This is a genomic window from Allohoeflea poritis (genome assembly GCF_027889715.1).
GTDB classification, from domain to species: Bacteria; Pseudomonadota; Alphaproteobacteria; order Rhizobiales; family Rhizobiaceae; genus Hoeflea_A; species Hoeflea_A poritis.
In genome coordinates, this window is the sequence record NZ_JAPJZH010000004.1 from 1 (window position 1) to 55,363 (window position 55,363).

A 55,363-nucleotide genomic window follows, 5' to 3' on the forward strand; every position below is an offset into this window, starting at 1 on the left:
AATCGACAACCCGTTCGGCACGAGGTTGTAACCCATGTCTCCGGTACAAACCGTTACCTATGTCTCCGGGTCGGACACATTGCGAAATGGCGGAGAGAGAGGGATTCGAACCCTCGAGACGGTATCACCGCCTACACACTTTCCAGGCGTGCGCCTTCGACCACTCGGCCACCTCTCCGCGAAAGGATCCGACCGCAGGCGTGCTGACGGGCGAACCGGCGCGCACTATAGTCAAGACGTTGCAAGGATCAACCAGAATCTGACGCTTTCATGACAAGATGAAGCCGCGTTTTTCCAGCCGGCCGGAACATGCGTCAATTTTTCCCAAGCCTCGCGGATTATTTCAGGCAGTTGATTTCCCCGCGAGGTCATCATGCGCTATTGATAAGTACAAGGGCCGGTGGCGTCCCGGTTAATCCGGGGGCCCTGAACAAAAAGAATCAAGGGGATGGGAGTCCAAGCAGTAATGCGGTTTCTTCTTCGCGCCATCAGCCTCCTGGCGCTTATCGTCGCCGTCATCAGCGCCGTCGTCGACACAATCCGGTCCGTTGCCGCCTCGGAAGTGGTTATCACGCCGCTTGGCGCGGCTTGGTATTCCATGAGCCCGGATACGCTCAACCTCACACAGGCGGTGATCCAGCGCAATCTGCATCCCTATATCTGGGATCCGGTGGTGCAGTGGATCCTGTTGCAGCCCACATGGGCCGTGTTTGTCGTTCTGGCCTTGCTGCTCTATCTCATTGCATGGCGCAAACCACGGCCGGCCGGCCGCTTCGCCGCCCGATAGAAGACGCTCAAGACACGGAGAGCCGCCATGTTCAGCCTCAATCCGTTCTCCAAGAAGACGCAGATGCCCTCCGCGGCCGAGGCCCTGCCCGGCCGGGAAACGCCGCTGGAGACGGCCAGCCACCATTTCGTCAACGGCCATGCGCTCAAGGGCCCCTATCCCGAGGGGCTGGAAACGGCCTATTTCGCAATGGGCTGCTTCTGGGGCGTCGAGCGCCTGTTCTGGCAGCGCGACGGCGTCTTCGTGACGGCCGTGGGTTACGCGGGGGGCCTGACGCCCAACCCGACCTATGAGGAAACGGTGACCGGCATGACCGGACATGCAGAGGCCGTGCTGGTGGTCTTCGATCCGCAGAAAGTCAGCTATGACGATCTGTTGAAGATCTTCTGGGAAGAGCACGATCCGACACAGGGCATGCGCCAGGGCAACGATGTCGGCACCACCTACCGCTCGGCAATCTATACGGTGAACGAGGCGCAGGCCTCACGGGCAAAGGAAAGCCTGCGGGCCTACCAGCAGTCGCTGCGCGATGCCGGTTTCGACAGGCAGATCACGACACAAATCGAACCGGCCGGACCCTTTTACTTCGCCGAAGACTATCACCAGCAATATCTTGCCAAGAATCCGAACGGCTATTGCGGCGTCAAGGGAACGGGGGTTGCCTGCGCCATGGCCTGACGGCGCAATGGATTTGGAACGTAAAGCATAAGCCCACAAATCCATTGAATTTGTTGATCAAACGGTTCATTTTTCGCGTGATCTTTGCAGGAAGCCATGTAAGGATACGCTCAAGCCTTGCCGGAGATCGGCAATTTGGGCTTTTAGAACGCCGCAGACAAGACGCGGCGAAAAGGAAAAAAACGAAACAAAACACAGGGTTGGTGAATATGAAGCGTACACTACTCAGCATTCTCGCCACGGCCGCGATGTCGGCGACCGCGCTGGCCGCGGATATCAAGCCGGCGATCATTTACGATCTGGGCGGCAAGTTCGACAAATCCTTCAACGAGTCGGCCTATAACGGCGCCGAGAAGTTCAAGGCGGAGACCGGAATCGAATACCGCGATTTCGAGATCCAGAATGATGCCCAGCGCGAGCAGGCGCTTCGCAAGTTCGCCAGGGACGGCAACAATCCGATCGTGATGGCCGGCTTCTCCTGGGCCGCGGCGCTTGAAAAGGTCGCTGCAGAATATCCGGACACGAATTTCGCCATCATCGACATGGTCGTCGACCTGCCGAATGTGCGTTCCGTTGTCTACAAGGAGCAGGAAGGCTCCTACCTCGTCGGCGTGATGGCCGCCAAGGCCTCGGATTCGGGCACCGTCAGCTTCGTGGGCGGGATGGACATTCCGCTGATCCGCAAATTCGCCTGCGGCTATGTGGGCGGCGTCAAGGCGACCAATCCGGACGCCACCGTGCTTGAAGCCATGACCGGCACCACGCCGGACGCCTGGAACGATCCGGTCAAGGGCGGCGAGATCGCCAAGTCGCAGATCGCTCAGGGTTCCGACGTCGTCTACGCGGCCGCCGGCGGCACCGGCATCGGCGTCCTCCAGGCAGCCGCCGACGAAGGCAAGCTCAGCATCGGTGTCGACTCCAACCAGAACGGCCTGCAGCCGGGTTCGGTTCTGACCTCGATGCTGAAGCGCGTGGACGTTGCCGTCTTCAACGCGTTCAACGACGCCAAGGAAGGCAACTTCAGCTATGGCTTCAACGTGCTCGGCCTTGCCGAGAACGGTGTCGACTATGCCATGGACGACAACAACGCCAAGCTTGTCAATCAGGACATGCGCGACGCGGTGGAGCAGGCCAAGGCCGATATCATCGCCGGCAAGATCAATGTCCACGACTATATGTCGGACGAGAACTGCCCATACTGATTGGCCAAAAGCCGACTGAAGCAGAAACCGCCGGACCCAGTCCGGCGGTTTTTTACATTAGAACGCCCCCGGGAAATGTTTCGGCCAGCGCCAGGGCACCACGGCGACGATATCGTGGCGGATGGACAGGCGCGCGGCATCCTTCTGGCGCGACAGCCAGATATCGCCGGCGGCCGCGATACGTCTGGCGGCGGTTGCAGTGACCGCATCCACCGCGGCCGTTTCGTCGGCGCGGGCCTTGACCTCGACAAGGGCGACAAGTTCGCCCTTGCGGGCGATCAGATCCACCTCTCCGGCCTTTGTCCTGAAGCGGCGCGCCACGATGCGGTAGCCTCTGGCCATCAGGGCAAGCGCGGCAAACCATTCGGCGAAATGACCGCGGCGATAGGCACGCCGGCGGCTGCCCGCTGTCATGTCCCCGCATCCTTCATCGCCAGGAGCCGCTGATAGAGCGCCTTGCGCGACAGGCCGGTGCGACGGGCAGCTTCCGTCGCGGCCCTGGCGGGCGCATGGGATTTCACAAGCTCCAGCAACAGAGCCTCGGCATCTTCCAGGCTGGCGGGCGTATCCGCCGGCGGACCGATGACCAGGACGACCTCGCCCCTGGGCGTATCGGCCTGCGCGTAGTGGTGCGCCAGCTCCCCAAGCGATCCGCGGCGGATTTCCTCGAAGGCCTTTGTCAGTTCTCGGCACACGGCCGCGGAGCGTCCATCGCCCAACAGATCGGCGGCGGCGCTGAGGGCCGCGGCGAGGCGACGGGGCGACTCGAACAGGATCAGCGTCGCCGGCACATCTTTCAGGGATTGGAGCCGGTCACGGCGCGCCTTGTCCTTGACCGGCAGGAACCCGGCAAAATGGAAACTGTCGCTCGGCAGACCGGAGCCGACGAGCGCCGCCAGCGGCGCCGAGGCACCGGGAACCGGAACCACAGGAACGCCGGCCTCCAGCGCCAGTTCGACGAGCCGGTAGCCCGGATCGGAGACGAGCGGTGTGCCGGCATCGGAAACCAGCGCCACGCTTCTGCCTTCCTTCAGCGCGGCAATCAGCTTCGGCCCGGCGCGCGCCGCATTGTGTTCGTGATAGGCGACCGGTCGATTTGCAATGCCGTAGCGCGACAACAGCGTGCGGGTAACACGGGTGTCCTCGCAGGCGAGAATATCGGCTGCGGCCAGGACCTGCAGGGCGCGTAGCGTGATATCGGCGAGATTGCCGATCGGCGTCGCCACCAGATAGAGCGCCGGCTCCACAGGCCCGGCCGGTATTTCATGGGCGCCGATTTGAAATGATCGCTGCATTTAGCCCCACGCATCCGGAATCGCCCCGGAGCAAATCCGGGCCACATTTGCCCGATGTAATCGGAACGGTTTTTGATTATCCTGTGAGATGAACCACCTTCGCCTTGATCTTTACCTGCGGGTGTTTAGGCAATATGTACGCATCTTGCTTCACGGGCAAATGCCACACAAGCGGCCGGGACAAAAAATGAAAAACGCTTTCCGCACGATAGTCTGCCAGCCGGCCATGCTGGTGCTGCTGTTTGCCGCCCTTGTATTGTCCGGCTGCCAGGCCGTCGACTACGGATTCCCGCGCGGAAGCGGCGCGCCGACGGAACCGGCCGTGCCGCAAAGCCTGCCCCTGAAGACCGGGCCCGCCGCAGGCGAGGTGCTGGGCAACGGTGCCGTGCGCGTTGCCCTTCTGTTGCCGAAATCGGCGCCCGGCAACGGCGCGGCGATCGCCGCCGAATACCGGAACGCCGCCGAGCTCGCCATCGAAGCGCGGGGCCTGCAATCGATGGAACTGGTCATCAAGGACACCGGCGGAACGGCTGCCGGCGCCATCGCGCGCACCGAGGAAGCCGTGCGCGAAGGATCGGCGATCATCCTCGGTCCGGTCTTTTCCGGCAGCGTCACATCGGCCGCCTCGGTGGCCCGGCCGCAGAACCGGATCATGATCGCCTTCTCGTCCGACCCGTCAGCGGCCTCCGGAGGCGTTTTCCTGATGTCGTTCCTGCCCAATCAGGTGGTCGATCGGACGGTTGCCTATGCCACGGGCATCGGCCTGAACTCCTTCACCGCGATCCTGCCGCAAGGCGCCTATGGCACGCTGGTCGAGCGGCAATTGCGCGCCACGCTGGCGCAGCGCGGCGGGGTTCTCAACGGCGTGTCGCGCTACGAATACAACAATGAATCCGTCGTCGCCGCCGTTCAGCAGGTCCTGCCGGCGGTCGAGCAGTCGGATGCGATCTTCATTCCGGATGGCGGCACCTCGCCGGCCGCCATCGCGCGGGTCCTGCAGTCCGAGGGCGTCAAACTCCGCGACAAGCGGCTGATCGGAACCGGCCAATGGCGGTCGTCGAAACTGGGGTCGGCCTATCTGCAGGGCGCCATCTTCGCCGATATGGACCAGACCGGTTTCGAGGCTTTCAAACTGCAATACAAGGAGCGGTTCCAGGCCGATCCGTCAGTCAATGCCGGCCTCGGCTACGACGCCGTGACGCTTGTCGCCGATCTCATCTCCACCGGCAATCCGGCGGCCCTTTCGCGCCAGAACCTCGAACGGCCCGCCGGCTTTCGCGGCGTGACCGGCATCTTCCGCTTCATGAATGATGGCGAGACGCAGCGCGGCCTCGCCGTCTACCAGATCCAGGAAGGCGAGGCTGTGATCGTCGATCCGGCACCGCAAAGCTTCGGCGGCGGCTACGAGCCGGCGCAATTCTAGATCAGATGCCCGGCCTCCCAGCCGAGCATGGCCCGCTTGCGGGTGACGCCCCAGTGGTAGCCGGTCAGCGCACCGGTGCTGCCGAGCGCCCGATGGCAGGGCACGACGAAGGAAATCGGATTGCGCCCGACAGCGGCACCGACCGCACGCGGCGCCGACGGCCTGCCGATTTTCCGCGCGATCGATGAATAGGTCATCGCCGCACCCAGCGGAATCTCCAGAAGAGCCTCCCAGACACGGATCTGGAAATCGGTGCCGATGAGCACCACGCGAATGGGCTCAGAGGCGTTCCAGCGGTCGGGATCGAACGACTGTTCGGCCAGCGGCGCGGTGGCCGACAGGTCATTGACGTAGCGGGCGCGTGGCCAGCGGGCGCACATGTCGTCCAGCGCTTCGCGCTCGCCGCCCGGGTCACAGAAAGCCATGCCGGCAAGGCCGCGGTCGGTGGCCATCACCAGGGTGATGCCGAAGGGGCAGGCATGAAATCCGTAACGGATGACCAGGCCTTCGCCCCTGGCCTTCCAGATGCCGGGTGAAACCGCCTCGTGGGTCACGAACAGGTCGTGCAGGCGTCCGGGCCCCGAAAGGCCGAGCTCATAGCTTGCGTCAAGCAGCGGCAGTCCCTCCTGCGCCAGGAGCTGCTTGGCGCGGTCCAGCGTGACGGCCTGCAGGAAGCTCTTCGGGCTGAGGCCCGACCATCGCGTGAAGATTTTCTGCAGCTGGGTCGGCGGGCGGCCGAGCTCGGCGGCAATTTCCTCCAGCGATGGCTGGCTGCGGTAGCGCGTGACGATGAGCTCGAGCGCCTGCCGGACAATTTCGTAGTCGGGATCGGTCTTTGCCCCGGCGAGAGTGCGGGTCTGGTCTATGTTCATGGCCGGCCGTTTCCTGCGTGTATGATTCGGCACACACAAGCACGCAGAGCCGGCGCGCGCCACCCGATTCTTGCGCGGGAAATCCTTCGCGAACTATTTTCTCTGCACGGTCGCCAGAGCGAGCGAAAACGCCTCGGCGAAACTCTCGCGGTCGTCCGGGTTGAGGAAGGAGCCGATATCGGTCGAGCGGCCTTCGCCGGTGATCCGCATGCCGGTAATGCCGGCCTCGTCATGCCGGGCGACATGGAACCGCGCCCAGAACGGGTTGAAGCGGTAATTGCGGGTCCGGCCCGACGGAGCGACCTTGGATATCGACAGATCGGTCTGCGAGACGCAGACGATTTCCCGCGCGCGGCCGGAACGGTAGTTCAACAAAAAGGCCCCGAAGACCAGCGCGAGATCCAGCAGCAGGAATGCGAATATCGGCCAGGCGCCGGCGATCACAAAGACGACGCCATGCGCGACCGTACCGATGGTCATCACGCACATCAGCACGATAAAACCATTGCGCCCGAGCGACCGGTGGGGCGTCAGCAGCGCCTCGAAAACGGGCGCTTCATGGTCGCGGGTCCTACCGGTGTTCCGGCTGATTTCCTGCCCCGCACCATCGATGGCATTGCGTTCCCTCATATCTGGAGAATATAGAGGGTTCATGGAAAAGGCCAAAATCAAATCAGCCGCACCGGCGGCCGCAGAAGATGCAAAGAAGAAGGCCGGCCCGAGGCGCAAGCGCCTGACGAGAAGCGCCTATACCCGGGACGAGGTCAGCGAGATTTTCCGCCGTTTTTCGATCCAGCGGCCCGAGCCCAAGGGCGAGCTGGAACACGTCAACGCCTATACGCTGCTCGTCGCCGTGGTGCTTTCGGCACAGGCAACGGATGCCGGCGTGAACAAGGCGACACGGCCGCTTTTCGCGGTTGCGGACACGCCGCAGAAGATGCTGGATCTCGGCGAGGACAAGGTGCGGGACTTCATCCGCACCATCGGGCTTTTCCGCAACAAGGCGAAGAACGTGATCGCGCTGTCGAAGGCGCTGATCGAGGAGCATGACGGAACGGTTCCGGCCGACCGCGATGCGCTGACCAAGCTGCCGGGCGTCGGTCGCAAGACGGCAAATGTGGTGCTCAACATGGCCTTCGGCCAGCCGACCATGGCCGTCGATACCCATATATTCCGTATCGCCAACCGCATAAGGCTGGCGCCGGGCAAGACGGTTGACGATGTCGAGCAGAATCTCCTGCGCACGATTCCGGAGGCCTATCTGCAGCACGGCCACCACTGGCTGATCCTGCACGGGCGCTATGTGTGCAAGGCGCGAAAGCCGGACTGCGCAGCCTGCGTCGTCGCGGATCTGTGCAAATCGAAGGAAAAGACTTCCGACATTCCGGCGGCGCTGGTGCCGCTCGGATAGACGATCAGACGGCGAGCGATTCCAGCAGGCGCACATAGGCGGTCTGGCCGCGCCGGAACGCGGACAGCCGGAAGAACTCGTTCGGCGAATGCATCTTCTCGTCGCCATGCTGGAAGCCGAACATCACCGGATGGACGCCCAGCACCTCCAGAAGCGTGTTCATGACCGGTATCGAGCCGCCGACGCGGGTCTGATAGGGCGTCTTTCCGTAGACTTCCTCAAGAACGGTGGCGGCCACGGCCGTCGCATTGTGCCCATGGGGCACCAGCAGCGGATCACCGCGCCCGGGAAGCTTGTTTACCTCGGCCCGCAGGCCCTCGGGAAGAACGCGTTCGACATGGTCGCGGATCAGATCGAAGATGCGCTCCGGCGACTGGTCGGCCACCAGTCGGCAGGTGATCTTGGCGCTGGCAACGGCGGGCACGATGGTCTTCGTGCCGGCGCCCTGCCAGCCGCTGGTAAGCCCGTTGACATCCAGCGTGGGGCGCGCCCAGAGCCTTTCCAGCGTCGAAAAACCCGGTTCGCCGACCGCCGCCGGCGCGCCGGTCTCCGCCAGGAATGTCGCCTCGTCGAACGGCACGCGGGCGATGGCCTGCCGGTCCTGTTCGCTCAGCGGTTCGACATCGTCATAGAACCCTTCGACGGTGACGCGCCCGTCGGGCGACTTCATTGTCGCAAGAACCTGCGCCAGGCCCATGGCCGGATTGGCGATGCCGGCGCCGCGCAGTCCGGAGTGCTGGTCGGCGTCGGGCCCGGTGACGACGACTTCGAGCGAGACGATGCCCTTCAAGCCCATGATGAGCTGCGGCGTGTCCGCGTCCCATTGCAGGCCGTCGGCGGAGAAGATCATGTCGGCGGCAAGGCGTTCGCGGTTTTCCTCGACAAAGGGCGGCAGGTCCGGAGAGGCGATCTCCTCCTGGCCCTCGAAAAAGAATTTCACATTGACCGGAAGGCGGCCCGTCGTTGCCATAAGCGCCTCGACAGCGACGATCGGCACCATCATGCCGCCCTTGTCGTCGGAGGCGCCGCGCCCGTAAAGGAGCCCGTCGCGGATTTCCGGCTCGAAGGGCGGCTTGGTCCACAGCTCCATCGGCTCGGCCGGCTGAACGTCGAAATGACCGTAGATCATTATCGTCGGCGATCCTTCCGGCGCATGCAGCCAGTCGCCATAGACGACCGGATGACCCGCCGTCGGCATGACCGCCACATTCTCGATGCCGATGGACTTCAGTTTGCTGGCTACCCATTCGCCTGCCGCGGCCACATCATCAGCGTGTTCCGGCTTGGCGGAGATCGAGGGGATTTTAACAAGGTCTATCAGCTCCCCGACAAACCGGTCCTGTTCGCGATCCAGATATGCCTGCCATTCCATTGAATTTCTCCTGCCGATGGTGTGCGCCCGCATTGGCCTTCGCGTGGCGGTTATCTAACCGGTTTCGGGCCGGTAACGATAGACCAGTATGGTGTTTTGATGGGCGGCCTCCGCCTGCCGGTCGCGGACGCCGCCGAGGCGCTCGGCAAGCGCGCAGGAGCGACGGTTGTGTCTGTCGATCGTGCTGACCAGGGTCTTCAGTTCCAGTGTCTTGAACGCATAATCGCGCACGGCGGCGGCCGCCTCTGTGGCCAGCCCCTGCCCGTGTGCGCTTTCGAGGAACATGTAGCCCAGCTCGGGTTCGTGATCGCCCGGCTCCATGCCGATCAGAACGAACCCCAGGACATCGCGCGTCCGCGCGTCTTCAACCGTCCAGACGCCATGGCCCTGCAATATCCAGGTGGCGGTCATCTGAGCGAAATCCAGCCAGGCATGATCGCGGCCCGGCTCTTCGAGCAGAAACCGTCCGCTGGCCGATTCCGCGATCCGTGCATAAGCCTGAAAATCGCCGATGGCCGGCGCCCTCAACCGAAGCCGGTCCGTTTCGATGATGGGAATGATTGCGGCCAACCGCCCGGCGATTTGTTTCGCGGCTTTGCTCTCGGTCGCTTGTTCATGGGGAAGAACCATGGCGGAACCCTATCTCCCGGCAATCGTCAGCGCAGCGCGAATTCCGGATCCTTGGCGGACAGCATCTTGTGCAGATGTACCATCAGCCCCGCCGCGAAGAGCGGCGTCAAAAGGTTGACCAGCGGGATCGAAAGGAAGGCGGCGATGACAAGGCCGGCGGCGAAAATCGTGCCGGAATGTTTCGAGCGCATCTGCCGCACCTCCTCCTCGCTGCGGAAACGCATGGCGGCGAACTCGAAGAATTCGCGTCCGAAGAGATAACCGTTGACCAGCAGAAAGGCGATGATGTTGATGCCGGGAACGAAGAGCAGCAACACGGCGACGATGTTGCCGGCGATGACGACGCCGAGGAACTTGGCCGTGTAGACGATGGCGCGTCCCGTCGGCACGGCTTCGCCAGGCGGATCGGCAGAATAGTCCCTTTCCTCGATGATCTCGGCGACACCGTCGAGGAAGAAACCGGCGACGACGGCGGTCACGGGCGCAATCAGCAGCGCAAGGCCGACGGCAAGGCCGAGGCTTGCAATGACGCCGAAGACGACACCCAGCCAGCCAGCCCAGTCGGGGATGCCGGGAACAAGCTGGTCGAGCCACGGCAGCGCATAGGCAACGAACAGGCCGCGCAACGCCGTCCACAGGCCGATCAGCAGCAAAATGGTGATGCCGAGGATCTTCCAGAATGCGGATCGGGTCTCCGGCGCAAAAAGATTGCGCCCGGCCAGACGCGCGGCTTCAACGATCATGGGCGATTATCCGGTAGAACATGGGTTTCAGATAGGAACTGGCGCGGCAGGTTCAATGCGTGCAAGATATCCCCCAAAGCATTTGCGTCTGATCGCAATTGCATCGGAGCGTCTTTATGTCGAATGCGGATAACCGCTCAACGGCCCAGCGAAAAGGACCCGGAATGCGAACGCTGTCCTTTGGCGCCTTTGCTTGCGCGACGTTGCTGGGCTCGTGCCCTGCACTGTCCGAGATGTCCGAGCAGCAGTATGACTTCGTGCAGGCCAATATGATCGGCGTGTTCTATCACGAGATGGGTCATGCGATCATAGACACGGAAGAGGTTCCGATCTTCGGCCAGGAGGAGGATGCCGCCGACGTTTTGTCGGCGCTGCTGATCCATGAAACCTTCCTCGAGGAGGACGCCCAGTCCATCGCCTTCGACGCGGCATATGGCTACATCAATGATCCGAGCGGCATGGAGGCTGTCGCCTATTGGGACAATCACGGTCCGGACGAGCAGCGGTTCTACAACCATGTCTGCATCTTCTTCGGTGCGGCGCCCGACAAGCGCCGTGCGCTTGCAGAAGACCTTGGCCTTCCAGAAGAGCGGGCGGACTGGTGCCCGGCCGAATACGAACAGGCTTCCGAGGCCTGGGGAACGGTTCTGGACGAAATGGCCAAACGCCCGCAGAAGGACACACTGGTCTTCATTCCGGGAACGGGGTGGCATGCCGATGTTCTCAATGAGATTGTCGCCACGGAAGTCGAGGATTTCAACGCCAACTTCACTCTGAGCCATCCGGTTCAGGTGCGGGTCGAACCCTGCGGGCAGGCCAATGCCTTCTACCAGGCGGACGGCAGAATCCTGACAATGTGCACCGAATTCATCGACCACATGCTGGAACTCGAGAAGAGATACTAGGACTTGGAAAGAAAAACGATGCGCCTGCTACAGAGCCGTACGCCCGGGACCGTTGCCACCGCGGCCGCGATCTGCCTGATTTCGACAATGGCGATCCAAGCCCAGGACGCCGATGACATTCTCCAGAGCGTCGAACGCGATCCTAACACCGTCGACATTACCGATGCGATCCTGACCGGGACCGCGCCGAACTGCGCGGACTATGCGCAATCGTCGATTGCGGAGGCCAATGATCTTCAGCAGGATCGGACATTCACAGGGGCGGTGATCGTGACCGTTGAAGGCGATTCCTGCGCGATCGCCTCCAACGGCATTCCCAATCACAATTTCGGCGGCGGCTCGGAGCGGCCCTTTGCAACACCGATTGCGGCCATCGGAAAACGCTTCACGGTGCCCCGCATGCCGCAAGCCGCGAGCGCGCCATCCCCGCTTTCGCACGGGCGCTACGATGCCATCCTTTTGAATGGCGTGGTCGTGCATATCCTGTCGGCCGGCTGCTACAATCCCGGCAGCCCCCGGGCCGACAGGAACGGCAATGTGCTGTCCGGTTGCAGAGTCGACGATCCCTGGCTGATCGACCCGATGTCGCCGCTGGCGCCCTTTGCCGAAGACGATCATCACGGTCACACCCAGCCTGACGGGCGGTATCATTACCATGGCAATCCGATGGCTCTTTTCGACGATGATCCGGGCCCCGAAGGTTCGCCGCTCATCGGCTTCGCCGCCGACGGTTTTCCGGTCTACGGGTCCTACTTCAAGGACACCGACGGGACGGTGCGCAAGGCGGTTTCCGGCTATACGCTGCGCAGCGGCAACCGTCCCGGCGGAGACGACAATCCGGGCGGACCCCATGACGGGCTCTATCGGTCCGACTGGGCGTTTACCGGTGGTGGCGATCTGGATGAATGCAACGGCATGACGGTGAACGGCGCCTATGGCTACTATGTCACCGATACCTATCCTTGGGTGCTGGCCTGCCTGAGCGGCGTGCCGGACCGATCCTTCAACGCCGACAGGCGATAGCAGACAACTCGTTGGAGGGACAATCCGATGCCGCGCGCGGCTGCGATCATGACTTTCACATTGTTGCTTTACCCGGCCCTCGCCGTTGCCGCCGATGCGCCCGCGTTGATTGCCGAGCGGCTGTCGCTGATGAAGGATGTCGCGATCTACAAGTCGGTGCGGGATATCCCTGTCGAGGATCTGCAGCGCGAAGCGGTGGTGATCGATGCCGCGGTAAAGGCAGCAGCACTTCATGGGCTGGAACCCGAAACGACACGCGTCTTCTTCAAGGCTCAGATCGATGCCGCAAAGGCCATCCAGGCCTGCTGGATCGAACGCTGGTCTGCCGGCGAGGTGCGCCCCGCCGACGGTGCCGATCTTGTCGAAGAGATCCGGCCGGAACTTCTGCGGCTCGGCGATGCGATCGTCGCGGCCATCGCCTTGGATGCACGAGGCGGTGACACGGCCGATCTCGAGGCGTTTGAGCAATCCGTCTCGGTGGAATGCCTGAGCCAGTCTTCCAGATCGGCCATTGCGCGGGCATTGGCGGGAATCCAATTGCGATGATCAGGAAAATTGGCTTTGTGGGAATAAGGACCGGTCATCTGGACGAGATGGCAGCAATATTCCGTGACTGTCTCGGAGCATCCCTGCAAGGCTCGACCGAAACGTCCGTATCGTTTGCCGCTTCTGACGGGACGGCCGTCGAAATCTACAGGGAGAGCGACGAATTTCACCGCTTTTTCGATACCGGCCCCGTTGTCGGTTTCGAAGTCGAGGATTTCAATGCCTGCCGAGAAGCACTCCTCGAGAAGGGGGTGGAGTTCCTGACGGAAGTTCAGCAGAACGACCGGAACGCATGGCAGCATTTTCGGCTTCCGGACGGCACGGTCGCTGAAATCATCGGCCCGCGAAAGAGCAGCATCCGGGCGGACTGAATTTCGTTCTACGAAGAGAGGTGTGCTCACGCCTCGCCGGCAACACGCTCGTAAACCTGCACCGGATGCGGGCTGAGCAGTTTCAGCTTTAACCGGCTCAGTCCCGGCAATCGCCGAAATGCGAGGCGGCGATCTGCCGGAAGCAGCTTGGAAACCTTGGAATTATAGTAGATCACAATGATACGATCGCCATTCCCGGCCGCACTGTCGAGGAACTTCGTGACGACGCGCTCAACCAGCCGGATATCGAACGGGTTGTAGAAATAGAGGACGCAGTTGCCTTCGGGAACGTCGTAGTCCAATGCATCGCACAGTATCGATCGCACGTCCCGGCATTGCAGATGCTCATCGGGATATCCGGCTATATTGCTCGATGCCTGATCGTGCAGAACGCTGCAGAACTCCACGCCATGCACCTGCTTGAATGGCTTGCCGGCCGCCGTCAGCAATACGCGGCCGCGGCCCGAGCCGATATCGACAAAGGAATACTGGCCGAAATCCACCTTCAGTGCGTCGAGCAGCCATTCCACGACCAGTCTTGGCGACGGGCCGTATTCATAGGTCAGGTCCGCGTGGGCGCTGTTGACCGGGGAAAGCTCCTCGGGAAAGACGGTTCCCCGCGTTGCGAACCTTTCGAATTCCTCGAATTTGCGGTCCCAAAGATGGCAATGCGTATGGTACAGCGACATGGCCCGGATGTGGCGCATCAGCGCCCACAACCGCTTGATATGCCGGCCTTGCAAACTCTCCGGATGCCGGTAGTTCAGCAACCTCTTACTGGCAAAGAACAAATCGGCACCTCAGCCGGCTAAATAACAAATTCGAAGTTAACCCGATACAATAATCGAATCGTTAAAATGACCTTAAAATCTGCGGTTTGAGTGGTATAAAACCACGACTTTTAGGTGCATTTCTCATACAGCCGGAAAACCGGCGTCACAGTGGCCCGCCGATGACTGGAAGGAAGGAGCCAATCGCCATGCACAAGGGATCGTGTCTGTGCGGCAAGGTAACGTTCGAGGTCGATTGCGACCTGCCGCCGCCGAGTGCCTGTCATTGCAGGCAATGCCGCAAGCATTCGGGGCATTTCGAAGCTTCCACCGACGTGCCGCGCGACGCGGTCACCGTGCACGGCGAGGCGTATGTTACCTGGTATGCCACGAACAAGGCGCGGCGCGGCTTCTGTTCTGTGTGCGGCTCGTCGCTCTTCTGGGACCCGCTCGACCGCGAAAAGCACAAATGGACGGCGATTGCCATGGGCGCGTTCGATACGCCGACCGGCACGGCGCTGGAGCGGCACATCTTCGTTTCCGACAAGGGCGACTATTACGAGATCGCCGACGGACTGCCGCGGAACGAACAGTAGGCCAAAACGCCGGTTTCAGCCGCTTTTCCACTTCCCGGCGCTTCTCATCGGCGCCGAAACCGTCTAGGACGGACGGTGGACGAACCGCACCGGAGCCAAACGCCCCATGGAAGAACTCGATGTTCTTTGCGTCGGCAATGCCATTGTCGACATCATCGCACGATGCGAGGACGACTTTCTCATCGAAAACCGGATCACCAAGGCGGCGATGAACCTGATCGACGCCGAGCGCGCCGAGCTGCTCTATTCCCGCATGGGGCCGGCGGTGGAGGCCTCCGGCGGCAGTGCCGGAAACACGGCGGCCGGAATCGCCAGTTTCGGCGGCAGATCGGCGTTCTTCGGCAAGGTGGCGCGCGATCCGCTGGGCGATATCTACGAACACGACATCACCGCTCAGGGCGTCGTCTTCCGCACCGCCCGGCTCGAAGGGCCGCCGCCGACGGCGCGGTCGATGATCTTCGTCACGCCCGATGGCGAGCGGTCGATGAACACCTATCTCGGCGCCTGCGTCGAACTCGGACCCGAAGATGTCGACGCGGAGATCGTTGCGGCCTCCAAGGTCACCTATTTCGAGGGCTATCTGTGGGACCCGCCGCGCGCCAAGGAGGCGATCCGCCAATGCGCCCGGATCGCCCACGAAAACGGCCGCGAGGTCTCGATGACGCTATCGGACCCGTTCTGCGTCGACCGCTACCGCGACGAGTTTCTCGAACTGATGCGCTCCGGCACGGTCGATATCGTCTTCGCCAATGAGCATGAGGCCATGTCGCTTTACCAGACGGCCTCACTGGAAGCGGCGCTGGATGCGCTGGATGCCGACTGCAAACTGGCCGCTGTCACGCGCAGCGAACACGGCTCCATCGTCACGCGCAAGGGCGAGCGGATCGCGGTCAACGCCATCGACATCGCCGAACTCGTCGACACGACAGGGGCCGGAGACCTTTATGCATCGGGCTTCCTGCATGGCTACACGACCGGTCGGTCGCTGGAAGACTGCGCCCATCTGGGCAGCCTGGCCGCCGGTCTCGTCATCCAGCAGATCGGCCCGCGCCCGCACCGCTCGCTCAGGCAGGCCGGCATCGACAGCGGGCTTGTCGCCGAACCGGTGGCATCGCAGTAGTCGCACTTCGCGGCCTGCGAAAAATCAGATCCGGTAGACCTCCACGGCCCGTCCGCAGGTCGGATCGACCGTTTGACGGTCAAACACCATACCGAGTTTGTGCATGATCCGGCGCGATGCGTCGTTGCCCGTCTGGCAGATGCTGACAATCGGACCGAGGCCGCGCGCGTTCCGCCCGAATTCCAGGGCAGCGGTCGCAGCTTCCGTTGCATAGCCGTTTCCCCAGTACATCCGGTCGAACCGCCAACCGATCTCGACGGCAGGCATTACTTCGGGAAGGAAATCCGGGGTCGAGAGCCCCGCGAAGCCAATGAATGCGCCCGACGCACGAAGCTCCACCGCAAACAGACCGTATCCTTCACGCCGCCATTCGGCTTCGAATTTGCGCACCGCTCTTTCGGACTGATCCGCCGTCCGCGTTTCGCCATTGCCGATATATTTCATCACCTGGGGATCCGCGCACAGCCGCGCGAACCCGGCAATGTCGGTCTCGCGCCAGCGGCGCAGCCGTAGGCGGTCTGTCTGAAGCTCGGCCCGTTCCATGCGCCTCTCAGACCAGATATCCCGCCCCGTATCAATCGGGAAATCAATAAATGCTAGCGCAGATCGTCCGGCGGGCGGCCGGGCGTGTTCCGGTAGGAGGGCAGTGTCCATCCGTAGCGGATGGCGCCGCCGCGCAGGATAAAGGCGGCCAGAAAGGCCGGAACCGAGGCGAGCGGACCGCCGAGGCCGAGGCGCACCGCCAGGACGAAGACCAGCGCGCCGAGCAGCGCCGCCGTCACGTAGATTTCCCTGCGCATCAGCACGGTCGGTTCGCCGGAGACGAGATCGCGCAGAACGCCGCCGAATGTCGCCGTAAGCACGCCGGTGACGACAGCGACAACGGGCGAACCTGTCGCCGACAGCCCGATGACCGCGCCCATGACGGAAAAGACGGCAAGACCCGCAGCATCGAGCCAGAGGAGCCAGCGGTAGCGCGATTCAAGCCTGTGGGCGGTAAAGAAGATCAATATGGCGACGGCGACGCAGATCAGCAGATAGAGGTGCTCGCGCACCCAGAAGACCGGCGTCAGGCCGAGGATCAGGTCGCGCAACGTGCCGCCGCCGACGCCGGTGGCGCAGGCGAAGAACAGAAATCCGATAATGTCGAGCTGCTTGCGCGATGCGGCGAGCGCCCCGGTCGCGGCAAAGACCGCGACGCCGGTATAATCAAGAAAGGTCAGTAATGTCACACGGCCAGCATATCGCCGCGGCGCCGCACGGCAAGTCTATTCGGCGTCTTCGGACGCCTGTTCGGCCGGTGTTTCCGCCGGCTGCTTGGGGCCGCCCTTGGCAACACCGACCATGGCCGGCCGCAATACGCGGTCGCCGATCACGTAACCGTCCTGGACGACTTCGACCACCGTGTTGTTCGGAACATCGGGATTGGGAACCTCGAACATCGCCTGATGGAAATTCGGATCGAATTTCTGGCCCTGCGGCGTCAGGCGCTTGACGCCGTGGCGTTCAAGCGCAGACAGCATCGAGCGTTCGGTCATCTCGACACCCTCGATCAGCGCCTTGAGGCCGGCATCGCCCGCTTCGCGCGCTTCTGCCGGAATGGCATCCAGGGCGCGGCGCAGGTCGTCGGAGACGGCCAGCATGTCGCGGGCGAAATTGGACACCGAATAGGCGCGCGCATCCTTGACGTCCCGCGCCGTGCGGCGGCGCAGATTGTCCATCTCGGCGGCCAGCCGCAGATATTTGTCCTTCAGATCGTCCCGTTCCGCCGTGACCAGATCGAGCGGCGAAGGCTCGGCCGCAGCGTCCCCTGCGCCCTCGGCCGCTTGTGCCTCGGCATTTTCCGCCGCATCCGCCGCGGGCTGTTCTGCGGGCTGCGCCTGGGGCTGCTCGCCCCAACCCGTTTTTCTTGTCTCATCGGACATGATGCGACATTTCCTTCACGCTGTTTTGATTTGTTGCACCGCATATCGAGGTTTCGACCGAAAAAATCAAGGGATTGCTCGGCCTCAAGCGGCCGCATACCCACAATTCATCGGATCATGCGCGAGACCATCTGGGCCGTGTAGTCGACCATAGGCACGATACGGGCGTAGTTGAGGCGGGTCGGACCGATCACGCCGACGGCGCCGACCACCCGGTCTTCGCTGTCGCGGTAGGGCGCAACGACGAGCGACGAGCCGGAAAGCGAGAAAAGCTTGTTTTCCGAACCGATGAAGATTCGCACGCCCGATCCCTCCTCGGCCAGATCGAGAAGCTCGATCAGCCCGTCCTTCTTTTCGAGATCGTCGAAAAGCAGCCGAAGCCGTTCGACCTCTTCCATGTCGGAGATGGAATCGAGCAGATTGGCACGGCCGCGCACGATCAGCCGCGCCGGCTGGCCTTCGGCGGTGCCGGACCACACGGCCACACCGCGCTCGACGAGCGCCTGGGACAGATCGTCAAGCTCGCGGCTGACTTCGTTCTTCAGCCGCTTCAGCTCGCCGCGCAGTTCCGCAAGCGTATGCCCGGCCAGGTGGGCATTGAGGAAATTCGCGGCCTCCGTCAACTGCGAGGCGGTGACCCCCGCCGGCAGTTCGATGATACGGTTCTCGACCTGGTCATTGCCGCCGACAAGAACGACAAGCGCACGCGTCGGCTCCAGCCTGACGAATTCGATATGCTTGACGACCGCATCGCTCTTGTTGGCGATGACGAGGCCGGCGCCGCGCGACAGGCCCGACAGCATCTGGCTGGCTTCCGTCAGCAGCGTCTCGACCGACTGGTCGCGCTCTATGCTGCTGACCTGCCGCTCGATCATGTCACGCTCGTCCGTCGAGAGATTCCCGGTCTCCATGAAGGCGTCGACAAAGAACCGGAGACCCTGCTGCGTCGGCAGGCGTCCGGCGCTGATATGCGGCGCGTAGATGAGGCCGAGTTCCTCGAGATCGCTCATCACATTGCGCACGGAAGCAGGCGAAAGCGCCATCGGCAGGACGCGCGACAGGTTGCGCGATCCGACCGGATCGCCGGAATCGAGATAAAGTTCGACGATGCTGCGAAAGATCTCCCGCGTCCGCTCGTCGAGCGGCGCGGGTTCAGCCGTTCCCAATCGCGTTTCCTTGTTCATGCATCCGGACTCTTTGCTGTTGCGCGGCCATGGGCTGCAGTTTCGCCGCTGCCGCGAAAAAATCAAATCGCATGCTTGCTATATAGTGCATTTTCTTTGCAAGCGCCGCAAAGGGGCGTTAGGACCTTCGTGAAACACAAACGGGAGTTCCCATATGCGCCCATCAGGCAGAAGAACCGACGAAATGCGGGCGGTTTCCTTTGAACGCGGCTTTTCCAAACATGCGGAAGGATCGTGCCTCGTCAAATTCGGCGATACGCATGTGCTGTGCACGGCCAGTCTCGAAGAGCGCGTTCCGCCATGGCTGCGCAATGCCGGCAAAGGCTGGGTGACGGCTGAATACGGCATGTTGCCGCGCGCGACGGGCGAACGCATGCGCCGCGAAGCCTCGGCCGGAAAGCAGAGTGGAAGAACGCAAGAAATTCAGAGGCTTATTGGCCGCTCCCTGCGCGCTGTCGTGGACCTTGAAGCACTGGGCGAACGGCAGATTTCCGTCGATTGCGACGTTATCCAGGCCGACGGCGGCACCCGAACCGCGTCGATTACCGGCGCCTGGGTGGCGCTGCATGATTGCCTGAAATGGATGGAAGCGCGGAGCATGGTATCGGCCGACAAGGTGCTGAAGGACCACATCGCCGCCATTTCCTGCGGCATTTTTCTGGGGCAGCCGGTTCTCGATCTCGACTACACCGAGGATTCCTCGGCCGAAACCGACGCGAACTTCGTTCTCACCGGTTCGGGCGGGATTGTCGAAATACAGGGCACCGCCGAGGGAGAACCGTTCAGCGAAGCGCAATTCAATGCCATGCTGGGCCTGGCGAAAAGCGGCGTCGCGTCACTCGTCGAACTGCAGCAGCAGACGACGGCCACGGATTGACGGTTGCCGCCATGCAGGCGCCCGGCCATGTCCTGGAAACAGCGCTCTACGCCCGCGACCTGGATGCGGCGGAACGGTTCTATGGCGAGTTTCTGGGGCTCGAGAAAGTCACGCGCATGGGCGACCGGCATGTCTTTTTCCGCTGCGGCCGCGGCATGGTGCTGATTTTCAATCCGGACGAATCGATCAAACCGCCGCAAAACCCGGCAATGCCGGTGCCGGTCCACGGAGCAATCGGTGAAGGCCATCTGTGTTTCGGCGCAACGGACAAGGAACTGGAAGCCATTGAAAAGACGCTTGTTTCCGCAAATGTCGAGATCGAGGCGGACTTCCGGTGGCCGGGCGGCGGGCGCTCCATCTATGTGCGCGATCCGGCCGGAAACAGCATCGAATTCGCCGAACCCCGCATCTGGGGCTTCGGCGGACAATAGGGACCAATGATGTGAGACGGCTGACCGACAAGACGCTGGTGATTGCCAGCCACAACCAGGGAAAGATCCGCGAGTTGCGGGACCTGCTCGATCCGCTCGGCTACACGCTGCTGACGGCGACGGATCTGGACCTGCCCGAGCCGGAGGAGACCGGCCTCACATTCGAGGAAAACGCCCGCCTGAAGGCCGTTGCTTCGGCGACAGCGTCGCAACGACCGTCGCTCGCAGACGATTCCGGTCTTGCGGTCGACGGGCTCGACGGCGCGCCCGGTATCTATTCGGCCCGCTGGGCCGGGCCGGAAAAGGACTTCCAGGCCGCCATGAAGCGCGTGCACGACGCGCTGCAGGAAAGGTCCGCGCAAAACCGGCAGGCGCGCTTCGTTTCGGTTATTTGTCTTGCATGGCCGGACGGACATGTGGAATATTTCCGCGGCGAAGTTGAAGGCACGATTGTCTGGCCTCCCCGCGGAGACCAGGGCTTCGGCTACGATCCGATTTTCCAGCCGGACGGTTTTGCCGTCACATTCGGGGAGATGGACGCGGATCAGAAACACGGGCTTGACCGGCCGCTCTCGCACCGGGCGCGCGCGTTCAAGCGGTTTGCCGAGGAGTGCCTTGAAGGCTAACGGGATGGGTGGGGCAATACTGGACTATAGCGACCCGGGATTCGGGATCTATGTGCACTGGCCGTTCTGCGCGGCCAAGTGCCCCTATTGCGACTTCAACAGTCATGTGCGCCACAAGCCCGTCGACCAGCCGCGCTTCGTTGCCGCTTTTCAGCGCGAAATCCTGCAGATGCGGGCGATAACCGGCGCGCGAACGGTGACCAGCATCTTTTTCGGCGGCGGCACGCCCTCCCTGATGGCGCCGCAGACGGTGGATGAGATCCTGTCGGCGATCGGCCGGGCCTGGGATGTCGCGATCGATGCGGAAATCACGCTCGAAGCCAATCCGTCAAGCGTCGAGGCCGAACGGTTTCGCGGCTACCGGGCAGCCGGCGTGAACCGTGTATCGCTCGGTGTGCAGGCCCTCAACGACAGCGACCTCAAGACGCTCGGCCGTTTGCACAGCGTCTCCGAGGCCTTGACGGCAATCGAACTGGCGCGCGAGACCTTTCCCCGACTTTCCTTCGATCTGATTTATGCGCGGCCCGGCCAGAGCGTTCAGGACTGGGAGCGCGAGCTTGACGCCGCGATCGGCCACGCCGCCGACCATCTGTCGCTCTATCAGTTGACCATCGAGCAGGGAACACCGTTTTACGGGCTTTACAAAAGCGGCCGGCTGAAGATTCCCGACGGCGACCTCAGCGCTGATCTCTACGAGGCGACGCAGGCCCTGACCAGTGCCCGCGGTCTGCCGGCCTACGAGGTCTCCAACCACGCGGTGCCGGGCGCGGAAAGCCGTCATAACCTCACCTATTGGCGCTATGGCGACTATGTGGGTCTCGGCGCGGGCGCGCATGGCCGTCTGTCGCACGCATATGGCAGGATCGGAACCGTCAACCGGCGGCTGCCCGAACAGTGGCTCGAGCAGGTCGAGACACTTGGTCATGGCATGGAATCGGAAGAGCGCCTCGACACCGAGGCGCAGGCGGACGAGTTGATGCTGATGGGGCTGCGGCTGCGCGAAGGTTTCGACGTGACACGCTGGCGCGACCTTTCAGGCCGTTCCGTCGATCCCGACAAGGAAAGCTTTCTGATCTCGCACGGTCTGCTGGAACGGCTCGGCAATTCGCGCCTGCGCTGCACGCCTGCGGGCATGATGGTGCTCGACGCGGTGGTCGCGGATCTCGCTGCCTGAGATGAATTCAGCCCGCCAGGCAACGCCGCAGAAAGAGCTGCCGCGGCGTCCTGTTGTAGTCCCAATAGGTGCCCTGATCGGCATAGTAGGCGGCGCTCGCGGGCGGACAGAGCCGGCTGCTTCCATCGCCGCAAGAGACCCATCTGTCGCCGATATAGCCCGGTTCCTGATTGACGACAGGCTTCTCCGGATACCGTTTCCATGCCTCGGCCCGGCACTGGGAATAGCCGTTGCTGCTGGACCCGGCGGCAATACCGGGTTCGTAGCCGGTTTCCGACACACAGCCGGACATCAACATTGCCAGAGCGGCCAATGCCGAAATGTGCAGATATCTCGTATTCACGCTGTGCCCCGCTTGCTGATTCGACGGCGTTCGCCGGCAGACTAGACAGTCTTTCGCTTAAATAGAAGCATTTGATGGCGGGACAATGATCTCCATGAGCGGCAGCGACCGCCCGGGGATCGTGTCCGACGGCGCGGTGCCAACCGGGCGGGCGCCCATGCGCTCATAGAATGCCTCGGCGTTGGGATCGGACAGGATCGACAGGCGCTCTATGCCGCGCGACCGGGCCAGTGCCATCAACGCCGCGAAGAGAGCCGTGCCGACACCTTTGCCCATGGCGTCGGGATCGATGAAAAAGAGATCGATTTCGAAACCATCCCCGTCCGGACCGATGGCGGCAACGCCCTGCGGCCGGCCGGCGCTTTCGGCAATCAGCACCCAGCCTGCGGCGATGCGGTCGCAATTAACGGTCAACGCTTCGCGGCTGCGTTCCATGAAGCGGTCGTCATAGCCCCAATGGGCCTTTGAACGATGGCAGAGCGCCGTCAGGAGATCGGCCTCCTCGCGCCTTGCCGGCCGGATGCTGATCCCGGTCATGAGGGCTCAGTGCGCCTTGGACATGTCTCCGAGGACTTCCTTGGAGGCAACCGTGGAATCGGCCTTCAGCTTGTAGACCATCGGCACGCCGGTCGCCAGATTGAGGCTGGTGATTTCGTCGCGGCTCAGGCGGTCGAGGACCATGACCAGGGAGCGCAGCGAGTTGCCGTGCGCCGCCACAAGGACGTTCTGGCCGGCCAGGACACGCGGCAGGATCTCGGTCATGTAGTAGGGCCAGACCCGGGCACCGGTGTCCTTGAGGCTTTCGCCGCCGGGCGGCGGCACGTCGTAGGAACGGCGCCAGATATGCACCTGTTCCTCACCCCATTTTTCGCGCGCGTCATCCTTGTTCAGACCAGCCAGATCGCCATAGTCGCGCTCGTTCAGCGCCTGGTCGTGGATCGTCTCGAGATCGGGCTGGCCGATGCCGTCGAGGATGATCTGGCAGGTCCGCTCGGCGCGCACCAGCACCGAGGTGAAGGCGATGTCGAAGCGGATTCCGTAGTCCTTCAGGGCCTGGCCGCCTGCTATTGCCTCTTCGAGACCCTGCTCGGTCAGGTCCGGGTTCTTCCAGCCGGTGAACAGGTTCTTCAGGTTCCATTCGCTTTGGCCGTGGCGAACGAGGACGAGGGTTCCGGACATGATTTTCCGCCTTTCAGGGTTCAGGAGATTCCGAGGACGTCGAGCATTGAGTAAAGCCCGGGATCGCGGTTGCGGGCCCAGAGCGCGGCCTTGACGGCGCCGCGCGCGAAGATCGAGCGGTCAAGGGCGCGGTGCGTGAGTTCGACGACCTCGCCTTCGCCGGCAAGCAGCACCGAATGCTCGCCGACCACGGAGCCGCCCCTGAGGGTGGCAAAGCCGATCGTGCCCTTCGGGCGCGGTCCGGTCTGCCCGTCGCGCACGCGCACGCTGTTGTCGGACAGGTCAACGCCGCGGCCTTCGGCAGCAGCTTCTCCCAGCAGATAGGCGGTTCCGGAAGGCGCATCGACCTTGTGCTTGTGGTGCATCTCGACCACTTCTATGTCCCAGTCGGCGTCAAGCGCCTTGGCGGCCTGGCGCACCAGAACGCTCAGGAGATTGACGCCGAGGCTCATATTGCCGGATTTGACAATCGCGGCACGTGCCGCGTTCGCACGGATCGCATCCTCCTGGGCCGCGTCGAGCCCGGTCGTGCCGATCACGTGAACGATGCCGGCATCGGCGGCAAGGCGGGAAAATTCCACCGAAACGGCCGGCGCGGTAAAGTCGAGCACACCGTCGGCAGCGGCAAAGGCCGCTTCCGCATCATCGCCAATGGCAACGCCAACCGGCCCGAGACGGGCAAGTTCCCCGGCGTCGCGCCCGAGCGCGTCGGAGCCGCTGCGCTCGACAGCCGCGGCCAAAGCCGCGCCATCGACCGCATCGATCGCCCGAATGAGCGCCTGCCCCATGCGGCCGGCGGCGCCGACCACGGCCAATCGCATATCAGCCATGTTCGACCTCGCTTTTTACCGGTGTCACCTGAATTCCGAGATTTTCACTGCCGTCGATGCCCAACGCCTGAAGCTTCAGGAATCGCGCATAGATGCCGTTCTCCAGTTCCGCCAGCTCGCTGTGGCTGCCCTGCTCGGTCACCCGGCCTTTCATCATGACGATGATCTTGTCGGCACGGGCAATGGTCGAGAGCCTGTGGGCAATGACGAGCACGGTGCGTCCGCTCATCGCATCGTCCAGGGCCTTTTGCACCAGGACCTCCGATTCGGTGTCGAGCGCCGATGTCGCCTCGTCGAGCAGCAGGATCGGCGCATTGCGGATCACGGCCCTGGCAATCGAAATACGCTGGCGCTGTCCGCCCGACAGCGTCGAGCCGCCCTCGCCGACCGGCGTGTCGTAGCCATCGGGCTGTTCGAGAATGAAGTCATGGGCATAGGCAAGCCGTGCAGCTTGCTCCACCTCTTCATCCGTGGCGCCCGGACGCCCGTAGCGGATGTTGTCGCGGATGGTGCCCTCGAAGAGGTAGGGGTGCTGTGAGACATAGGCGATCGCATCGCGAAGCGAATGCTTGGTGACACCGGCAATGTCCTGACCGTCAATGAAGATACGGCCGCCATCGAGATCGTAGAAGCGCGGCAGAAGGTTGACGATCGTCGTCTTGCCAGCGCCGGACGGCCCGACCAAGGCCGTCGTCTTGCCGGCCTCGGCAACGAAACTGACATTGTGCAGCACGGGACTTGCGACGGCATAGCCGAATTCCACACCCTCGAAGCGGATTTCGCCTTTCGTGACGACAAGTTCCTTGGCGTCGGGAACATCCGGCTGGTGCGGATCGATGTCGAGCACCTCATAGATCATCCTGGCGTTGACGATCGCCCGCTCAAGATTCACCTGAAGGCGCGCCAGCCGCCGTGCCGGGTCATAGGCAAACAGGAGCGCACCGATAAAGGAAACCAGTGCGCCGGGCAGCTCGTCGGAATTGACCGTCTGCAGCGCCGCATAGGCCAAGATGCCGGCGACCGCGAGGCCGGCGAGCGAGTCGGTAAGCGGGCCCGTGCGCTCCGTCAGCCGCACGATGCGGTTGGACCTTGCCTCCGCATCCTCAACCAGATCGTTCACCTTGTCACGGAGCTGATCCTCCATCGTGAAGGCCTTGACGATGGCTATGCCCTGCATGGTTTCCTGCATGACGCCATAGACACGGCTGTTGACCAGCACGGCCTCCCGCGTGACGCTGCGCAGCCGCTTGGCGATATAGCGAAGCGCAAGAACGACCGGCGGGCCGACCAGGGCGACGGCGAGCGTCAACTGCCAGTCCTGATAGAGCATCACGCCGACCAGCGCGACGAGCGTCAGCAGGTCCTTGGCGAGCGAGGTGATCGTCAGGTTCAACACGTCGCGGATGCCGGAGGCGTTCTGTCCGATTCGCGCCGCGAGCTGCGCGGACCGGGTCTCGCCCAGATAGCCGACGCCGAGTTCCATGAGGTGCGAAAAAAGCCGGCGCTGATAACGGGCGACGATGTTGTTGCCGATCTTGGCCAGCGCGACCGCCTGACCGTAGGTCCCGAGACCGCGTACGACAAAGGCAATGAAAATCGCGCCTGTTATCGTCCAGATGACATCGAGGCGCTGTTTGGCGAAGGCCTCGTTGACGATATCGCGCAGGATCCAGGCCATGAAGGCGGTAGACAGGGAAACGCCGACCAGGCAGACAATGGCGAAGGCATAGGTGCCGAGATAGTCGCGAACATTCTCCGACAGAATGCGCCGGAGCATGCCCATCAATGTATAGGGATCAATCCGATTTTCGTCCGATTCCGCCACCGTTTAAGTCCTGAACTGTTCCTTACAGCGGCTCTATATACGCTTCAAAGGGCTTTGCCTATGCCCTCCAGCGGCGCCCTTCCGTCGCAACGCCGAAACGGATCGGCGTGCGCGCAAAAGACGCAAGGCCGAATAGCGCGGCCAGCGGATGCGTGATCACATTGGTCGGGATTGACTTCAGAAGCGCGCTGTGCGGCGCCTTGTCCTCGAACGCCGCCCGGAACTCGGGCCTTTCGAGCACGGGCACGATTTTCTGCGCGATACCGCCGGACAGGAAAACACCGCCGCGCGCCATGAAAACCAGCGCCAGGTCACCGGCGACCCGGCCGAGATAGGTGGCGAAAAGCGACAGCGTTTCCGCCGCGACCGGATCGGCGCCCTCCAGCCCGGCAGCCGTTATCTCGTGCGGCGCCTTGTAAGCCGGCTTGATTTCATCCGCCTTGCAGACCGCCCGGTAGAGATTGACCATGCCGCTGCCGCAAAGAACCTGCTCGGCGGAGATGCGGCCCTCGATGGCCTCGATATGCGGGAATATCGCAAAATCGCGCTCGGTGCGCGGACCGAGGTCGATATGTCCGCCTTCTCCGGGAACCGGTATCCAGTTGTGGTTGGAATAGACCAGGCCGGCGACGCCGAGGCCGGTGCCCGGACCCAGAACAACCCGCGACGCATTGGAATCGATTTCGCCGCCGCCGATGCGGTGCCGGTGTTCGTCGTCCAGCGATGCGGCCGCCAGCGCCTGCGCCTCGAAATCGTTGAGAACGATGACATCCTCGAGGAAAAAATCACGCATCATCTGTTTGGGCCGGACAACCCACGGGCAGTTGGTCAGCGGCGTTTCGTCGCCGTCCACCGGTCCGGCTATGGCGAAGATTGCGGAACGCGGCTGAACCGAGGTCTTGTCGAGGACACAGGTCTGAATGGCTTCCTCGATGGTCTCGAAATCAGCGGTCGCCAGGATCGGAAACTCCTTCGGCTGCGCATAGGCATCGACAAGAATGGCAAAACGCGCATTTGTTCCGCCGATATCGCCGATCAGGATCGGGAAATGAATGATTGCTTCCTGGTCCATGATATTTGGCATGTTCCGAAGATCTCCGAAATCAATCGCTATGGCGCGCCCGTCGCCGGTCCTCGCCAAAGCTCAATTCTACCGCATTAAATCGATTTGAATTCACCCTATAGGAAATTGCAAAGGCAATTGAAAGCAGCGGCGGCGCTTATTTTACGTCAAAGCCGCATTAATGGGGAATTGTTGCAGTCTTATTGCACAAAGGGACGCTCTTTCGGTATCGGAACCAGCGCCGGCATGGAGAATGGCGATTCGACCGGCTTGACCGGCACGAAAGCGGTTTGTGCGCTGCCTCTGGTCCTGTAGGTGACCGCCTCCTCGGATGCCGGTGCGGCGGAGTTGAGAACGACGGCGCATGCGGAGGGCAGATCCGACAGCATCATATGCTTCGGTTTTGACGGCTTGACCGACTTCTTGGTCGTTTTTTTTGCGGGCTTCTTCGGCTTCAGCGCCACATTGAACCACCAGTCGAGCTCCTTCCCGCAGCCCGAATCGGCAGGAACGGCGTTCTGAGCCCTGCAGCCCTTGGAGTTCTTCGGGCAGCGCAGCCTGATATGCATATGGTAGTGGTGGCCATAGTAGGGGCGCACCTTGTTAAGGTGCCTGCGGTCTCCGCGCCAGCTCTCGCACAGCTTCTTCTTGATCCCCGGATGCACGAGGACGCGCTGCACCTCCGGATAGCCGGCGGCGCGCATGATCAGCCGGCCATGGGCATCGGTCCAGACATTAGGATCGACGACAACCGACTTTGCCCTGAGCACGGAGATGGCGCTGGTCGACTCGCGTTCCTGCGCCGAAAAGCGGCGGTTCGGCATCGGCGTCAGCCAGATGTCCGCATCGAGTCCGATCTGATGCGAGGCATGCCCGGTCAGCATGGGACCGCCGCGCGGCTGCGACAGGTCGCCGACCAGCAGCCCCGGCCAGCCATCCTTCGTGGCGGCATCGCTCGAAAGCTTCTCGATTGTCTTGATCAGTTCGGGATGGCCCCAGCGACGGTTGCGCGAAAGGCGCATCGCCTGCCAGTACGGACCGTCGGTGGCAATGGCTATGCCGCCCGAAAGACACCCCTTGGAATAAAAGCCGACCGCCTGCGCCGGCATGACCGCCGGCAGTTTCTTGCCGCCGAACAGCTGTTTGGCCGGCGTCCCGTCACTTGCCGCGACCTGCCCGATGCTGAAGAGAACCATCGCGACGGACAAGAGGCTGCTCAGCCACTTCGCTTGCGGAATGCTTTGCATCATCTCAAGGGCTCCAGGCAGACCGGGATTGGCGCCATACTACGCCAATTCGGCGGCAATCTCTATTCAATCACGCGGTACAGCCGGATCGGGTTGTCCGGATTCTGGCTGACCGGTTCGAGAAAACCGGGAATATGGCCGGCGTCGAGCTTTGCATAGAAGCTGTCGGGATATTTGCGCACGATCTCCTTTGCCTCGGGATCGGTCGGGCAGAAGGCCACCAGCGTGACGCCCGATCCGCGGATGAAGGCCTCCGCATCGCCGACGGTTCCCATGGCGATCTGCAATTGTGTCAGCATGCCGCCCTGATTGCGGTGATAGGGCGCGGAAAGCACGCGGTGCGGCGTGAAGCGCAATATGTCGGAGCCGAGATTGGAGACGGCCGAGACGACGCCCGGCGGCTCAGCGGAAAGCGCCACCAGGTTCCTGGGAGCATCGCATTTTTCAAGCTTTTCCTCAGCGGCCGTGGAATGGGTCTTGACGGAATCGATACCGTCCACCACCACGGCACCGCCGACCATCCAGACGAACTGGATCGATACCACCGCTAGCGCAATATACTGTACGGCCGCGGCACCCAGCCTGTTCTCCCTGCGATACAGGATCTGCTTTTCGGCGATGATGGCGGACAGCGGCACGATGGCCAGCAGATTTGCAAAGACCGAACCGCGCACCTGAACCAGCGAAATGAGGAATGCGACGGCGATTACCGCCGCAAAGCACAGGTTCTGCCACTGCCGCTCGCCGCGGCGGACCTGCCAGATACAGGCGATCAGCGCGATGACCGGAACCGCATAGAAGCCGGCCAGGTTCTCCGGGCTGAACCGCACCTGGCTGACGACGGACCGGGCCTCGGTCACCCGGTCGAGCCACATTGTGCGCAGCATCGGATCGAGATCCGCCAAGGGGCTCTGCAAACATCCGGGGACGATCAGGACAGCGGCGATTGCCACCATTGCGCCGCCGCCGGCGAGCGCCGCGAACCGCACCAGGCGGTTCGTGCCGCTGGCCGTTGCCGCCAGAAAGAACAATACGGCGCCTCCGACCGTGCCGAGAAAGTAGAAACCACCCGAAAAGGTATCGCACGCGACGGCGCCATATGCATTGGGCGGCGTCAACAGATAGAAGCAGCCGGCAAGCGTTGCGGCGAAGGAAAGGCCGAAGGCGCTGGCAGCCTGCGCTGCCGGCCGGCCCATCCATGCCCAGAGGACCGCCACGGCGGCGCAACCGGCGGCGACGAGCGGCATGGTCTCGGCGCCGATGGCGATCGCCAGCGCCGCCGCGAAGCCGGCGACGGCCGACCAGGCGCGGCTCATCCGCGGATCGGTCATTCCCGCCAGCATCAGGACGATCAGCGCAAGCTGGGCATTGTGATGATCGATCGCGCCGGGCCGGAAGCGATTGTGCGCAATCACGAAGAACACGCCCAGAAAGAGCGCGATCAGCATGGCCGGACGGCCGCCGAGATTGCGCCCGGCGGCGGCAAATCCGATGAACAGCGGAACAAGCAGAACAAGCGGCCAGACGAACAGCGCCGCGGCTTCGGCGTTTCTCGCATCCATGAAAACGGAGAACAGCCCGATGAGATTGGCCAACGGAACGTCGATCAGGCGCGACCAGTGCATCGCCGTGCCGCCCTCAAGGCCAAGGCGATATTGCGTCAGATCGAACCAGCCCTGCCCGGCCATCAGATCGCGGATCTGCACGAGACGCATGACATCGTCATTGTCCCCGCCGACATAGTCGGTGCCGTGCAGCATGTGCATGCCGGCAAGGAACAGCGCCGTCGCCAGTGTCGTTACAAGAACCGGCAGAAACAGGCGGGCTTCGCCATCTTCCCTCTTTGCCGTTTCGGCTTGGCTGACCATTGTCACGGTCATCTCTCCCCAGACATCAAACTTATTTGTCAAAGGGCAACCTAGCCTTAACCTTCCCAAGAAATAGTAAAGGCGCGCGTGAGCGTATCCGGGCCCGTGCCCGCAACCGACCAGACGAGGACATAATGTCAGATTTGATGTTCGACGACCTGCAGATCGCCGTCCTGCTGCCCTGCTACAATGAAGAGGCGACCATCGGCGACGTTGTCGCGGGTTTCCGGCGTGAGCTGCCGAATGCCCATGTCTTTGTCTATGACAACAATTCCAGCGACCGGACCGCCATTCTGGCCGCCCGCGCCGGCGCAACGGTGGTGCGCGAGCCGCGCCAGGGCAAGGGGCACGTTGTGCGGCGCATGTTCGCCGATATCGATGCCGATATCTATGTCATGGCCGATGGCGACGGCACCTATGCGCCCGAGGACGCGCCGGATCTGGTGCGCACGCTGGTGACGGAACGCAGCGACATGGTGGTCGGAACACGCCGCGGCGTGACCGCCGATGCCGGCCGTTCCGGCCATGCTTTCGGCAACCGGCTGTTCAATTTTATTTACACGGCGCTTTTCGGCCGTGACTTCACCGACATTTTTTCGGGATACCGCGTCTTCAACCGGCGCTTCGCCAAGAGCTTTCCGGCACTGTCCGGCGGTTTCGAAATCGAGACGGAAATGTCGGTGCACGCCTCGATGCTGCGCATGCCCGTCTCGGAACTCACGCTCGACTACGGCCGGCGCCCGGAAGGTTCGGACAGCAAGCTTTCGACCTTCAAGGACGGGTTCAAGATCCTCTGGATGCTGATGCTGCTGGTCAAGGAGACGCGCCCGTTCCTGTTCTTCTCGAGCATCAGCGGCGCCATGCTCATTGCAAGTCTTGCCTTCATGGCACCGGTGCTGGCGGAATATTTCGAAACGGGGCTGGTCAGCAGGTTGCCGACCTGGATTGCGGCGATCGCCCTGTTGATGATTTCCATGCTGTTTTTTGTCGCGGGCGTTATTTTGGATTCTTTGGCCCGAAGCCGTGCAGAACACAAAAGGATGCTGTATATGGGTCTCCCGACGACGCGTGGCGAACCGCGCGCGGTCGGAGTTGATCAGCGCCCATCCGGCGGCAAGGCAAGGAAATCAATCGCTGCATGAAAAAACGTCTCTTTAGTTTCGTCGTTGTCGGCGGAATTGGATTTGTGACGGATGCGGGTTTGTTGATGGGGTTGTTGCGCTTTACGGCGCTCGACCCCTTTACTGCACGACTCATCGCCATTGCGGCTGCGCTGCAGGTCACCTGGCTGCTCAACCGGAACTTTACCTTCGGCAAGAGCAGCAGCCACGCGGCCGTCGAGGGCATGCGCTACAGCGGCGTGGGCATTGCCACCAGCCTTTTGAATTATCTCGTTTATTCGGGGCTGCTCGTGTTTGTTCCCGATCTGCGCCCGGTCTTCGCGCTCACCATCGGCTCGGCGATCGCCACGATATTCTCCTATACCGGCTACGCAAAGCTCGTCTTCGGGCGGTAACGCCTACCACGGCTCGACGGAAAGCTCCGGCCAGCACTTTATCGCACGGCGCGCCTTTTCGGTGTAGCCGGGCTCGTTGTAGAGCACCCGGTTGGGCACCACCTGGAACGAAAAGATGTGATCGAGGCCAAATGGCGCGCAAACGTCTATATGGCCGTCCTCTTCGAGACGAATTCCGACAGCGTGGGTCCTGGACGAAAAGCGCGCGATGGATTCATCGCTGTCTTTCAGCGGCGCATAGGCCTCGCCGAACTTTTCGGGAAACCAAAGATGCACGCGCGCCTGGTTGCGGATCTCCACCGGCAGGGCGGCAGCGGAAAACGCATCGCGCCCGCGCCGGATCACCCGGTCCTCCGCCTCCCAGGACAGATCGGCGTCATCGAAATAGAACAAGTCGATATCCTTGACGCCGTGGCCGGACGGGCGGCCGGTGAGGACATTCCAGACGGTGTTGTAGATCACGCCGGCGACGATGCGCCATTGCGGAAGATCGAAATCACGCGCAGCGACGAGCGCGTCATGGACGATGGGCTCGCCGCGAACGATATCGATGAGGATGTCGCGCTGGCGCTCGAACGGCAGGCCGGCATAGCGCAGGTGATCCAAACGAACCTCTTTTGCTTTTGTGAAGCCGAATCGACGCGGGACAGGCGATCATGATGATCGTCTGCCGCAACGATTTCAAGAACGGCGGATCGCCTTACAGCGTGTCTGGTTTAGACGGCTTCCCAGGCGTCGCTTTCGCCGGCGCGGTAAACGGCGTCGATCAGTTTCTGGTTGGCCTTTGAGCTTTCCAGCGAAAACAGCGCGCCCTCGGCGTTGAGCGCCACATCCGCAAACGTCTCCAGCATGTCGCGGTACTGCCGCACGCCCTGGAAGCGGAAGACCTGCGCTTCGCTGCGGTCCTGGTTGTGCAGGGTGACGACCGCGTGACCGTAATCTCCGGCGTTGAACGGCGCCGTGACCTCGATAGCGCCCTTGTCGCCATGGAAGAGCATTTCCTGTCGCAGCGCCATCTGGGTCGAGCAATAGAAATCCAGGTTGAAGGCGCCGAAATCGGCCGACACATTGGCGTAGATGTCGGTTCCGAACTGCGGATCGCGCTCGACCTCGGCCCGCACACGCTGTGGCTCAAGCCCCGTGGAAAAACGTGTGGCTACAGTCGGATAGACGCCGATATCGGGCAACCCGCCGCCGCCGAGTTCCGGCTTGTTGCGCATGTTTTCCGGATCGGTGTTGAAATAGGTGAAGACGCCGTTGACGTGGCGCAGCCGGCCGATCGCGCCGCTCGCGATCAGTTCCCGGACCTTGTGCCATTGCGGGTGGTAACAGACCATGAAGGCCTCGGAAATGATCTTTCCGGAGCGGTCGCGCTCGGCGATGAGGGCGTCGATCTCTTCGGCTTTCAGCGCAATGGGTTTTTCGCAAAGAACATGCTTGCCGGCCTGGGCGGCCTTCAGGCTCCAGGCGACGTGATCGCTTGTGGGCAGCGGAATGTAGACGCCGTCAACGGTATCGGAGGCAAGCAGCGCTTCATAGGAACCGAAAGCGTGGGGCGCGCCGAACCGGTCGGCGAGCTGGCGCGCTCGTGCCTCGTCGCGGCTGGCGATTGCCGCGACAATGCCGTTGCGGGCGTCCTGCATGGCCGGCAGCAATTGTGTCTGTGCGATCTTCGCCGTTGAAAGGACGCCCCATCTGAATATTGTCATGTCAAATCTCTCCGGCTGCTCGTTGTCTGATTTCAGCGAATGTCCAGTCTCTCAGCAGCTTTCCGTCTTCCCAGACCGGCTGCATGAGATTGGCGCGCTCGCCCAGTTCCTTCAGCGGCACCGCAACCGGCGCGCCGTCCTGCATGATAACCGCTTGGCGGTAGCGTTTCGACGCCTTGCCCGGATCGGTCTTCGGGTCCTTGTGTATTCCCGTCCAGTTGCCGGAAGTGTCGAGCCGCGCATTGGCCTTCATGGCAAAGCGCAACGTGTCGCGGTTGACCTTCTGCAGCAGACCGGCGCCCATGCCGAAGGCAATGTTCTCCGCCGACCAGCCACGGCCCATGAGCCGGTCGAGAATGATCTTGATCGTATCGGGCGTCACGCCGTCACCCTGGATGACACGGACCGCCGGGTTGAGGACCTTGTAGCCCTTGGCGTTGGTCGTGTAGCCGAAAATGCCGCCCAGCATGTCCACCGTATCGATGGGCACGACGGCCGGATCGCCGGAATCGGGCCGCACCACCAGCGTGCCGCCCATCTGTTCGACTTTTGAGCGCAGTTCCTTGCCCCAGATTTCCGAGACCGCCCGGTACAGGTCGTAGGAATCCGACACGACCGCAACCATCTTGCCGTCGCCACCGAAATTCTCGATCATGTTCTCGTAGGCTTCCGCCTCGCGTTCCTCGCCCCAGGCCGTCATGGTCGAGTGCTCGGCGGCGGGGATGGAAAAGCCGGCCATGGGTTCGGCGTAATATTTACGTGCATAGACCAGGCCCGACACGGTGTCCGTACCCATGAAACTGACGAGATGGGCGACGCCGCCGAGGCCGGCCTGCTCCAGCGACGTGGCGCCCCGCGCCCCGAAATCATGCAGCCGGAACGGCAGCACATCCGTATGATCGTCACAGGAGCGCTCCAGCGCCTCGGTGATGATGCGGCGCACGTGGAACGACACGGTCGCGACAGTCGACGGATACCACACGGCGCGCAGCAGGGCCGTCTCGATAAAGGTGGGCAGCCAGAAGAAGTCCGGGTCCGTGTTGCGGATCTGGACAAGCGGCGTTCCGACGGGCACGACCGAGCCCTCCGGAAGGGCCTCGATGGACAGCGGCAGGCTGCCGCCATGACGGCTGACCAGCAGTTCCCAGCCATCGCGGTTGAACGGCAGCCCGTGAGCCGACACCAGTTCGTCTGCCTCGTCGATATCGGCCGCCGTGATGCGGCGGGTCAGATATTCCTTAAGGAACATCTGCAGGCCGAAAAACAGCACATGGTCGTGACGGCCGCCCGGCCGGCTCTCTATATAGGCCGAGATCGCCGCCGTTTCGGGCGGATACTGGGCGAAATGCGAATATTTGTAGCTGTCGGTGTTCAGGATCATATTCATAATCCAGCTCCCGCCCCGGTTTCGAGCCAACTTATGCTCATAATCAGCATAACTTGACCAAAGCATACCCTATCCGCGCAAAACACCACCGGTTTTTTTGCTGACATTTTCAACAATGCGTGCGGCCAGCGCTTCCAGGTCGGCATCTGTCAGCGTGCGGTCCGTCGGCTGAATGTCGACCTCGACGGCGACGGACTTCTTGCCATCACCCAGTGACGGCCCCTCGAACAGGTCGAAGACACGCACATCCGCGATCAGCTTCTTGTCGGCCCCGGCAACCGATGTGACGATCTGTGCGGCCGCGACATCGGCATCGACCACGAAGGCGAAATCACGCTTGAGCGCCTGGAATGGAGAAATCTCCAGCGGCGTCTTGGTGCGGGTCGCCTTGCGCTTCGGCTCCGGTACAGCGTCGATGCGGATTTCAAAGCCGCAGACCGGCCCGTCCACACCCATGCGGTCGAGCGCCTTGGGATGAAATTCGCCGAATGTGCCGAGAACCACTTTCGGGCCCAGCTTGATGACGCCGCTGCGGCCCGGATGATACCAGTCCGGGGCGCCGGCCTCGATCTGCACGCGCGCGACCGGCGCACCGCAGGCTTCAAGGGCGGCAAGCGCATCGGCCTTGGCGTCGAAGACGCCCACGGAAGCAGCCGCGCCGTTCCAGTGCCGGCCGCTGCCTTCCAGCCCGGCGGTGCCACGGCGCACCCCGGCAGCCTGGCGGTGCTGACCGGCATAGGTGTCGTCCTCGTAGATGTCCGAGACTTCGAACAGGGCCGTGTCGCCATGGCCACGGTCGGCATTGCGCTGCGCGCCGGCCAGCAGACCGGGCAGCAGCGACGGCCGCATGTCGGACATGTCCGCAGCGATCGGATTGGCAAGCTTCAAGGCTTCGCCGCCGCCACCGAACAGCTCGGCCTGATCGGCCGGGATGAAGGACCAGTTGACCGCTTCCTGCATGCCGCGGGCCGCCAGGGCGCGCCGGACGGAGCGGGTGCGGATCTGCATGGTCGTCAATATGCGCTCGTTGATATGGGTGTTGCGCGGCAAGGGCTGCGGATCGATACGGTTGACGCCGTAGATGCGCATGACCTCCTCGACGAGATCGGCCTTGCCGTCAATGTCCGGCCGCCAGGTCGGAACCGTCACATTGACCGTTTCGCCCTCGCCCTCGGCCTCGAAGCCGAGGCGCGCCAGAATGGACAGCGCCTCCTCACGCGGCACGTTCGCACCAGTCAGACGTTTGACCTCGGACACCGGAAAGGCGACGATTTTCTCTTCAGGCTCCGCATAGCCGGTGATGACCGGTTGTGACGGCACGCCGCCGCAGAGCTGCAATACCAGCTTTGTCGCCAGTTCCATGCCCTCGGCCATGTAGGCCGGGTCCACGCCGCGTTCGAACCGGTAGCGGGCATCGGTGATGATGCCGAGATCGCGTCCGGTGCGGGCAATGTTGGCCGGGTCCCAGAGCGCCGATTCGATCAGCACGTCGATGGTGTCATCGTCACAGCCGGACCGTTCGCCGCCCATGACGCCGGCCAGGGATTCGACGCCCCGATCGTCTGCAATCACGCAAATGCCGTCATTGACCTCGTATTCGCGCTCGTCCAGCGCAAGCACTTTCTCACCGTCGCGGCCGCGGCGTACGACAAGATCGCCATGCACCTTGCCGGCGTCGAAGACATGCAGCGGACGGCCGCGGTCGAAAGTGACGTAGTTGGTGATGTCGACGAGCGCGTTGATGGGGCGCAGGCCGATAGCGGTCAGCCGCTTCTGCATCCATTGCGGGCTCGGGCCGTTCTTGACGCCCTTGACCATGCGCAAGGCGAAGCCGAGGCACAATGGCTGGGTATCGCCGAACTCCAGCGAAATGCCGACGGGGCACGGATCGGTGCCGCCGGCGGGCGGCGTATGCCCGTCCTTCAGGGTGCCGAGCCCGTAGGCCGCGAGATCGCGGGCAATGCCGCGCACACCGGTGCAGTCGGGCCGGTTCGGCGTCAGGCCGATTTCGATCACCGGATCGTCGAGCCCGGCATAGGCCGCGAAGCTGGAGCCGATTTCAAGCTCCTCCTGCAGATCGATGATGCCCTCATGCTCGTCCGAAAGCTGCAATTCGCGTTCGGAGCACATCATGCCGTGGCTCTCGACGCCGCGGATCTTGCCGACGGCCAGCATCAGGTCGATCCCGGGAATGTAGGTCCCGGGCGGCGCGAAGGCGCCGATCAGCCCGGCGCGTGCGTTGGGCGCGCCGCAGACGACCTGAACCGGTTCGCCGCTTCCGGTATCGACGGTCAGAACCCGCAGCCGATCGGCGTCGGGATGCTGCTCGGCGGTCAGGACCCGCGCGATGACAAAAGGCTTGAGCGCGGCCTTGTCGTCGATCTCCTCGACCTCGAGGCCGATCATATTAAGCGCGTCGACGATCTCGTCGAGCGTCGCCTCGGTATCGAGATGGTCCTTCAACCATGAGAGTGTGAATTTCATCGGTTCATCCGTGGTCTCGGTCAATCGGGCCGCATCGCGGCAATTGGCAGGGTGCGTGCGTTCAGCCGGACAGGCCGGCAAACAGCGTCGGTACGTCAAGCGGCCGGAATCCGTAATGGTTCAGCCAGCGCACGTCGGCGTCGAAGAAGGCGCGCAGGTCCGGCATGCCGTATTTCAGCATGGCGAGCCGGTCGATGCCGATGCCCCAGGCAAAGCCCTGGTACTCGTCCGGATCGAGGCCGACATTGCGCAGCACATTTGGATTGACCATGCCGCAGCCGAGAATCTCCATCCAGTCGGTGCCCTCGCCGAAGCGGACTTCCGCGCCGGAACGGTCGCACTGGATGTCGACTTCGAGGCTCGGCTCGGTAAACGGAAAATAGGACGGGCGAAAGCGCATGTTGATATGCGGCACCTCGAAGAAGGCCTTGCAGAATTCCTGCAGGACCCATTTGAGGTTGGCGACATTGGTCGTCCTGTCGACCACCAGACCCTCGAGCTGGTGGAACATCGGCGAATGGGTCGCGTCGCTGTCGCAGCGATAGGTCTTGCCCGGAATGACGATGCGGTAGGGCGGGCTGTGCCGTTCCATCGTGTGAATCTGAACCGGCGATGTGTGGGTGCGCAGCAGCTTGCGCTCGCCCTCCGCGTCCGGCCGGAAGAAGAAGGTGTCGTGCATCTCGCGCGCCGGATGGCCTTCCGGGAAATTCAGCGCGGTGAAGTTGTAATAGTCCGTCTCGATGTCCGGGCCCTCGGCGATCGAGAAACCCATATCGGAAAAAATGGCGGTGATCTCGTCGACGACCTGCGAGATCGGATGGATGCGGCCGACCTCGGCGGGCGAGCGGCGCACGGGAAGCGTGACATCGACGGTCTCGCTTGCCAGCCGCGCCTCGATGGCCAGGTCATGCAGCGCCGCCTTGCGCTCGGTGATCGCATCGGCGACGCGGGTCTTCAGGCCGTTGATCGCCGGGCCCATGACCTTGCGTTCGTCGGCGCTCATCTTGCCGAGCGTCTTGAGCTTCTCGGAGATGCTGCCCTTCTTGCCGAGCGCGGAGACGCGCACGGTTTCGATCGCCTGCTCGCTGTCCGAGGCGGCTATGTCTGCAAGTATCGACTGTTCGAGTTCTTCCAGATCACTCATCGTTCCTGTTCCTGTTGAACCGTTGCTGTTCAGCATCTTTTCATCAAAAAACCCGCGCCGGCCGTGCCAGCGCGGGTTTCCCAAACTCGTCATGTCATGCTTTGGGAAAACGCTGGCTTAGCGGACAGCGCTTTCAAAAGCATTCGGTGTGGTGTCTTTGAGGTAGGCGAGCGACGCCTTGGCGCTGGCAACCAGCGCACCGAAGGCCTCGGGCTGGTTGATCGCCATATCGGACAGAACCTTGCGGTCGACCTCGATGCCGGCCTTGTTCAGGCCGTCGATGAAGCGGCCATAGGTCAGGCCGTGCTCGCGGACCGCGGCGTTGATGCGCTGGATCCACAGGGCGCGGAAATTGCGCTTGCGGACCTTGCGGTCGCGGTAGGCATATTGTTTCGAACGGTCGACAGCGGCCTTGGCCGCGCGGATCGTGTTCTTGCGGCGGCCGTAATAGCCCTTTGCCTGGGCCAGGACCTTCTTGTGTTTTGCGTGGGCGGTCACACCCCGTTTAACGCGTGCCATGATCTAAGCTCCTTGAATGCTCTGGCTGGCCCTAAAGGCTGTTGGGCATGTATTTCTTCACAATGCGGGCATCCGGCTCGGAAAGAACCATGGTGCCGCGTGCATCGCGAATGAACTTGTTGGATCTTTTGATCATGCCGTGGCGCTTGCCGGCGGCGGCAGATTTGACCTTGCCCGAAGCGGTCAGCTTGAATCGCTTCTTGCAAGACGATTTCGTCTTCATCTTGGGCATTTTGCTTCTCCATTTTGGTCCGCCGATACGGACCGCTTGTTGTTCGCCCCGGCTTGCCGGACCCTGCCGGCTGACCTTTTTGAACGACGCCGACCGTTCGCCCTTTCGGGGTCCTGTCGAATGATCGTTCGGGGACTGGTTTTGCATTCGAAACCGCCACGGCATGCCCTGCCGGACGGTTCGGACGCGGCCTTATAGCGGCCATTGCGCGCGAGCGCAAGCGGCTTGTGCGCCGATTTCCGGCCGTTCCGCGTCTGTGTCGAACTTTATTTGGGCGCGAGAACCATCATCATCTGCCGGCCCTCGAGCTTCGGCTCGGCTTCGACCTTTGCGATGTCGACGGTGTCTTCCTTGACTTTCTGCAACAGCTGCATGCCGAGCTGCTGGTGGGCCATCTCGCGGCCGCGGAAACGCAGGGTCACCTTGACCTTGTCGCCGCTGTCGAAAAAGCGGTTCATCGCCTTCATCTTCACTTCGTAATCGTGGGTGTCGATGTTGGGCCGCATCTTGATTTCCTTGACCTCGACGGTCTTCTGTTTCTTGCGGGCCTCTGCGGCTTTCTTCTGCGTCTGGTATTTGAGCTTGCCGAGATCGAGGACCTTGCAAACGGGCGGCGTGGCGTTCGGCGAGATCTCCACGAGATCAAGTCCGGCGTCCTGGGCCACGTTCAGGGCTTCTTCGATATCAACCTCACCGTGGTTGTTCCCCTCGTCGTCGATAAGCTGCACCCGGGCGGCCCGGATGTCTGCGTTGGCGCGCGGCCCTGTATTGGTGGGTGGCGGCGCTCTGAATGGTCTGCGAATGGCCGTAAACTCCTTGGCTGTTTCGTCTCTGGGTTCGTTTCGTCACTGGCTACGCAAATCGGCCGCACACGCCATGGACGTGTCGGCCAAAGCGGCAATGTCACCATCGCCGCCCGCAAGTCAATAGCATGACTTGCCAAAAAAATCACCAGCGATTGGCCTTCAGCCCCTGCATACGCGGTCGTTACGGTTTACGATCGGCCTCCTGGACGGTAAATCCGCGTCGGCCGGATGTACCGGCGCACAGGATCGCCAGCGGGAAAACACGATGACACAAACAGCAACGCAAATTGAAGTCGGCACCGGGGCGGAGGCCCGCAACATCGCCGTTCGGCACCGGACCGGACCGGCCGACCGGCCCGGCATCGTCTGGCTCGGCGGCTACCGATCCGACATGGCCGGGACCAAGGCCGTGGAACTTGACCGATGGGCAGGGGAACACGACCACGCCTGCACCCGCTTCGACTATTCGGGCCACGGCGAATCCGGCGGCGACTTCAAGCTGGGCACCATTTCGCGCTGGCTGGAGGAGAGCCTTGCGGTCTTTGCGCACAGCACCACCGGCCCGCAGATCCTCGTCGGATCGTCCATGGGCGGCTGGATTGCCCTGCGCATGCTCCAGGAACTTCGGAAAACAGGCAATTCTGACCGGATCCTGGGCCTTCTTTTGCTCGCGCCTGCGCCCGATTTCACCAGCGACCTGCATGAGCCGCTGCTGACGGAGGCGCAAAGAAGCGACCTTGAGGAAAAAGGCTATTACGAGGAAGAGACGCCCTACGGGCCGGACCCGAATGTCTTCACACGCGCGCTGTTCGAGGACGGGCGCAAAAACCGGGTGATGACAGGCATGATCGAGACCGGCTGTCCGGTGCATATCATCCAGGGCATGGAGGATCCGGATGTGCCCTATTCGCACGCATTGCGGCTGATCGAGCACCTGCCGGCCGACGATGTGGTGCTGACGCTGGTGCGCGACGGCGACCACAGGCTTTCACGGTCCCAGGACATCGCGCTGCTGCTCAACGCCGCCGCGCAAATGCTGCAGGACTGATCAAAATGCAACACTCGCCCACGGCTTTGGTAACCATAATTCCAAGTCGGTCGGTTTGTTTGTTGACTTGAGTCCCCTTAGCCCTGTTAACTGTTTGTTAAGGATAACAAGGGCTGAACAGGGACTGGCCGTCTATGAAGGGCGTGATTGTCAGAGCCATGATTGCGGGCTGCCTCGTCGCAGTATCGTCTACGCCGATCGTCATGGCGGCGCAGCCGATCGGCTCGTCCATGGTCGTGGGGGAAATCACCTCGCAGCCCATCGGGCATTATGAATTCTGCAAGCGCAACCGCGAGGAATGCCGCGGCAGCGGAACGCGTACGGCGCCGCCGCGCGTGACCGAATTCGGCTGGACCGTGGTGCACGACGTCAATGAATCGGTCAATTACGCCGTCCTGCCCATGACCGACTACGAGATCCACGGCCGCGAAGAAGTCTGGTCCTATCCGGATGTGGTCGGCGACTGCGAGGATTACGTGTTGCTCAAGCGCGCAATGCTGATCGAGCGCGGTTTCTCGGCCTCCGATCTTCTGATCACTGTCGTCCGCAAGCCCAATGGCGAAGGGCACGCGGTACTGACGCTGCGCACCGCCGACGGCGATTTCGTGCTCGACAATCTGGAGGACGAGGTCAAGGTCTGGACGGAAACGCCCTATACCTATCTGAAGCGCCAGGCATCGTTCCATGCCGGCCGCTGGGTCGACATCGAAAATGGCGACGAACTGATGGTCGGCTCGATCCCGGGCGAATAAGATCCATTGAGCGCGCCGTTTCCGGCGTTTTGATTATCCGGCGATATCTCCTTGCAGCTTCCGACGGTCCGACCCGCAGAATATCGGGCCGTTGATGCACCTATTGTTAATGAAAATTACGCACGATTTACCCGCAACCTTATTCCGGGCGGGGGATATATATGCGCATTTCGGAACTGCTTACGCAGAAATACCAGTTGGAACTGAAATCAATTCAACCGGATCAGAGCCTCTTCGACGCGGCGCACATCCTGTGCGCCTATAATATCGGGGCGCTGCCGGTCGTCGGGCACGGCGACAGGATACTCGGCATTCTCTCGGAGCGTGACCTGGTTCGCTCCATCGTCAAATTCCAGGACCGTTATTTCGGCAAATCCGTTGCCGACATCATGACGACGGACGTGATCACCTGCGGGCCCAACGATCCCATGGACGATATCTACGAATTGATGGTGGAGAAGAAAATCCGCCACATGCCGGTGGTCGAGGGCGAGAAGATCCAGGCGATGCTCAGTATCCGCGACTTCGAATTCGCCCACAGGCGGCTCATGTCGCAGTCATTGGTCGACAGCCTGACGGGCGTCCCGAATTCGCAGTATCTGACCGATATTCTCGATGCGGAATTCAACCGCTACCGGCGTTTTCATACACCGCTTTCCGTCGCCGTGGTCAAGGTTGACCGCTACGACGAGATCAGCACCGATCGCGGCGATGCCGCCTGTGACCACCTGCTGAAATGGCTGGCCGAGATCATGGTCCGCGAAACACGCGCCTATGACAGTATCGGCCGGACCGCCGAGGACCGCTTCGCGATCGTCTTTCCGAACACCGACGGCAAATCGTCTGCGCGCGCCTGCGAGCGGCTGATGCGCGCCATCAGGACAGACCCGGCCGCGCAGGATGGCGGCGCGGACTGGAGCAGCGTCAGCATCGGCCTTGCCCAGGCCGACCGGGAGATGCGCGACGGCGAGCGGATCATGATGCTTGCCGACGAGCGCGCCGAGGCGGCAACAAAAGACGGCGGCAACTGCATCGAAGCCCCGGACGCCGGACCCGCCGACCCGGAGGACGTTCCGGCACAGACAACGCTGCGGGCACGGCGCGAGGCGCTCGAAAACCTTTACGGTACCGACTAGGCTGTACCGATCAAAAGTCCGGCGGCGAATACCAGCGCGCCGCCGAGCACCACTTGGAAAATCGCGCGCGACCAGGGCGTTTCCATGAAGCGGTGCTGGATCCAGGAGATCGCCCACAGTTCGACGAAAACCAGGGCGATGGCGATGGTCGTCGCCAGGACGAAATGCGGGATCAGATAGGGCAGCGCGTGCCCGAGACCGCCAACGGTCGTCATGATCCCGGTGGCCAGACCACGCTTGATGGGCGCGCCGCGGCCCGAGATCACCCCGTCATCGGAGGCGACTTCCGTGAAACCCATCGATATGCCGGCGCCGATGGAGGCGGCAAGGCCGACAAGGAAGGTCTGCCAGGTGTCTCCGGTGGCGAAGGCGGCGGCGAAAATCGGCGCGAGCGTCGACACCGAACCGTCCATCAGGCCGGCAAGGCCCGGCTGGATATAGGTCAGGATCATCTGCCGCCGCTCGATGCCGGCTTCCTTCTGGCGGACATCTTCCGGTGCGTGTGTCTCGGCCAGACCATGCGCCATGGAACCGTGCTCGTGCTCCTCGGCGGCCAGGTCGCCCAGCAGCTTGCGGGTCGCCGCATCCTGTGTCTTCCGGGCTGCCTCAAGATAAAAGCGCCAGGCTTGGCGCTCCATGCGCTCGGCCTCGTCGCGAATCTTCTCGATCGACATGTTCTGCGTCAGCCACAGGGGGCGGCGTTCGATATAGCCGCGGACATGCTCGCGGCGGATCAGCGTAATGCGTTCGCCGAAGCGCTTGCGGTAGAGCTCGATCAGCCTTCGGCGATGATCGTTCTCCTCCCTTGCCATTTCCTCGAAAATCTCCGCCGATGCCGGATAGCTGTCCCGCAAGGCGTCGGCATAGGCAAGATAGATGCGGCCGTCATCCTCTTCGGACGATATCGCAAGGGCGAGGATTTCCTGTTCGCTCAGCGAAGAAAAGGAGCGGCGCACGGCTCCGGTGATACGGCTCAGCATGGTTGATCGTCCTATTTTAGAATAATTCTAAAATAGTCGGGTAGGCCGCACGGTCAAGATCGGCGATGTCGCAGCTGAATTTCGTGTGAGGTCTGTGCCCGTCGCTCTCAACAAGAGTTGTCGCGGCGCGTTGCCAAAGCCCTTGATATCGCGCGCGCGGCACCAAATAGTGGAAATATGGAGAACGACGCGAAAATCGTGACGGCCAAGGACACGCTGCTCGACAGGATCGGCCGGTTTGTCGCCGAGCGCCTGGGCTCCGAAACGTCCGGTTACGAGCCCTATACGCCGTCCGATGCCGAAACGCTGGAGCGCACGCTTCAGCCGGGCGACGTGCTCCTGGTCGAGGGAAACCAGAAAATCTCCTCGGCGATCAAATATCTGACCCAGTCGACCTGGTCGCATGCGGCAATGTTCGTCGGCGATGCCTGCGGCAATCCCAAGGAGGGAAGCGAAAGGCTGCAGCTTGTCGAAGTGGTGCTCGGCAAGGGCTGCATCGCCGTTCCCTTGAACAAATACACCACCTACAATACGCGCATCTGCCGGCCCGTGGGCCTGACCGGCGACGACCGGCGCGCCGTCGTCGAATACATGATCTCGCGCATCGGCATGAAATACGACACCAAGAACATCCTCGACATGCTGCGCTATTTCTTCCCGACACCGCCGGTGCCGGTGCGCTGGCGGCGGCGCATGCTCTCCTTCGGTTCGGGCGATCCGACCCGGGCGATCTGCTCGTCATTGCTTGCCCAGGCCTTCCAGTCGGTGCGCTATCCGATCCTGCCGGAAATTCACCGCGTGCCCGGCCATATGAGCGCGCAATCAACCTATTCGCAGCGCGAGATCCTTCATATCCGGCACCACTCGCTCTACACGCCGCGCGATTTCGACCTCTCGCCCTATTTCCGCGTGGTCAAACCGACGCTGGAACACGGCTTCGACTACAAGCAGCTCAACTGGCACGCGCCTCAGGCGGGCGAGGACGGCGCCGACGCACAGGAAGCCGCGGCGCTGCAGGCGCACGGGCCGGAAGAAACGCAGCCGCAGGAATAGCGGCAGAATCAGCCGGCCGGCAGCAATCCGGCCGCGCGTGCCGCCTGCACATGCGAGCGGCTGATCGGCAGCACCGCGCCGCCTTTCATTTCGACGACATAGCGTTCCTTCTCGCGCCGCGTGCGCGCCACGGCCTCGAGCGCAACCCAGTGCGAGCGGTGAACCTGCAGGCCGGGGACGGGCCGCGTCTCCGAAATCGCATCGGCAAGGCGCATCAGCACGAGCTGGCTTCCCCGGTCGGTCACGACCTCAACGTAGTGGTCCTGCATGGACAGGTGCGACAAAGGCCCGCGCAGCCCGATGGGCAGGCGCCTGAGAAGTCTCGGCGCCGCGTTTTCCGTTTCCTGCGGCAGCGCCTTGACGGCACTGCTATAGAGCCATGCCACCAGCATGCACATGCAAAAATTGAAGGCCGTGCAATAGACGAACAGGATCGCGCGGCTCTGCAGATCCTGCGGCGCACCGATATTGCCGGCCAGATTGATCAGCTCGACAACGGCATAGATCGGGATGCCGCCGATCAGGCCGGCAACGGCGTAGGCCGGCAGGACACCGAGTTTGCGGGCAGGCGTGTGTTCGGCGATCAGCCGGGCATTGAGCCATCCGACGCCGAAAGTGAGGAAGGCGGTCAGTTCCCAATACACCAGCCGGGCCAGCGGATGCATCACTTCATAGGTACCGAACGGTCCTGAAAGTCCGAGAACCAGACCGGCGGCGGCGACCACAACGGCGGTCTTCGGTGCGCTGACGAACCGCCACCATTCGCGAAGCGTGAATTGCAGGGAGCGGTCAGTCACGAAGCATCAGGACCTTTGGCGAAACAGTGATTCAATTCACGAGTCTAGCGGGGCAAACGGCAATGGCAACCGCGCAAACCCCGTTCACGACAGGAAGGAATGTTCATTGGACCCGCTGCTTCAAGCCTCGCCGGCTATCCAGATCCATGTCTATGCGGCCGTCGCCGCCACGCTTCTTGGCGTCTATGTCTTTGCCCGCCGCAAGGGCACGCGGGCGCATCGTCTGGCCGGGCGGATGTGGGTGCTCCTGATGGTGGTGGTGTGCGTGTCGTCCTTCGCCATTCACGAGCTGAACGTGTGGGGTCCCTGGAGCCCGATCCACATCCTGTCGGTCGCCACGCTCGTCTTCCTTGCCCTGGCAATCCGCTTCGCCCGGCAAGGGCGGATCCGCAGCCACAGATGGACCATGATCTCGACCTATGCCGGAGCCCTGCTGATCGCCGGCGCCTTCAGCTTCATGCCGGGCCGCATCATGCATGAATTCGCCGTGAATCTTTCCGCCGCCACCGTGCGGTCCGGCGGCGCGCTGCTTGCCGATTTGCCGCTCATTGCGTGGCCGCTGGCCGCAGCGCTCGCGATTGCCGGCCTGTGGCGCAACCGGGACCGCCTCTTCGGCCGCTGAGGGATCTTTCGGGCGATTGCGCGCCGATGCGCGAAATGGCTTTTCACCGCCCCATGATTTGATCTATAGGGCGTGCCATGACCGCATCATCCCGCATTCCGCTTTCGCGAATCCGCAATTTCTCGATTGTCGCCCATATCGACCATGGCAAGTCGACCCTTGCCGACCGCCTGATCCAGATGACCGGCGGGCTCGCCGACCGGGAGATGTCGGACCAGCTGCTCGACAATATGGATATCGAGCGCGAGCGCGGCATCACCATCAAGGCGCAGACGGTGCGCCTGCACTACAAGGCCAGTGACGGCGAGACCTATGTCCTCAACCTAATCGACACGCCGGGCCATGTGGATTTCGCCTACGAGGTCTCGCGCAGCCTTTCGGCCTGCGAGGGATCGCTGCTCGTCGTCGACGCCAGCCAGGGGGTAGAGGCACAGACGCTCGCCAATGTCTACCAGGCGATCGACAACGACCACGAGATCGTCACCGTGCTCAACAAGGTCGACCTGCCGGCGGCCGAGCCGGAGCGGGTCAAGGAGCAGATCGAGGAAGTGATCGGGCTCGACGCGTCGGACGCCATCGAGATCTCGGCAAAGACCGGCCAGGGCATTCCCGACGTGCTGGAGGCCATCGTGCAGCGCCTGCCCGCCCCCCGCGAGGGCGATGCGGATGCGCCGCTGAAGGCGCTTCTTGTCGACAGCTGGTATGACGCCTATCTCGGCGTGATCGTGCTGGTGCGGGTGATCGACGGAGTGCTGAAAAAGGGCCAGACCATCCGCATGATGGGAACCGACGCCCGCTACCTCATTGACCGGGTCGGCGTGATCACCCCGAAGATGGCCAATGTCGACGGGCTCGGGCCGGGCGAGATCGGTTTCATCACGGCCTCGATCAAGGAGGTGGCCGATACGCGTGTCGGCGACACCATCACCGAGGACAAGCGCCAGACGGAGAAGGCGCTGCCGGGCTTCAAGCCGGCCCAGCCGGTGGTCTTTTGCGGGCTTTTTCCCGTCGATGCCGCCGATTTCGAGGATCTGCGCAGCGCAATGGGCAAGCTGCGGCTGAACGATGCCAGCTTTTCCTTCGAAATGGAGACGTCCGCGGCGCTCGGCTTCGGTTTCCGCTGCGGCTTTCTCGGCCTGTTGCACCTGGAAATCATCCAGGAACGGCTGGAGCGCGAGTTCGACCTCGATCTGATCGCCACCGCACCCTCGGTCGTTTACGAGCTGGTGATGACGGACGGATCCAAGCGCGAGCTGCACAATCCGGCGGACATGCCCGACGTCGTCAAGATCGCCGAGATCCATGAGCCGTGGATCCGCGCGACGATCCTGACACCGGACGAATATCTCGGCCCGATCCTCAAACTGTGCCAGGATCGGCGCGGCATCCAGGTGGAGCTGACCTATGTCGGCGCGCGGGCGATGCTGACCTACGACCTGCCGCTCAACGAGGTGGTGTTCGACTTCTACGACCGGCTGAAATCGATCTCCAAGGGCTACGCCTCCTTCGACTACCAGATCACGGAACTGAGGACCGGCGACCTCGTCAAGATGCAGATCCTGGTCAATGGCGAGCCGGTCGACGCGCTGTCGATGATGGTGCACCGGGCGGCGGCGGAAAAGCGCGGCCGGGAAATGTGTGAAAAGCTCAAGGACCTCATCCCGCGGCACATGTTCAAGATTCCCATCCAGGCGGCCATCGGAGGCTCGATCATCGCACGCGAGACGATCTCGGCGCTGCGCAAGGACGTGACCGCGAAATGCTATGGCGGCGACGCGACCCGCAAGCGCAAGCTCCTTGAAAAGCAGAAGGCCGGCAAGAAGCGCATGCGCCAGTTCGGCAAGGTGGACATCCCCCAGGAAGCCTTTATCGCGGCACTGAAAATGAAGGATGATTGAGGGCTCTTTTTGTCCTCACGGTTGAGCGCGGCTTCGCCGCTAACCTCCGGACGGGGCGCCGCATAAGCGGCGGCACGCAGTCGCGTGCGTTTGGTGGTTTGCTTTAGCATACGCATGAGCGGGCCTTCGGATGGCTGGGTTGTTTCCACTCACGCGCCGTACCAGTCATCAAAGATGGCAATTTTATTTTGCGCTCACGCATGAGCGGCCCTTCGGGCCTATGCTCCGCGAGGGCGGGCCACTGGGCCCGACGCGCAGTCGCGCTTGCGGTGCTTCGCACCGAAATCTCTTACCTCGATAATCTTGCAAGGGAAAAGGACCCGAAGCGCGGAGCGCTTCGCAAGGCCGACCGGCCGTCGCCGCTTTTGCGGCGCGCCCGCGCAGGCCAGCCGCGCAGCGGCGGTACGGCCGTGAGCGCCAAAAACGAGAAACCCCCGCCATGGAAAACCATAGCGGGGGTCCCGGCAAAAGCGCCGGTCAGCCAGTTGCACACATGTTCCTAATATTGCCCGTAGGGAACATGTGAGAGGGGTAGCGCCAATTACTGGCTGGCCAACGCTTCGTATTCGGCTACCGTGAGGACCCCGTCCCCGTTGCTGTCTGCCGCCGCTACGGCGTCAGGTGAGACTTCCGGCAGTGCTGCCGCTGCTTCTTCCATCGTCACTGCGCCATTGCCATCGGCATCGGCGGTGTTGAAATCGACCATCGCGGCCGAAGCGGCCATCGAGAATGTCGAAAGGCCCATCGCCAAAAGAAGCTTCTTCATCGGTACTCTCCTTGTACTTTACAGAACGGATCAAACTGCTTGGGAGGCGATCCGTCCGCCCGGCCCCGCCGGACAGGGAAAAGACTGGCCCCGATTTGTGGTTTCAAATGGGAGGAAAAAAGGCCCGTTCAGGATCATTTCTGGACAAAACTAAGGGTAACCGTGATTAATATAACTTGTTGAAATATTTGGGTTACTAACCAAAGTTGAAGACCTTTCAACACCCGGTTGGACCGCCCGTCTAAGCTGCGGAAATGGCAGTATAATTCAACGGCGAACGGATGACGTCCTGTGAATTGACACGGGCTGCGGCCAGGGGCAGGATTCGCCCCATGACGAATCTCTCGCAAGCCGCCTCCCCCGACCCGTCGGCCCCAGCAAATACGGTCGAACATGTCGCTCATGTGGAGACGCCCATCGGCCTTGTCGTCGTCATTGCGCGCGACGGGCGGATCACACGGCTCCTGTGGGGTCGCGAGACGTCGGATTACACGCCGACGGAAGAGACCGAACTACTGCGCGAGGCGGCCCGGCAGCTTGTCGACTATTTCGACGGCAAGCGCACCCGGTTCGACCTGCCGCTGGAACTCTCGAGCAGTCCTTTCGAACGCCAGGTGCAGGAAAAGATGCTTGCCATTCCCTATGGCGAGACGCGCACCTATGGCGACATCGCGAAAGAGCTCGACACCTATGGCCAGCCGGTCGGCCAGGCCTGCGGCGCCAACGGGATCCCAATCATCGTTCCGTGCCACCGGGTGCTTTCGGCTACCGGCCTCGGCGGCTTTTCCGGCGCCGGCGGCGTTGAGACGAAAATCCAGCTGCTCAAGCACGAAGGCGGCTTCCCGTTCCTGCTCTGACGCCGGCCGCGCGGCCGCCAAATAAACCATTGACAGAAACCGGCCACCGCCTTACATCACGCCGGCACGATTTGATTGCCCAGATGGCGGAATTGGTAGACGCGCCAGCTTCAGGTGCTGGTGACCGCAAGGTCGTGGAGGTTCGAGTCCTCTTCTGGGCACCACTCATCCTTCTCATAGCTGCTCTTATCGATTGATTTTTAAGCATTTTTGTGCTGTTCTGTTGAACATAGCAAAACATGCGATACCCCCATTTCGCCCAAGATTCTGGGGTACGGATTTGGGGTATCCGCAGCAAATATGTGAAAGGATACCCCACTTGGCCCTTTCCGAGTTCGCAATTCGCAAGGCCAAACCCAGCGAAAAGCCATACAAAATGTATGATGCGCTCGGATTGTTCCTTATGGTCAATCCCGGCGGTTCAAAACTGTGGCGGCAAAAATATTCCTATATGGGCAAAGAGCGGCTGCTAAGCCTCGGCGCGTATCCAGCTGTCTCCCTCGCAAAGGCCAGACGAAAGCGGGATGAAACACGCGAACTTCTTGCCGAAGGCACCGATCCGGCGGCACAAAAGAAACTTGATAAATTGGAAGCTGAATTGGCTTCCCGGACTACATTCAAACTGGTCGCTGAAGAATATATCGAAAGCATGTCGGAGCGTGAGTTGGCGCCGGCGACGATGCGTAAGAAGAGATGGTACTTGCTGGACCTTGCTAAGCCCATCCATAACAGACCGATCAACGACATCACATCTGCCGAACTTCTGTACCTCCTGAAGAGCATCGAAAAAAGTGGGCGACGAGAGACCGCCAAAAAGATGCGCGGGGCATTGTCGGGAGTATTCCGTTTGGCCATCGTTACGTTGCGAGCTGAGAATGACCCCACATTTCCACTGCGGGATGCTCTGCTACCACCTAAGGTTACCGGCCGTGCAGCAATCACCGATGAAAAGCAGTTCGGGAAATTGCTGCACAGCTTTGATGAATTCACTGGCTGGCAGATTATCGTGGACGCCATGCGATTTCAGATACTCACTATGACACGCCCCGGGGAAACCAGAGGCGCTAAGAAAGGTGAGTTTGATCTGGAGAAACGGGTTTGGAGCATTCCGGCAGAACGCATGAAGATGCGCCGTGAACACAAGGTGCCGTTGTCCAAGCAGGCAATGGCGATTGTGGAAGCAAACTGGCCGACGATCGATGGTGTGGAATTGTTGTTCCCGTCGCTGGTTTCAAACCGCAAATGGCTCTCTGAAAATGCATTCAATTCTGCTCTTAGGCGAATGGGATGGTCGAAGGAAGAAGTCACTGCCCATGGCTTCCGAGTGACCGCTAGCACCATACTCAATGAACGGGGACATGATCCAGACGTAATCGAAGCCGCGCTTGCTCATCAGGATAAGAATGTAATTCGGAGAACATACAACCGCTCGACGTACTGGGATCAGCGAGTTGAGCTTATGCAAATATGGGCGGATCTACTGGATGAATTTCAAGAGGATTAGTTACACAAACCAGAGATTTCAGTTTGGCTGCAAACAGCCCGTCGCGCCTGCAATGTAGTTACACAAGGTGAGCAGCAAAAGTAGATATTCTGCCAACCAAGACGACTCAATCGATTGGACCACGTGGCTTGAGGCGATTGGTCACAGATGGACTTGGACATCTTCCAATGCAAATGAGACCGTTTGAAATCCGTCGGATTAACCGAATATTATGTGGTTCACGCCAACAACTTACGCTAGAATCGGGGCAATGGAGGGTGTTCATGGCTCGTGGTGAACTAATGAAAAAGTTATTGCTCAACTATGGGCGGGACAAGGAGTTTCGGTCCGTCGTAGAGCAAATCATTGTCGAAGAAGAAAAAAAGAACAATAAGGTGCTGGCACGCGGTCTTCGCAAGGCACTCGATACGGTTGCAAGCACGCAAGAACCAAAAAACCTTAGCAGGCTGGTCCCGTTTCCCGATGAAGCGAACGAGTTTATTCAGCGCGTCGAACCTCGCTACAGCCCGCAAGACATTCAGTTGAGTGCGGAGAACATTAGTCTCTTCAAGGGCCTGATCGATGAATTCCGCAAGTCTGACCTTATCAAGCGACACGGCCTGCCCGTGCGATCGAAGCTGCTGTTTTGTGGCCCGCCAGGAACTGGTAAGACGTTGTGCGCCGAGATATTCGCTGGCCAACTCGGACTACCTTTCTTCCACGTTAAGCTTGACCGACTAATCTCCTCATTCCTAGGCGAGACAGCCACAAACATCCGAAAAACATTTGAATTTGCACGCAGGCAGCCGTGTGTTCTCTTTTTTGACGAATTCGATGCAATCGCCCGTTCCCGCGAGGAAGGAAGTGATCACAGTGAGTTGAGACGCGTCGTGAATTCACTTCTCATCTTTATCGATCAGATACAGCCAGGCGGTTTTCTGATAGCGGCAACAAATTTGGATGGGCAGCTTGACCCCGCCCTATGGCGCCGTTTCGACGAGGTTGTGTGGTTCGATCACCCTGACGAAACAATGACACGGAAGTACCTCACGAACGCACTCAAGAATTCGAAACTTGATTTCGAGATCGAAGATATGGTGCAGGGCACTATGGATTATTCCTATGCAGAGCTTGAGAAGATCTGCAATCAGGCAAAAAAACTATCTCTTCTAGATCGCAGAAAATCCATCTCAAAAAAGCATTTCCGTGACGCCATTCGCTACGCTGACCGGCGCAGAATGCGCATTCGCAAATTAACCAGCAAGCCGTGAGATGAACTTTGGCTCAACACCAACACCTGCCTTTGGTGCGCCTTCCCCAGAATTTTGAACGACGAAAAACAGGAAGAGCGCCTGCAGCTCCGCACCGTGGCAGTGGGCATGGACGTCGCGTTCGGCAGGAAGTGGACACAGTTATCCAGCAACAAAGGGCGCAGCAACGGCCCCCGCGTTTTGTGGATCCTGCGCTAATCCTTCGCGTTCAAATGAGCGGTCTTACGATGGAGCAGGATTGGGAGGGCCTCGGCCTAACGGTCCTATCTACAGATGACGACAACACTCTTGTGCTCTTCGCCTCGACTGACGACTTGGAAGACTTCCGCGCACGACTCGATGCATATGACGGTCCCATCCCAGACGGTCAGCAAAATCGTAGATATGCCGGATTCATCGATCGAATCGGCGATGTCGGAACGATTGAGCCGAGAGATCGTCTTGGCGTCCGTGCGAAAGAAGAGGGGTTTGTTGAAGTCGATGATTTCCAAGACGACACCGAATATGTCATCGACATAGAGCTTTGGGAATTTGGTCCACAGGCCGCACGGCGCGCACTTGCCGAACTTATCATCGAGTGGGTTGAGGATCAGGATGGCGAACTCTATGACCACTACAGCGGGCCTTCGATCACGATCATCCGCGTTAACGCCCGTGGAAGCATAATTCTCCCCATTCTGGCAATACCTCAGGTCGCTTTCGTGGACTTTCCACCTGTGCCGGACATTACCACCGATCCACCGGAGGAATTTGTGATCGATGATGTGCCGCCTGTCGCGGCACTACCAGACGATCTTCCGGTTATTGCGGTTCTCGACACGGGTGTGAACGACCATCCACTGCTTGTCGATACTATTGTCGTGCGGGAAGCCTTTCCAGCAGAACTCGGACAAGCGGACGTGAACGGCCACGGGACGGCGGTTGCAGGAGTGGCCGTATTTGGCGATCTGCGAAACCAACTCGATGAACCTGAGCTTCAACCAGCTGCGCGAATCATTTCAGCCAAAGTCGTCACTGACCAAGCACAATTCTATGATCGACGTACCTTGCCCACGCAGATGCGTATTGCAATAGAACGGCTGAGACAGGACTACGATTGCCGAATCTTTGTTCTTTCGCTTGGGGACATCAAGGCGAAATTCGAGCGTGGTCGCGTCGGGCCATGGGCTGCGACATTGGACGAGCTAGCACGCGAGCTCGATATCCTTATTCTTGTCTCCGCAGGCAACCGAGACCCACGTGGTGGCACGCGGCTCGAACAGGCAATCACACAGTATCCCCAATACCTTCTCGAAAACGGTAATCGTATTTGCGAACCTGCTGGGGCCGTGAATGCACTTACTGTCGGTTCGATCGCGCACTCAAACGGTCTCGGACCACAGCATCTGTTCGATGCGCATACTCAAGCCATTACCGAACCTGGTGAGCCCTCTCCTTTTTCCAGATCAGGACCTGGCGCAGGCGGCATCAAAAAGCCTGACTTCGTGGATTATGGCGGCACACTCGTCTTCGATGGTGTTGCGGCGCGTCTGCAGCGTGCCCCCACCCTACCAAATGCTGGGCTGCTGACAACCAATGCGGATTTCCTTCGGCAAGCGCTTGTTAGCAAAACCGGAACATCATTCTCTGCTCCGCATCTCGCAAACAAAGCTGCAAAAATCTTGCGTTATCATCCGGGCGCATCTGCCAATCTGTTGAAAGCACTTATGGCAAGCTCTGCAAGAGTGCCGGAAGCGGCCTTACGCCGCTTGAATGGCGTGCCTGAGACTGAACAGGATCAGATCTACGGCAACGGTTTGGTATATCCGGCCACAGCCGCTTTTTCCGATGACCACCGAGTGGTTCTATACGCCGAGGACAGCCTTGGCATAGACCAATTTGCCGTCTATCACGTGCCAATACCCGCTGAGTTCCAAGGTATCGGGCGTCGCTGGATCCATGTGTCCTTGGCGTTCGATCCTCCTGTGAAACGCACCCGCGCAGAATATGTCGGGACACGTATGAACTATCGTTTGATACGAGGATGTCCGGTCGACGACGTGTTTGAGCATTTCCGCACTCACGCCGGAGAAGATACGAGCGCTCCAGACATCGACAGCAAGTACAATTGTGCATTGAAGCCGGGGCCCATGCGCCGAGACCGCAATACTTTGCAAACCTCAAGCGTGAAATTCGCGCAAGCAACATCGCAATATGGGGCAGACTATTATCTTGTGGTGCGTTGTGTTGGAGGATGGGCAGCGGAACAAGAACTCCGGCAGAACTATGCTGTTGTCGTGGAGCTAGAGCACGAAGACCAACTTCAGCTTTACGCTCGGATACGGCAGCGCGCGCGCCTACGCACTTAAGTTCTGTCGATACTTGTTGGGCGTACTAAGCCAACATGATCACTAACTCGATTTGCAAGTGTCTCCAAAATTTTACCCTTTCTGTTGATCTGCTACATTCCCTTCACCCTAGGGCATCAACCCCGGGGCATCGCGATGCTCCTCAACTTGAGGAGTATTCGTGATGAAACTGTTGAGCAAGCGTCAAGTGAAGGAGATGGTTCTGTATTCTCCCCAACACATTGCGCGCCTGGAGGCTG

General features: G+C 61.5%; 59 protein-coding genes and 2 tRNA genes (1 of these 61 cut by a window edge). 29 read left to right on the forward strand and 32 right to left on the reverse strand.

Annotated elements, in window-relative coordinates; translation table 11 throughout:
- Positions 1–87: 87 nt before the first annotated feature.
- Positions 88–178, reverse strand: a tRNA-Ser gene (locus tag OOZ53_RS07380).
- A 288-nt stretch (positions 179–466) separates the two neighbouring features.
- Here OOZ53_RS07380 and OOZ53_RS07385 point away from each other — a divergent pair.
- The 3 genes from OOZ53_RS07385 (at position 467) to OOZ53_RS07395 (ending at position 2,667) form a co-directional block, all read left to right on the forward strand.
- Entirely contained in the window at positions 467–787 is a 321-nt protein-coding gene (locus tag OOZ53_RS07385) for a hypothetical protein (protein ID WP_271088765.1), read from the forward strand.
- Positions 788–814: 27 nt separating this feature from the next.
- Positions 815–1,465, forward strand: a complete 651-nt coding sequence (gene msrA / locus OOZ53_RS07390; protein ID WP_271088766.1) for a peptide-methionine (S)-S-oxide reductase MsrA — start codon at positions 815–817, stop codon at positions 1,463–1,465.
- 209 nt (positions 1,466–1,674) lie between these two features.
- Positions 1,675–2,667, forward strand: coding sequence for a BMP family lipoprotein (locus OOZ53_RS07395; RefSeq protein WP_271088767.1), 993 nt, complete (start codon positions 1,675–1,677; stop codon positions 2,665–2,667).
- A 57-nt stretch (positions 2,668–2,724) separates the two neighbouring features.
- Here the strand turns inward: OOZ53_RS07395 and OOZ53_RS07400 are convergent, their stop codons facing one another.
- Complete coding sequence (locus OOZ53_RS07400) at positions 2,725–3,081, reverse strand: YraN family protein (RefSeq protein WP_271088768.1); 357 nt, start codon at positions 3,079–3,081, stop codon at positions 2,725–2,727.
- Entirely contained in the window at positions 3,078–3,962 is an 885-nt protein-coding gene (gene rsmI, locus OOZ53_RS07405; RefSeq protein ID WP_271088770.1) for a 16S rRNA (cytidine(1402)-2'-O)-methyltransferase, read from the reverse strand. Before rsmI ends, OOZ53_RS07400 begins: the two co-directional genes overlap by 4 nt.
- A 187-nt stretch (positions 3,963–4,149) precedes the next feature.
- On the opposite strand from rsmI, the gene OOZ53_RS07410 reads away from it, so the two are divergent.
- Positions 4,150–5,385, forward strand: coding sequence for a penicillin-binding protein activator (locus tag OOZ53_RS07410; protein ID WP_271088772.1), 1,236 nt, complete (start codon positions 4,150–4,152; stop codon positions 5,383–5,385).
- Here the strand turns inward: OOZ53_RS07410 and OOZ53_RS07415 are convergent.
- Both OOZ53_RS07415 and OOZ53_RS07420 read right to left on the reverse strand, forming a co-directional pair.
- On the reverse strand, positions 5,382–6,257 hold the full coding sequence (locus OOZ53_RS07415; RefSeq protein WP_271088774.1) for a methylated-DNA--[protein]-cysteine S-methyltransferase: 876 nt from the start codon (positions 6,255–6,257) through the stop codon (positions 5,382–5,384). The genes OOZ53_RS07410 and OOZ53_RS07415 overlap by 4 nt on opposite strands.
- A 93-nt stretch (positions 6,258–6,350) precedes the next feature.
- Positions 6,351–6,887 carry a DUF2244 domain-containing protein gene (locus OOZ53_RS07420; RefSeq protein ID WP_271088775.1) on the reverse strand — a complete coding sequence of 179 codons (537 nt, stop codon included), beginning with the start codon at positions 6,885–6,887 and terminating at the stop codon, positions 6,351–6,353.
- Between the two features lie 22 nt (positions 6,888–6,909).
- Here OOZ53_RS07420 and nth point away from each other — a divergent pair, with 22 nt between their 5' ends.
- On the forward strand, positions 6,910–7,668 hold the full coding sequence (gene nth / locus OOZ53_RS07425) for an endonuclease III (RefSeq protein ID WP_271088776.1): 759 nt from the start codon (positions 6,910–6,912) through the stop codon (positions 7,666–7,668).
- A gap of 4 nt (positions 7,669–7,672) precedes the next feature.
- Here the strand turns inward: nth and OOZ53_RS07430 are convergent, their stop codons facing one another.
- From OOZ53_RS07430 to OOZ53_RS07440, 3 genes are read right to left on the reverse strand one after another with little or no spacing between them, the layout of a single operon-like run.
- Positions 7,673–9,040 (reverse strand): dipeptidase, encoded by a 1,368-nt coding sequence (locus tag OOZ53_RS07430; protein ID WP_271088777.1) that lies wholly within the window; start codon positions 9,038–9,040, stop codon positions 7,673–7,675.
- A 54-nt stretch (positions 9,041–9,094) separates the two neighbouring features.
- Positions 9,095–9,670 (reverse strand): GNAT family N-acetyltransferase, encoded by a 576-nt coding sequence (locus OOZ53_RS07435; RefSeq protein WP_271088778.1) that lies wholly within the window; start codon positions 9,668–9,670, stop codon positions 9,095–9,097.
- Positions 9,671–9,696: 26 nt separating this feature from the next.
- The gene (locus OOZ53_RS07440; protein WP_271088779.1) at positions 9,697–10,413 is read right to left on the reverse strand and encodes a sulfate transporter family protein; all 717 of its coding nucleotides are present in this window, start codon (positions 10,411–10,413) and stop codon (positions 9,697–9,699) included.
- Between the two features lie 164 nt (positions 10,414–10,577).
- On the opposite strand from OOZ53_RS07440, the gene OOZ53_RS07445 reads away from it, so the two are divergent.
- From OOZ53_RS07445 to OOZ53_RS07460, 4 genes are read left to right on the forward strand one after another with little or no spacing between them, the layout of a single operon-like run.
- Entirely contained in the window at positions 10,578–11,318 is a 741-nt protein-coding gene (locus tag OOZ53_RS07445; protein WP_271088780.1) for a DUF4344 domain-containing metallopeptidase, read from the forward strand.
- Positions 11,319–11,336: 18 nt separating this feature from the next.
- Positions 11,337–12,341 carry a YHYH protein gene (locus tag OOZ53_RS07450; RefSeq protein ID WP_271088781.1) on the forward strand — a complete coding sequence of 335 codons (1,005 nt, stop codon included), beginning with the start codon at positions 11,337–11,339 and terminating at the stop codon, positions 12,339–12,341.
- A 27-nt stretch (positions 12,342–12,368) separates the two neighbouring features.
- Complete coding sequence (aroQ, locus tag OOZ53_RS07455; protein WP_271088782.1) at positions 12,369–12,887, forward strand: gamma subclass chorismate mutase AroQ; 519 nt, start codon at positions 12,369–12,371, stop codon at positions 12,885–12,887.
- Positions 12,884–13,258 carry a VOC family protein gene (locus OOZ53_RS07460; RefSeq protein WP_271088783.1) on the forward strand — a complete coding sequence of 125 codons (375 nt, stop codon included), beginning with the start codon at positions 12,884–12,886 and terminating at the stop codon, positions 13,256–13,258. The genes aroQ and OOZ53_RS07460 overlap by 4 nt, the downstream gene beginning before the upstream one ends.
- A gap of 26 nt (positions 13,259–13,284) precedes the next feature.
- Here the strand turns inward: OOZ53_RS07460 and OOZ53_RS07465 are convergent, their stop codons facing one another.
- Positions 13,285–13,965, reverse strand: coding sequence for a class I SAM-dependent methyltransferase (locus OOZ53_RS07465; protein WP_271088784.1), 681 nt, complete (start codon positions 13,963–13,965; stop codon positions 13,285–13,287).
- 272 nt (positions 13,966–14,237) lie between these two features.
- Between OOZ53_RS07465 and OOZ53_RS07470 the strand changes: the two genes are divergently transcribed.
- Together OOZ53_RS07470 and OOZ53_RS07475 are read left to right on the forward strand one after the other, a co-directional pair.
- Positions 14,238–14,624, forward strand: coding sequence for a GFA family protein (locus OOZ53_RS07470; RefSeq protein WP_271088785.1), 387 nt, complete (start codon positions 14,238–14,240; stop codon positions 14,622–14,624).
- Between the two features lie 106 nt (positions 14,625–14,730).
- Positions 14,731–15,744 (forward strand): adenosine kinase, encoded by a 1,014-nt coding sequence (locus tag OOZ53_RS07475; protein ID WP_271088786.1) that lies wholly within the window; start codon positions 14,731–14,733, stop codon positions 15,742–15,744.
- Positions 15,745–15,768: 24 nt separating this feature from the next.
- Here the strand turns inward: OOZ53_RS07475 and OOZ53_RS07480 are convergent, their stop codons facing one another.
- From OOZ53_RS07480 to hrcA, 4 genes are all read right to left on the reverse strand, one after another.
- Positions 15,769–16,287 carry a GNAT family N-acetyltransferase gene (locus OOZ53_RS07480; protein ID WP_271088787.1) on the reverse strand — a complete coding sequence of 173 codons (519 nt, stop codon included), beginning with the start codon at positions 16,285–16,287 and terminating at the stop codon, positions 15,769–15,771.
- A gap of 53 nt (positions 16,288–16,340) precedes the next feature.
- A complete protein-coding gene (locus OOZ53_RS07485; protein WP_271088788.1) occupies positions 16,341–16,976 on the reverse strand; it encodes a trimeric intracellular cation channel family protein in 636 nt (211 codons plus the stop codon).
- A 36-nt stretch (positions 16,977–17,012) separates the two neighbouring features.
- Positions 17,013–17,669, reverse strand: a complete 657-nt coding sequence (gene grpE, locus OOZ53_RS07490) for a nucleotide exchange factor GrpE (protein WP_271088790.1) — start codon at positions 17,667–17,669, stop codon at positions 17,013–17,015.
- 107 nt (positions 17,670–17,776) lie between these two features.
- Positions 17,777–18,853, reverse strand: coding sequence for a heat-inducible transcriptional repressor HrcA (gene hrcA / locus OOZ53_RS07495; protein WP_271088791.1), 1,077 nt, complete (start codon positions 18,851–18,853; stop codon positions 17,777–17,779).
- Between the two features lie 154 nt (positions 18,854–19,007).
- Between hrcA and rph the strand changes: the two genes are divergently transcribed.
- The 4 genes from rph to hemW are packed head-to-tail and all read left to right on the forward strand — an operon-like array spanning position 19,008 to position 21,961.
- Positions 19,008–19,730, forward strand: a complete 723-nt coding sequence (gene rph, locus OOZ53_RS07500) for a ribonuclease PH (RefSeq protein WP_271088792.1) — start codon at positions 19,008–19,010, stop codon at positions 19,728–19,730.
- Between the two features lie 11 nt (positions 19,731–19,741).
- Positions 19,742–20,161: a VOC family protein gene (locus OOZ53_RS07505; protein WP_271088793.1), complete on the forward strand. Its 420-nt coding sequence runs from the start codon at positions 19,742–19,744 to the stop codon at positions 20,159–20,161.
- Positions 20,162–20,172: 11 nt separating this feature from the next.
- On the forward strand, positions 20,173–20,787 hold the full coding sequence (gene rdgB, locus OOZ53_RS07510; RefSeq protein ID WP_271088795.1) for an RdgB/HAM1 family non-canonical purine NTP pyrophosphatase: 615 nt from the start codon (positions 20,173–20,175) through the stop codon (positions 20,785–20,787).
- Between the two features lie 4 nt (positions 20,788–20,791).
- Entirely contained in the window at positions 20,792–21,961 is a 1,170-nt protein-coding gene (hemW, locus tag OOZ53_RS07515; protein ID WP_271088796.1) for a radical SAM family heme chaperone HemW, read from the forward strand.
- Between the two features lie 7 nt (positions 21,962–21,968).
- Here the strand turns inward: hemW and OOZ53_RS07520 are convergent, their stop codons facing one another.
- The 8 genes from OOZ53_RS07520 to OOZ53_RS07555 all read right to left on the reverse strand — a co-directional run bounded on the left by OOZ53_RS07520 (position 21,969) and on the right by OOZ53_RS07555 (position 30,322).
- The gene (locus OOZ53_RS07520) at positions 21,969–22,253 is read right to left on the reverse strand and encodes a hypothetical protein (RefSeq protein ID WP_271088797.1); all 285 of its coding nucleotides are present in this window, start codon (positions 22,251–22,253) and stop codon (positions 21,969–21,971) included.
- Between the two features lie 108 nt (positions 22,254–22,361).
- Positions 22,362–22,841 (reverse strand): GNAT family N-acetyltransferase, encoded by a 480-nt coding sequence (locus tag OOZ53_RS07525; RefSeq protein WP_271088798.1) that lies wholly within the window; start codon positions 22,839–22,841, stop codon positions 22,362–22,364.
- Positions 22,842–22,847: 6 nt separating this feature from the next.
- The gene (locus OOZ53_RS07530) at positions 22,848–23,483 is read right to left on the reverse strand and encodes a 2,3-bisphosphoglycerate-dependent phosphoglycerate mutase (protein WP_271088799.1); all 636 of its coding nucleotides are present in this window, start codon (positions 23,481–23,483) and stop codon (positions 22,848–22,850) included.
- A 20-nt stretch (positions 23,484–23,503) separates the two neighbouring features.
- Positions 23,504–24,313, reverse strand: coding sequence for a 4-hydroxy-tetrahydrodipicolinate reductase (gene dapB, locus OOZ53_RS07535; RefSeq protein WP_271088800.1), 810 nt, complete (start codon positions 24,311–24,313; stop codon positions 23,504–23,506).
- Positions 24,306–26,096: an ABC transporter ATP-binding protein gene (locus OOZ53_RS07540; protein WP_271089183.1), complete on the reverse strand. Its 1,791-nt coding sequence runs from the start codon at positions 26,094–26,096 to the stop codon at positions 24,306–24,308. The genes dapB and OOZ53_RS07540 overlap by 8 nt, the downstream gene beginning before the upstream one ends.
- 100 nt (positions 26,097–26,196) lie before the next feature.
- The gene (locus tag OOZ53_RS07545; protein WP_271088801.1) at positions 26,197–27,222 is read right to left on the reverse strand and encodes a glucokinase; all 1,026 of its coding nucleotides are present in this window, start codon (positions 27,220–27,222) and stop codon (positions 26,197–26,199) included.
- A gap of 179 nt (positions 27,223–27,401) precedes the next feature.
- A complete protein-coding gene (mepA, locus tag OOZ53_RS07550) occupies positions 27,402–28,451 on the reverse strand; it encodes a penicillin-insensitive murein endopeptidase (RefSeq protein ID WP_271088802.1) in 1,050 nt (349 codons plus the stop codon).
- A gap of 59 nt (positions 28,452–28,510) precedes the next feature.
- Positions 28,511–30,322 carry a hypothetical protein gene (locus OOZ53_RS07555; protein ID WP_271088803.1) on the reverse strand — a complete coding sequence of 604 codons (1,812 nt, stop codon included), beginning with the start codon at positions 30,320–30,322 and terminating at the stop codon, positions 28,511–28,513.
- Between the two features lie 128 nt (positions 30,323–30,450).
- Here OOZ53_RS07555 and OOZ53_RS07560 point away from each other — a divergent pair, with 128 nt between their 5' ends.
- A complete protein-coding gene (locus OOZ53_RS07560; protein WP_271088804.1) occupies positions 30,451–31,458 on the forward strand; it encodes a glycosyltransferase in 1,008 nt (335 codons plus the stop codon).
- On the forward strand, positions 31,455–31,832 hold the full coding sequence (locus OOZ53_RS07565; RefSeq protein ID WP_271088805.1) for a GtrA family protein: 378 nt from the start codon (positions 31,455–31,457) through the stop codon (positions 31,830–31,832). The genes OOZ53_RS07560 and OOZ53_RS07565 overlap by 4 nt, the downstream gene beginning before the upstream one ends.
- Positions 31,833–31,835: 3 nt before the next feature.
- On the opposite strand, the gene OOZ53_RS07570 is transcribed toward OOZ53_RS07565, so the two are convergent.
- The 8 genes from OOZ53_RS07570 to infC form a co-directional block, all read right to left on the reverse strand.
- A complete protein-coding gene (locus OOZ53_RS07570; RefSeq protein WP_271088807.1) occupies positions 31,836–32,438 on the reverse strand; it encodes a nucleotidyltransferase family protein in 603 nt (200 codons plus the stop codon).
- 110 nt (positions 32,439–32,548) lie between these two features.
- The gene (locus tag OOZ53_RS07575; protein ID WP_271089184.1) at positions 32,549–33,535 is read right to left on the reverse strand and encodes a Gfo/Idh/MocA family protein; all 987 of its coding nucleotides are present in this window, start codon (positions 33,533–33,535) and stop codon (positions 32,549–32,551) included.
- Positions 33,536–33,542: 7 nt separating this feature from the next.
- Positions 33,543–34,928, reverse strand: a complete 1,386-nt coding sequence (locus OOZ53_RS07580; RefSeq protein WP_271088809.1) for a nicotinate phosphoribosyltransferase — start codon at positions 34,926–34,928, stop codon at positions 33,543–33,545.
- A gap of 69 nt (positions 34,929–34,997) precedes the next feature.
- Entirely contained in the window at positions 34,998–37,412 is a 2,415-nt protein-coding gene (gene pheT, locus OOZ53_RS07585; RefSeq protein WP_271088811.1) for a phenylalanine--tRNA ligase subunit beta, read from the reverse strand.
- A gap of 61 nt (positions 37,413–37,473) precedes the next feature.
- On the reverse strand, positions 37,474–38,556 hold the full coding sequence (pheS, locus tag OOZ53_RS07590; RefSeq protein WP_271088813.1) for a phenylalanine--tRNA ligase subunit alpha: 1,083 nt from the start codon (positions 38,554–38,556) through the stop codon (positions 37,474–37,476).
- A gap of 117 nt (positions 38,557–38,673) precedes the next feature.
- On the reverse strand, positions 38,674–39,075 hold the full coding sequence (gene rplT, locus OOZ53_RS07595) for a 50S ribosomal protein L20 (protein WP_271088815.1): 402 nt from the start codon (positions 39,073–39,075) through the stop codon (positions 38,674–38,676).
- Between the two features lie 31 nt (positions 39,076–39,106).
- Entirely contained in the window at positions 39,107–39,307 is a 201-nt protein-coding gene (gene rpmI / locus OOZ53_RS07600) for a 50S ribosomal protein L35 (protein ID WP_271088817.1), read from the reverse strand.
- A 266-nt stretch (positions 39,308–39,573) separates the two neighbouring features.
- On the reverse strand, positions 39,574–40,110 hold the full coding sequence (gene infC, locus OOZ53_RS07605; RefSeq protein WP_271089185.1) for a translation initiation factor IF-3: 537 nt from the start codon (positions 40,108–40,110) through the stop codon (positions 39,574–39,576).
- 268 nt (positions 40,111–40,378) lie between these two features.
- Between infC and OOZ53_RS07610 the strand changes: the two genes are divergently transcribed.
- The 3 genes from OOZ53_RS07610 to OOZ53_RS07620 all read left to right on the forward strand — a co-directional run bounded on the left by OOZ53_RS07610 (position 40,379) and on the right by OOZ53_RS07620 (position 43,049).
- Positions 40,379–41,161, forward strand: coding sequence for an alpha/beta hydrolase (locus OOZ53_RS07610; RefSeq protein ID WP_271088818.1), 783 nt, complete (start codon positions 40,379–40,381; stop codon positions 41,159–41,161).
- 134 nt (positions 41,162–41,295) lie between these two features.
- Positions 41,296–41,913: a transglutaminase-like cysteine peptidase gene (locus OOZ53_RS07615; RefSeq protein ID WP_425499118.1), complete on the forward strand. Its 618-nt coding sequence runs from the start codon at positions 41,296–41,298 to the stop codon at positions 41,911–41,913.
- Between the two features lie 161 nt (positions 41,914–42,074).
- Positions 42,075–43,049, forward strand: coding sequence for a CBS domain-containing protein (locus OOZ53_RS07620; protein WP_271088819.1), 975 nt, complete (start codon positions 42,075–42,077; stop codon positions 43,047–43,049).
- Here OOZ53_RS07620 and mbfA read toward each other — a convergent pair.
- On the reverse strand, positions 43,046–44,029 hold the full coding sequence (mbfA, locus tag OOZ53_RS07625) for an iron exporter MbfA (protein WP_271088821.1): 984 nt from the start codon (positions 44,027–44,029) through the stop codon (positions 43,046–43,048). The two genes, OOZ53_RS07620 and mbfA, sit on opposite strands and share 4 nt — an antisense overlap.
- Before the next feature lie 177 nt (positions 44,030–44,206).
- On the opposite strand from mbfA, the gene OOZ53_RS07630 reads away from it, so the two are divergent.
- Positions 44,207–45,082, forward strand: a complete 876-nt coding sequence (locus OOZ53_RS07630; protein ID WP_271088823.1) for a YiiX/YebB-like N1pC/P60 family cysteine hydrolase — start codon at positions 44,207–44,209, stop codon at positions 45,080–45,082.
- An 8-nt stretch (positions 45,083–45,090) separates the two neighbouring features.
- Here the strand turns inward: OOZ53_RS07630 and OOZ53_RS07635 are convergent, their stop codons facing one another.
- The gene (locus OOZ53_RS07635; RefSeq protein WP_271088825.1) at positions 45,091–45,879 is read right to left on the reverse strand and encodes a LytTR family DNA-binding domain-containing protein; all 789 of its coding nucleotides are present in this window, start codon (positions 45,877–45,879) and stop codon (positions 45,091–45,093) included.
- Positions 45,880–45,985: 106 nt separating this feature from the next.
- On the opposite strand from OOZ53_RS07635, the gene OOZ53_RS07640 reads away from it, so the two are divergent.
- On the forward strand, positions 45,986–46,501 hold the full coding sequence (locus OOZ53_RS07640; protein ID WP_333780589.1) for a DUF2306 domain-containing protein: 516 nt from the start codon (positions 45,986–45,988) through the stop codon (positions 46,499–46,501).
- 77 nt (positions 46,502–46,578) lie between these two features.
- Positions 46,579–48,399 carry a translation elongation factor 4 gene (gene lepA, locus OOZ53_RS07645; RefSeq protein WP_271088826.1) on the forward strand — a complete coding sequence of 607 codons (1,821 nt, stop codon included), beginning with the start codon at positions 46,579–46,581 and terminating at the stop codon, positions 48,397–48,399.
- Between the two features lie 541 nt (positions 48,400–48,940).
- Here the strand turns inward: lepA and OOZ53_RS07650 are convergent.
- Positions 48,941–49,165 (reverse strand): hypothetical protein, encoded by a 225-nt coding sequence (locus tag OOZ53_RS07650; RefSeq protein ID WP_271088828.1) that lies wholly within the window; start codon positions 49,163–49,165, stop codon positions 48,941–48,943.
- Positions 49,166–49,497: 332 nt separating this feature from the next.
- Here OOZ53_RS07650 and OOZ53_RS07655 point away from each other — a divergent pair, with 332 nt between their 5' ends.
- From OOZ53_RS07655 to OOZ53_RS07680, 6 genes are all read left to right on the forward strand, one after another.
- On the forward strand, positions 49,498–50,022 hold the full coding sequence (locus OOZ53_RS07655; protein WP_271088829.1) for a methylated-DNA--[protein]-cysteine S-methyltransferase: 525 nt from the start codon (positions 49,498–49,500) through the stop codon (positions 50,020–50,022).
- A gap of 77 nt (positions 50,023–50,099) precedes the next feature.
- A tRNA-Leu gene (locus OOZ53_RS07660) sits at positions 50,100–50,186 on the forward strand.
- Positions 50,187–50,341: 155 nt separating this feature from the next.
- Complete coding sequence (locus tag OOZ53_RS07665; protein WP_271088831.1) at positions 50,342–51,526, forward strand: tyrosine-type recombinase/integrase; 1,185 nt, start codon at positions 50,342–50,344, stop codon at positions 51,524–51,526.
- A gap of 263 nt (positions 51,527–51,789) precedes the next feature.
- Positions 51,790–52,776, forward strand: coding sequence for an AAA family ATPase (locus tag OOZ53_RS07670; protein WP_271088832.1), 987 nt, complete (start codon positions 51,790–51,792; stop codon positions 52,774–52,776).
- Between the two features lie 314 nt (positions 52,777–53,090).
- Positions 53,091–55,124 carry a S8 family peptidase gene (locus OOZ53_RS07675; protein ID WP_271088833.1) on the forward strand — a complete coding sequence of 678 codons (2,034 nt, stop codon included), beginning with the start codon at positions 53,091–53,093 and terminating at the stop codon, positions 55,122–55,124.
- A gap of 163 nt (positions 55,125–55,287) precedes the next feature.
- Positions 55,288–55,363, forward strand: the start of a protein-coding gene (locus tag OOZ53_RS07680) for a helix-turn-helix transcriptional regulator (RefSeq protein WP_271088834.1). It continues 113 nt past the right edge of the window; the window shows 76 of its 189 coding nt (coding positions 1–76); it begins with the start codon at positions 55,288–55,290; its stop codon lies off the right edge, out of view.

Excerpts from the sequence above, each read along its gene's own strand:
- lepA (WP_271088826.1), top strand. The coding sequence starts at position 46,579 with ATGACCGCATCATCCCGCATTCCGCTTTCGCGAATCCGCAATTTCTCG.
- OOZ53_RS07395 (WP_271088767.1), top strand. The coding sequence starts at position 1,675 with ATGAAGCGTACACTACTCAGCATTCTCGCCACGGCCGCGATGTCGGCG.
- msrA (WP_271088766.1), top strand. The coding sequence starts at position 815 with ATGTTCAGCCTCAATCCGTTCTCCAAGAAGACGCAGATGCCCTCCGCG.
- OOZ53_RS07565 (WP_271088805.1), top strand. The coding sequence starts at position 31,455 with ATGAAAAAACGTCTCTTTAGTTTCGTCGTTGTCGGCGGAATTGGATTT.
- hemW (WP_271088796.1), top strand. The coding sequence starts at position 20,792 with ATGGGTGGGGCAATACTGGACTATAGCGACCCGGGATTCGGGATCTAT.
- OOZ53_RS07540 (WP_271089183.1), bottom strand. The coding sequence starts at position 26,096 with ATGGGCATGCTCCGGCGCATTCTGTCGGAGAATGTTCGCGACTATCTC.
- hrcA (WP_271088791.1), bottom strand. The coding sequence starts at position 18,853 with ATGAACAAGGAAACGCGATTGGGAACGGCTGAACCCGCGCCGCTCGAC.
- OOZ53_RS07465 (WP_271088784.1), bottom strand. The coding sequence starts at position 13,965 with ATGCGCCACATCCGGGCCATGTCGCTGTACCATACGCATTGCCATCTT.
- mepA (WP_271088802.1), bottom strand. The coding sequence starts at position 28,451 with ATGATGCAAAGCATTCCGCAAGCGAAGTGGCTGAGCAGCCTCTTGTCC.
- OOZ53_RS07630 (WP_271088823.1), top strand. The coding sequence starts at position 44,207 with ATGGAGAACGACGCGAAAATCGTGACGGCCAAGGACACGCTGCTCGAC.
- OOZ53_RS07415 (WP_271088774.1), bottom strand. The coding sequence starts at position 6,257 with ATGAACATAGACCAGACCCGCACTCTCGCCGGGGCAAAGACCGATCCC.
- OOZ53_RS07460 (WP_271088783.1), top strand. The coding sequence starts at position 12,884 with ATGATCAGGAAAATTGGCTTTGTGGGAATAAGGACCGGTCATCTGGAC.
- OOZ53_RS07530 (WP_271088799.1), bottom strand. The coding sequence starts at position 23,483 with ATGTCCGGAACCCTCGTCCTCGTTCGCCACGGCCAAAGCGAATGGAAC.
- OOZ53_RS07470 (WP_271088785.1), top strand. The coding sequence starts at position 14,238 with ATGCACAAGGGATCGTGTCTGTGCGGCAAGGTAACGTTCGAGGTCGAT.
- OOZ53_RS07430 (WP_271088777.1), bottom strand. The coding sequence starts at position 9,040 with ATGGAATGGCAGGCATATCTGGATCGCGAACAGGACCGGTTTGTCGGG.
- pheT (WP_271088811.1), bottom strand. The coding sequence starts at position 37,412 with ATGAAATTCACACTCTCATGGTTGAAGGACCATCTCGATACCGAGGCG.
- OOZ53_RS07480 (WP_271088787.1), bottom strand. The coding sequence starts at position 16,287 with ATGGAACGGGCCGAGCTTCAGACAGACCGCCTACGGCTGCGCCGCTGG.
- OOZ53_RS07440 (WP_271088779.1), bottom strand. The coding sequence starts at position 10,413 with ATGATCGTTGAAGCCGCGCGTCTGGCCGGGCGCAATCTTTTTGCGCCG.
- OOZ53_RS07580 (WP_271088809.1), bottom strand. The coding sequence starts at position 34,928 with ATGAATATGATCCTGAACACCGACAGCTACAAATATTCGCATTTCGCC.
- OOZ53_RS07655 (WP_271088829.1), top strand. The coding sequence starts at position 49,498 with ATGACGAATCTCTCGCAAGCCGCCTCCCCCGACCCGTCGGCCCCAGCA.
- OOZ53_RS07505 (WP_271088793.1), top strand. The coding sequence starts at position 19,742 with ATGCAGGCGCCCGGCCATGTCCTGGAAACAGCGCTCTACGCCCGCGAC.
- OOZ53_RS07670 (WP_271088832.1), top strand. The coding sequence starts at position 51,790 with ATGGCTCGTGGTGAACTAATGAAAAAGTTATTGCTCAACTATGGGCGG.
- pheS (WP_271088813.1), bottom strand. The coding sequence starts at position 38,556 with ATGAGTGATCTGGAAGAACTCGAACAGTCGATACTTGCAGACATAGCC.
- OOZ53_RS07545 (WP_271088801.1), bottom strand. The coding sequence starts at position 27,222 with ATGCCAAATATCATGGACCAGGAAGCAATCATTCATTTCCCGATCCTG.
- rplT (WP_271088815.1), bottom strand. The coding sequence starts at position 39,075 with ATGGCACGCGTTAAACGGGGTGTGACCGCCCACGCAAAACACAAGAAG.
- OOZ53_RS07435 (WP_271088778.1), bottom strand. The coding sequence starts at position 9,670 with ATGGTTCTTCCCCATGAACAAGCGACCGAGAGCAAAGCCGCGAAACAA.
- dapB (WP_271088800.1), bottom strand. The coding sequence starts at position 24,313 with ATGGCTGATATGCGATTGGCCGTGGTCGGCGCCGCCGGCCGCATGGGG.
- OOZ53_RS07450 (WP_271088781.1), top strand. The coding sequence starts at position 11,337 with ATGCGCCTGCTACAGAGCCGTACGCCCGGGACCGTTGCCACCGCGGCC.
- OOZ53_RS07520 (WP_271088797.1), bottom strand. The coding sequence starts at position 22,253 with ATGTCCGGCTGTGTGTCGGAAACCGGCTACGAACCCGGTATTGCCGCC.
- OOZ53_RS07620 (WP_271088819.1), top strand. The coding sequence starts at position 42,075 with ATGCGCATTTCGGAACTGCTTACGCAGAAATACCAGTTGGAACTGAAA.
- OOZ53_RS07650 (WP_271088828.1), bottom strand. The coding sequence starts at position 49,165 with ATGAAGAAGCTTCTTTTGGCGATGGGCCTTTCGACATTCTCGATGGCC.
- OOZ53_RS07525 (WP_271088798.1), bottom strand. The coding sequence starts at position 22,841 with ATGACCGGGATCAGCATCCGGCCGGCAAGGCGCGAGGAGGCCGATCTC.
- OOZ53_RS07475 (WP_271088786.1), top strand. The coding sequence starts at position 14,731 with ATGGAAGAACTCGATGTTCTTTGCGTCGGCAATGCCATTGTCGACATC.
- OOZ53_RS07560 (WP_271088804.1), top strand. The coding sequence starts at position 30,451 with ATGTCAGATTTGATGTTCGACGACCTGCAGATCGCCGTCCTGCTGCCC.
- rsmI (WP_271088770.1), bottom strand. The coding sequence starts at position 3,962 with ATGCAGCGATCATTTCAAATCGGCGCCCATGAAATACCGGCCGGGCCT.
- OOZ53_RS07385 (WP_271088765.1), top strand. The coding sequence starts at position 467 with ATGCGGTTTCTTCTTCGCGCCATCAGCCTCCTGGCGCTTATCGTCGCC.
- OOZ53_RS07400 (WP_271088768.1), bottom strand. The coding sequence starts at position 3,081 with ATGACAGCGGGCAGCCGCCGGCGTGCCTATCGCCGCGGTCATTTCGCC.
- mbfA (WP_271088821.1), bottom strand. The coding sequence starts at position 44,029 with ATGCTGAGCCGTATCACCGGAGCCGTGCGCCGCTCCTTTTCTTCGCTG.
- rpmI (WP_271088817.1), bottom strand. The coding sequence starts at position 39,307 with ATGCCCAAGATGAAGACGAAATCGTCTTGCAAGAAGCGATTCAAGCTG.
- grpE (WP_271088790.1), bottom strand. The coding sequence starts at position 17,669 with ATGTCCGATGAGACAAGAAAAACGGGTTGGGGCGAGCAGCCCCAGGCG.
- OOZ53_RS07410 (WP_271088772.1), top strand. The coding sequence starts at position 4,150 with ATGAAAAACGCTTTCCGCACGATAGTCTGCCAGCCGGCCATGCTGGTG.
- OOZ53_RS07610 (WP_271088818.1), top strand. The coding sequence starts at position 40,379 with ATGACACAAACAGCAACGCAAATTGAAGTCGGCACCGGGGCGGAGGCC.
- nth (WP_271088776.1), top strand. The coding sequence starts at position 6,910 with ATGGAAAAGGCCAAAATCAAATCAGCCGCACCGGCGGCCGCAGAAGAT.
- OOZ53_RS07615 (WP_425499118.1), top strand. The coding sequence starts at position 41,296 with ATGAAGGGCGTGATTGTCAGAGCCATGATTGCGGGCTGCCTCGTCGCA.
- OOZ53_RS07445 (WP_271088780.1), top strand. The coding sequence starts at position 10,578 with ATGCGAACGCTGTCCTTTGGCGCCTTTGCTTGCGCGACGTTGCTGGGC.
- OOZ53_RS07420 (WP_271088775.1), bottom strand. The coding sequence starts at position 6,887 with ATGAGGGAACGCAATGCCATCGATGGTGCGGGGCAGGAAATCAGCCGG.
- rph (WP_271088792.1), top strand. The coding sequence starts at position 19,008 with ATGCGCCCATCAGGCAGAAGAACCGACGAAATGCGGGCGGTTTCCTTT.
- aroQ (WP_271088782.1), top strand. The coding sequence starts at position 12,369 with ATGCCGCGCGCGGCTGCGATCATGACTTTCACATTGTTGCTTTACCCG.